This window comes from Rhizobium sp. 57MFTsu3.2, from assembly GCF_012932765.1.
GTDB classification, from domain to species: Bacteria; Pseudomonadota; Alphaproteobacteria; order Rhizobiales; family Rhizobiaceae; genus Rhizobium; species Rhizobium altiplani.
Genome location: NZ_JDWI01000014.1, coordinates 1 through 56,792, shown reverse-complemented (window position 1 = coordinate 56,792; position 56,792 = coordinate 1). Strand labels below are relative to the sequence as shown.

Sequence of the window (56,792 nt, the reverse complement as noted above, 5' to 3'; positions counted from 1 at the left end):
TCGATTGGAAATCGATGGTTCTCGTAAGTCGGGGCGGACTTGCTCATTCCTTGCAACTATCACAGCGCGGTTGACAAAAAATCAATGTGACAACACCCATGCAGAATATCGACCGATGTCGGTTCCAGTCACGGTGATCTCTTCAACGGAGGCTCTGCCCATGCGGTTCCCCAACAACACTCGGAATACGGCACATCGATGCCCGTCCAACAACATGACATCATCGGGATGACTGCGGCTCCGATGACCATATCACGAGCTTTTCCTCACTCTCGCCACGTCATCCAGCCTCCATGTTTGTTAGAAAGCCGGACGCCGACACCGTGGAGGCGAATCCAATTCGTACCCACAGCCGCGTGTTATTGTATTTTGCCTCCTTGAATGGAGCCGAGCTATGCCATATATTTTGTACAGAAAATGTGACATCCAATATGGCAAGAAGACGATGGGCCAGGCTCTCAAGCAACCCGCTCAAAATGAACCCTTAATTCTGTCCTACATGGACAGGTCCGGCAAGATTGGCATTTCGCAGGTTGCGGACGGATTTGGGATGTCCAGGGGCCAGCTTGCAGAAACAGCCGGATTATCACGCGAGACGCTCTACCGAGCGGAGCGAAGCGGAGCAGCAAAAGCCCAGGGGCGCCTGCGAGAAATGCTTGAAATCATCAGCCGGGTCAGCGACTGGGCAGGTGGCAAAGAACAAGCCATGGCATGGTACCGTGCTCAGCCGCTTCCGGCGTTTGGCGGAAGAACAGCAGAAGCGCTCGTCAAGGACGGCAAGGCCGGGGCGGTCAGGGACTATCTCGATCACATGGCGGTTGGTGGCTTTGCGTGAGGTTTACCTCAACCTGCTACCGAGCCCATGATCCACGCTGGTCTTTCAAACCGACGTCCGGTGACGGTGCGGCGATCCGTGGCGCTCGCTTCAATCCCCGGGGCGTACCGGCGCTCTATCTCGGATTGAGCATCTTAACGGCCATAAAAGAGGCCAACCAGGGTTTCGCTCACCGTATCGACCCCTGTGTATTGTGCTCTTATGAAATCGACTGCGAGGATATAGCCGATCTCTCCGCCGATGAGGGCCGGAGGGAATTCTCGGTGACGCTGGAGGACATGAGCTGCGCCTGGGCGACCGCGCTTGCGAACGGCAACCGGCCGTCCTCTTGGTCAATCTACGACCGGCTTACGGCCAAGGGTATTGCCGGCGTTGTTGTTCCGAGCTTTGCGCCCGGCACGGATCCGTCAGACCGCAATCTGGTGCTCTGGGACTGGGGACCGAACTTGCCCCATCGGGTAGAGGTTTTCGACCCCAGCGGGCGGCTGCCAAGAGACCAACTGTCTTGGCTCTGATGGCGACCCTGATGCTTACCTGTTCCTGTCCTGCACCAAGCCTCGTCGCAACATGCCAAGGGGTCAGACGTCACCGGACTTGTAGGCGCCTGGCTGCCATTGCCACACTTATCACCATTGCAATTACAAATCGGTCTTGGTGCGAGTAATGCGAAGCGGGAGCGACACGGATTGGCTCATTGGCCTTGCAAGGCGGGCGTCTCACCGATACTTCGACTAACGAGCGCGTACGCACAACTCAACGCGCAGCGGCACTTTCCCAGATAAATCTGAAGGATCTCTAAAGAAAGCTCATGGAAACCGAAACAGTTACGATCGAAAGCCGGAATGACTTCGCGCAATGGGCAATCGAGCGCGCACGGGCAATCGTCGCCGAGCAAGGTGGAAACTTGGCGATTGCAGCACGCGATATGGATGAACCGGCAATCGCTGCGACCGGAAACGCACTCGGAGCCGCCATTGCAGAGGCTCTCCTTGAAGTCTTCGACGTTCTGGTGCCAAACGACGACGAATAGGCTGAGCTGCGGGCCCCGTCCTTTGCCCCACCTAAAGGCTGAGCCATCCTCTTCGAACGGATGCGCCAAACTTTCCCGTCAAAGTGGTATTATGCTATGTACTCTAGCTCTTCTGTGAGCAGGGTTTATCGGCACCAAGGCCCGACAGACCCCGGTTGGCCCTTGTCCGCCTCTGTCGACAGCCAGGCCGCGACATTTGCCGCGGCCTCGGCATTCCGGAAAGCAGGCCGTCAACTCATGAACGAGCAGCACCTTTAAACGCACCGAAGATCACGTGATGGCCAGCGGCGCGGCGGTAAAGTTAGCTGCCTTTGGCGACGGCTCTACTGCGCGGTGGCGTTCCAAAGACCATGCACCATCTTGCGGAGCAGGAGGGACTCGGCCCAGCGGTCGGTCGTGTCGTTACCATCCCTTCCGGTTATCGCGTAAGGCTTCGGTCCCAGCTCACAGGTAAAGACCAGTTTGGCGTCTTCCGAAGCGCGCGCACGCCACGCGCGAAAACCGTACTCCCACCAACCCAGGAAGAGATCGACCCACGGACGATGGTGCGGGAAGGAGATCTCGATCTGCACCTGTTCACGCGAGGCGACACGGCCGTGGAAGGCGTGAGCATTGGCAAGTATGCGCCGGATGGATGCATCGTCTTCCTTCGTAACCGGAAAGGCGAATTCGCGAGCGACGAGGAAGTGCGAGAGGTCGGCGAGGAGTGGCAGATCCGGTCGCCGATCGAGAAGGTCGAGCGTGAAGTACAAGTCCGTCGTCATCCGGTCGCGATGGGTTTCGATGAAAACGGGAATCCCGGCGTCCTGCGCAAGCCGCATCCAGCCGTCGAGGAGCGGTAGGCAATCCTCCACTCTTCTCAGGCGCACGTCGGGCTGCAAATTGATATGAGTGACCGGAAATTCTGCCGCGAGCTCCAGCGACAGGCGCAAGTCCTCCACGGAACGCGGAAAGCACACGCCTTCGATCTTCAGCCCCCTGCCCCGGATCGCCTCATTGAGGCCTACAACATCCGATCGCTTCGTATAGTGGGCGCTGATGCCGTCGAAGCCCGCCTCCGCAATCATCTCGATGTTCTCTTCGAGGCTGCGCTCGTGGCCGTCGGTATGGCGGCGCTCCATGGCCCAGAGCGACTGAAAGAACAACAACTCCTGCATCACGCAGCCCGCGCAGTTTTGAGAAGGGCCTTCAGATTGACCGCCGGGTCTTCCAAATCAGCAGCATCTGGATTGACACCCGCCATGATCAGTAGCTCCGCCAGCTTGATTTCCTTGGCAAGGCTGTTTCCGGTGCCAAGTCCTGCGGCAGCAACGAGGCGGCCGTCTTCGAGATAGAATTCAAGCACACCCGCGTCAAACGAGCGGAGGACGATCTGATGCCGCGGCTGCGGCACGCCAGCGACCTGCAGGCCGAGATCATACTGATCCGACCAGAACCAGGGCATCGCAGCAAAGGTCTCGTTCGCACCGCACATATTGCGGGCGGCAGTCTCCGCCTGGTTGCGCGCGTTGCGCCAGCTTTCGAACCGGACATGGCCACCTCCCGGCTGGGCTACTGCGGCACAGTCGCCGGCAGCAAAGATATGTCGATCGCTCGTGCGCAGAAAGCTGTCCGTCAGAATGCCGTTATCCGTCGCAAGCCCCGCTGCTTGTGCGAGTTCAACGTTCGGCACGACGCCAATTGCAGCCACAACAATATCGGCGGGAACCTGCTTACCATCAGCCAGCACGACGCTATCGGATCTGACTTCAGCAACGCCCTGCCCGAGATAAAAGCCGGCGCCCTCCTCGACGTGGCGGGCGTGCAGGCTTTGTGCAAATCGTGCCGGCACGGCGCGACCGAGCGGCCTTGATGCAGCCTCGATAATGTTGACAGCAACCCCCTTGCCGCGCAACACCGCTGCAAGCTCCATACCGATCAGTCCGCCACCGATGATGGCGACGGTTCTGGCGCTCTCCACGCGTGAGAAGATCGTGGACGCGTCCGAGAAAGTCCGGAAATCAAGTGCCCGTTCCGCGCCGGGGCAGCACAACTGCCTGGGGCGCGCGCCGGTTGCAAGAAGCAATTTGTCATAAGCCAGCGCCTGTCCGTCGCTCAAAACGACGCGCCGCTCGTGCGGATCAATCCAAGACACCGATCTGCCGGGAAAATACTCGATGCCGGCAGCGTCCAGTGCCTCAGCGGAGCAGATCGCTTTCATCTGCACCGCCCCGTCCAGTGGTTTGGAGAGAGGCGGTCGCTCATAAGGCATGTTCGGCTCGGTGCCGACCATCGCAATGGCTCCGCCGTATTCAGCCTCCCGCAAGGCAAAGGCTGCGCGCGTGCCGGCTTCTCCGGCGCCGATAATGACGATCCCGCTCATGCGTTCTCCCCTTGAAAAGTGGCCGGCGCATGAAAGCGCCGGTCGGAAGGATCAGTTCTTATTTGTGTAGTCGGCCATGTTCTTCGGCGTGACGAGTTCGAAGGGCACCCAGACTTGCTTGTCGATGGCTTTGCCGCGCGCAAGTGCGACTGCAGAATCCACTGCACTTGCTGACTGGCTCTTTGCGTTCTGGAAGACGGTCGCATCAAGGTCACCGGCAGCCATTGCGGCAAGGGCATCCTGGGTTGCGTCGATACCGATGACAATCACGTCGTTCATAGAGACGCCCGCTGCCTTCAACGCTTGAACAGCGCCGATGGCCATTTCATCGTTATTTGCAAAGACGACATCGATCGGTTTACCCGCGGTGATCCAGTTCGTCGTCAGGTCCATTGCCGTCGTGCGGTTCCAGGCGGCGGACTGCTCGTCCGCAATCGTGACACCCTTGCAATCTCCGGCCGCCAACGCTTCCTTGAAGGAGTTGGTGCGATCGCGCGAGGCCTGGTGAGCCAGATCGCCCATCAGAATGTAGACCTGCGCATTGCTGGCCTTTCCCTTCTCCTTCAGAAGCGAACATGCCGCTTCTGCGCCAAGCCTGCCGGAATCCGTTTCCTTCGAACCGACATAGGCCTGCTTTTCCGGCAACTTGCCCGAATTGTCGGGTTCAAGGTTGAGATAGACCAGAGGAATGCCGGCTTTCTCTGCGGCTTCGCTGATGCCGGGGGCAGCAGAGGTGTCTGTCAGGGTCATGACGATGGCATCGACACCGGCGGCTATGAAGTTGTTGACCTGGTTCAGCTGTTTGGAAATGTCCGTCTGGGCATCTTCCACCTGCACGCTGACACCATCGACCTGCGATGCCCGGGCAGTGATGCCTTCACGCAGAAGCGTCTGGAAGTTATTGTCGAAGCTTTGCATCGAGACGCCGATCGTTTCAGCGAAGGCAGCACTTCCCATCATGGCGGCCAGAGCAGCCGCCAAGCACACTGATTTCATGTCATCCTCCGTAAGGTGCCGGATCACCCCGATTGCACTCCGGAAGCCCGATGGGCTATTGGCTGAAGCGCGGCCTAACCGAGGGCCACTCGAACCTCTCCATCAACCACCTCCGCAGGATAGGTCTTGAGGTTCTCGCAGGCCGGAAGCCGCATGGCCTCCCCCGTCCGATAGTCGAAGGCGCCGGAATGTTTGGGACATTCCACCTCGAAGTCCATGACGAGCCCGTCCGCAAGATGGATCTTCTCATGGGTGCAGAGACCGGCCGTGCAGTAGATGCTGTCATCCGGTCCGCGGTAGATCGCATAGGTGCGGCCTTCATGATCAAAGCGGATCGCGCCTTCCTGTTCGATGTCTTCGAATTTGCATGCGGATACCCAGCTCATTTGGCGGCTCCCTGCAGTTCGGAGGAAGCCTTGCGGGCGGAGAGCCTTTCCTTGCGCTTGCGATAGCGTTCCTGCATGCGGGCCTCGCCGTCGGCAGAGCCGTCATGCCAGGTCCCGAACCACTTATCGAGCGGGATCAGTGCATCGCCGTAGTTCACCTCGAAATACTTGTGGTGCAGGTAATGTGCATAGGCGTGGCTGTCGACGAGCTTGTCTTCACCCACTTCCACCTTGTCAAAGCCCACATGACCGGGGATTGCGCCGAAGCCCGCATAGTGAAGCTGATAGAGCATCAGGATCGGGTTTGACGGCAGAATGAGGTGATAAAACGCGGTCCCGAGATAAAGGAGATGTTCCACCGGATGCATCGACAGCGACGACCAGGGCGACGGATTCACCGAATTGTGGTGTACCGAGTGCACCCACTTGTAGAGGAACGGCGTGTGGATGAGCCTGTGGATGCAGAAGAAGTGGAACTCATGGATGATAGGAACAACGAGCGCGACAAGCGCCAGTGTCCACGGATTTTCCGAAAAGCTCAGCCACGGCGCGTAGCCATTGGCATGAGCCCAGAGCATCACGACCTCGATGCCCGTCCAGATCGTCACGCCCGACAGGAATGTACGCAACATGTTGTCGAGGTTCTGGCGATCAAACCAGAAGACGTTGTTCTTCTGATCAGCCGGGAATTTGGCATTGTACTTGAAGCGGTTTTCCTGCCGCTTCAACACATAGAGATGAAGCTCGAAGGCTCCGTAGAACAGGAACACGCAAACTGCGTTGACCGCATAGAGCCAAAGTGCCCACCCAACACTCAACGTCTGCAGCGTCTCGACTGGCGGAATGATCAAAGCCCAATAGGCGACAGCAGAAGCCGCGAAGATGACGTTCCAGGGGAAGAAATAGTGCGGCAGCCACTTTGCGATTGCCAACAGCTTTGGGGGAAAGACGAACAGCGGCGCAGTCTCGACCGGCTTGTTCGGCGCCCAGTCGCCTCGCTTGTTCCGCGTCCCGTATTTCAGGTCGTCCATGGCGCTCTCCTTCGGCAAATCCTTTTACGGAAAGGAGTGGCCAAGCGCCTGAATCCGTGTCGTTTCCCTTGAAACGCCGGCTCTCCTCCCGCTTTTGAAACTAGCAGGAGACACTGAAACCTGCGAAGACTTCATTGATCAAAATAGATCAAAGGCTTTCGGCGGTGATCGTGATGAAGCGAATGGGGTTACGGTCAGGCTCGATCTTCGTAAGACCGACGCGGTGCAGCACGATATCGAGGGCGCGCTGCGCCTGTGCTTCGGGCGCCTGATCCAGCACCACGTCCATGATACCGTCGCGCAGCGCCGTGCGGGTGTAGTCGGTCAGTTCGTGACCGACGAAAAGAATGTCTCTGCCCCGGTCGCTGCGGCGGAGAACGTCGATCAAGGCGGAATTCGCGCCACCGGCATTATAGAGCCCGACGAGGTTCGAATACTTCTGCATCGCCATGATCAAGGTCTCCGCACTGAACCGCTCCTCGTCGCGGGTAAAGCCGAGCCACTCGAAGTTGATCGAACCGGGGTGATCACGGAAGTACTCGGAAAAGCCGCGGATCCGATCGCGATGCACCTGGTAGATAGGGTGGCAAAGGGCGACAACCGGTCCCTGCGACCGAACCATGCGGCAGATGAAATGGGCCGCCGTGCGGCCGGCGGCATAGTTGTCTATTCCGACAAATTCGACCTGATCCTCAGACGCGCGCGTAACCACATGGACGATAGGGATACCCTGCGCTGCCACAGCTTCCACCGCCGCCTTGACCAGCGGGCTGTTGGGGACGGCGAGTATAAGCCCAGCTCGCGGATAGTCCGCCGCTGTGATTGCGCGAGCGATTTCCTGCGGGTTCATTTCCTCGACGAAGCGCCTGTGGACGACGACCAGCGGATCAATGCTGTGGGCAATCTGTTCGAATGCCTTGGAGAGCCGCCGATAAAACGTGGTTTCCGGACGGACCATCAAAACGTCAACCCGCAGCAGGCCGCGATGCGTATCGGGAAGGACACGCGGATAATCCAGACTGCGCGCGGCAATAACGACCTTCTCGACCAGTTCCGGCCTGACGCCCCCTCGCCCGTTCATCACTCGCTCGACGGTGGCCGTCCCCACCCCCGCCTCGCGGGCAATATCCGTGTAATTCGCCCTGCTCATGTTCCCCCCGCGTGTCGCGGAATTATCCAATGGGCACCGCCGTTTTGCAATCTTGCCCTTAGTTCGAACCAACGTGGGCCGATCAAAGAGCTGCTGTCAATCGAGGCCGCCGTTCAAAGCTGGAGGGTCATCTCCACCATCGTTGGCTTAAAACCCACAGACGCGAAGAGACGTTGCCCGGCGTCGTTGCGATGCGCCGTCGACAAGACGATCTGCGTGGCCCCACGCCCTCCCAATTCGCCGACCATTGCCGCCAGCAACGCTCGACCGGCTCCTCGTCGACGGTGGCGCTCCTCGACGAAGATGTCATGGATGACGCCAGCCGGCCCACGTAGTGACATATAATCGGATCCCTCAAGACCCGCATAAACGTATCCGACGACCCTTCCATGGACCTCGGCAACAAGCACCACGACGTCGGGCTTGTCGAGTTGACTTCTCAGGTGGCTCGAATAGGCCGTCGGAGTTCTAGGACCTCCGGCGATAAAGCGTCGCTCATCCCAGCCGTGGTGGATCGAGACAAGCTCCGCTCCGTACATGCCAAGGAGATCGATGTCTGCCTTTGTGGCTGGCCTCAAGGTCGTCTCAAACTCGTCGCTGGTTTCCGGTTCCATTTTGCTTTCCAGTTCCATGCTTTGCAGGCTCATTCGCCGCGGTAGCGAAGCGCCTCGACCAGCACCGAAAACGCGGCCGAAGTTTGCCGCCTGCTCGGGCAGTATAGATGATAGCCCGGAAATGGCGGGCACCAGTCGTCGAGCACCCGGATCAGCCTGCCGCTCGCAAGATGGTCGGCGACACTATCCTCCATGACGAAGCCCAGGCCGAAGCCATCCACGCTCCGTCCCCGACACTATGTCCACTATCGTGTTGATGACGTATTGGCGCGACCCCACGCGCTCATCCTAACGACCTTTAGGTCTGTCACAACATTCTTAAAGGTCTTGAGCGGATACGAACCGACGACACGTTATTTACTTCGTCGACGCAATCGACTTGCAATCGCTCCACATCCGGCGGTGGCGACCAAACCGCTCACTTGCCCAGCTTCGTAGCCGCAACAGCGTGCGGCATCAGGAACGTGGCAATCTCGGTGAGGACGTCCGTCAGATCGCCAGGATCGTGTGCAACGAGGCGCTGACGTTTCTGATTTCCTTAGCCATTTGCGGTCAGTGCCTCGATATACGGACGGATTACAGTCCCCACGCCACCACGCTCGGCTTGGTCAGCGATTTCGCCCGGAGTAGCCCTTCGTTGCCGCAGCGCCTCCTGCAGCCCCTCTATCGCTACGGATAGGCCAATCTTGTTGCGGTAGCGAAAGCAATCGGCAATCGTTTTGGCGATTCCAAAAATCTTCACCGGAACGCCTTCAACGACATGGGTCTGGACGCTTTCATTGAGAAGGCTGTCTGTGAAACGCACGATACGCACAGCAGGGCCGTCCGGTTGCGGGGCCCAGTCTTTGCGGCCTATGGCAAGCCAGATTTGTCTCGGAAGTTGATCCGTCAAGCCGTGGAAAGCGAGGGCCGAAACAAGGCAGACAACGGCTTTCGGGGCGCGCTTGGCAATCTCCGCCAGACTGTGGTTGGCATCGAGTTCCGCATCGGGAAGTTGATAAAGACCGCGGGCAAGCCGCACGACCTCACCATCCCGTTCCATTCGGCTCATGGTAGCCGCCGTCACGCCTGCATTCCGCAGTTCCGCGAGACGTGCTATCCCGCATTCAGCGAGCACGATTCGGGCGATTTGGCGTTGCGTGATGGAAGCCAGCATTGATACAAAAACTCGGACCCTAGACTCTATTATCCGAGGATTTGTATCACAGTCTCTAGACTTGGGAAAGCCGTCGACTGGCGAACTAGTTCGTTCGCGACCATCGATAACACCATCCCGTATCCTCGCACCCGCGGCAGTCCGCGCATGGCTCCCGCGCAATGAGCCTTGACATTCAAGCAAGCACAAGCCTCGTCAGCAGCACCCACGACGAGCATGAGTGCCATCGTCTACCCCTTGGTGTTGGATTTTCGTTGCCTTGGTAAGTAGATCTTCGTCGAATGCTTTTGCAGATCTTGCAGAGCCCACTCATCTAAGCCCGCGCTCAGGCGATTGGCTTGTCAATTGATGCGAATTCGACACTGCGCAACGTTGTTGGCCGAAACGGCGAACGTTTTCCGTCCTCCTGTCTCGAGCAGCCTCATGCATAATGGGCCGCTTGTACGCGGCCCATTATGCGACATGGCCCCCAGACGGCTCGGTTCCTCCAGGGCTCAGTGCGCGACAAGCACCATCTTCTGGTTTACCAGCTCCTTGATACCTGCTCCTGCGAGCTCGCGACCGTAGCCGGATCTCTTGACCCCGCCGAACGGAAGCTCCGGCCCAGTGAAAGAGGACGTATTGATCCACACGGATCCGGTCTCGACCTGCGACGCTAGGGATTTCGCCCGTTCAACGTCAGCAGTGAATATCGCCCCCGAAAGGCCAAAATTCGAGTCGTTTGCGATCCTCACGACCTCATCATCGTTTTTTATCACATGGACCTGCGCCACGGGGCCGAAGAACTCCTCGAAATAGGCGGGGTTGTCTCGAGACACATTGGTCAGGATGGTCGGCTTGTAGTAGGCCCCCGGTCCGTCGATTGCGCTCCCACCAACCAGCACCTTGGCCCCGGCCTTCACTGCGCGCTCGACCTGTCCTGCGATATCGTCGCGAGCCCCGATCGAAGACATCGGCCCCAATCCGACAGATTCATCCATGGGGTCGCCGATCTTCGTGTTCGTGAACTTGTCGGCTAGCTTCTTCGTGAATTCGTCGGCAACCTTCTCGTGGATGAGGAAGCGCTTCGCACCATTGCAGACCTGGCCGCACCCGCGAAGCCTGGCCTCGACCCCAGCGGCGACCGCCTTATCCAGGTCGGCATCGTCGAGAACGACGAAGACGTCGCTCCCGCCGAGTTCCATCACTGATTTCTTGAGGTTCTTGCCAGCGTTGGCCGCCACGATACTGCCAGCGCCCTCGGAACCTGTTAGAGCCACGCCCTGGACGCGATAGTCGGCGATGAGCTTCGAAATCTGATCTCCCGTCGCGAATATGTTCGTCCAGGCGCCCTCAGGTGCACCCGCCTCTGCAAGAAGCTCCTCGAAGGCCACCGCAGCCTGCGGAACCATGCTGGCATGCTTTGCGAGCACGGGATTGCCGATCGCGAGGTTCGGTCCCGCGACGCGGATCAGCTGATAGAAAGGGAAATTCCAGGGCTCGACAGCAACGACGACGCCGATTGGATGGTACTCCAGCCATGCCTCGCCCTTCGGTGTGGTCACCTTCTCGCGTGCTAGAAAGGCTTCGGCATTGTCGGCATAATACTGGGCGATGTCGGCGGTTATCCGCACCTCGGTCCGCGCCTCGTTGATCCGCTTGCCCATTTCCAGGGTAAGAATGCGCGCCAGGTCGTCGACGCGCGCGTTAGCCAGCTCGGCAAACCGGCGCAGGACCTCAAGACGAGGCCCCCGGTCGCCCTTGCACCATGGCGACTTGTAGAGGGAGTGTGCCAGCGTGAGCGCCCTCTCGATTTCTTCATCGCTGTGGTTGTTGAATGTCTTGAGAACCTTGCCGGTCGCAGGATTTACGCTCTGATAAGCCATGTCATTCCTCCTTTTGATGTCTGGGTCGGACCAGATCTTGGGAACTGCGGCGCGCATTCCCGGAGCACTGCGCTCCATCGAGAGCCGCGATCAGTGGAAGGCGGTGTGGTAGCGGCTTTGATCGGCGGATCAGAATTCCTGTGCCGTCGGCCGCAACACGATCTCGTTGATGTCCACGTCGGCAGGCTGCTCGATGGCGAAGGTGATTGCCCTGGCAACCGAGCTTGCAGGGATTGCCGACTTGTAGAATTCCATGACCGCGCCCTGTGATGTGCCGCTGGTCGTGTGCTTGAGGTCGCTATCGACCGCGCCGGGCTCGATCGAGGTCACCCTTATCTTGCTGCCTATCTCCTGGCGCAGCCCTTCAGAGATAGCACGAACGGCAAATTTGGTGCCGGAGTAGACCGTGCCACCAGGTGCGAAAACCTTGACGCCCGCAACAGAGCTGATGTTGATGATGTGGCCAGCTTCCTGTTTGATGAACATCGGGAGAACCGCGGCAATACCGTAGAGCGTCCCCCTGAGGTTGACGTCAATCATTGCGTCCCATTCGTCCGTGTTCACTTCCGCCATCGGGCGGATGGGCATCAGCCCTGCGTTGTTGATAAGGACGTCCAGCCTTCCGAAGTCGGATGCCACCGCATTCACGACCGAGTTGAACTGGTCCTTGTTGGCGACGTCCAGCTCATAGCCCTTCGCCTTGCCGCCGGAGTTGGAAATTCTGGCAGCGACTTCGTCGAGCTTTCCGCGCCGACGCGCAGCGATTGCGACCTTCGCCCCCTTTTGAGCAAGCATCTGCGCAGTCTCGGCGCCCAGCCCCGTCCCACCTCCGGTGATCAGCACGACTTTCCCTTCGATATTGGTTGTCATCGTCTTTGCTCCTTTCCTGAAGTTAGCAATTGCGAGTCTGCGGGCATGAGGTCGATGGCCGACACGGCGGCTTGGGCGACAGCAATGTCCTGCTCCACCGATCCGGCGCTTGCGCCAACGGCGCCGATCAAACGACCGTCACGGATGACAGGAAGTCCGCCACCGAAGATGACGACGTTGCCGTCATTGCTCTGATCAATACCGAAGAGCGGCTCGCCGGGTTGCGCCAGCTTTGCCAGGTAGTCAGTCTTCTTGTCGAAGAGCCTTGTGGTGACAGCCTTTTTGATGGCCAGATCGATACTACCGATCAGCGCGTCGTCCTGACGGACGAAGGCGATCAGATGTCCACCGGCGTCGACTACGGCGATATTGTAGGCAATGGCAAACTCCGCCGCCTTTGCCTCTGCCGCTGACAGCATCAGTTTGGCGTCATCCAGCGTAAGGGTAGCGATTAGCCTGGTCATCTTGTGTCCCTTGGATTTCCGATGGGAGGGCATCGTCCGAGCAAACCGCCCGACAAGCCGGAACGTTCGGACGATGCGTGTCCGTCGTTTTGAATTGGATGCAGGCTAACATCTCATTCTGGCAACGCACGCTAAACGCCGTCAATGCGCGTGAAATCCGGCATGCCATTTCTCTTGCTCGACTTAGCAACGCCCATCGTGCGAAGGGAACGGGTCTTCAGCACCAGTCGTTCAGGAGCTGTGTTGCAGCTACCCAACGTCATTCGCATGCCTGGGAAGCGACCGATCGCCTCGTCGTTCTTGAAAAGGGCCGTCGCGCTCGACCCGCGTACGCGTCCGGCCGTTCCCGGAATTTCGCGATGATAAGCGCCCTTTAGCAGGCCGCCCTCGGCCGGCAAGCGTAGGCTTTTCCGAGCAAGCGCACCACACGGGCTTTACCGAGGTTTTTCCCGATGGCCGACAGAGCTGACTTCAGTACTATCAGCAGCCCGGTTTCCGCCGCGCTTCGTGAAATCCCCGGTGAGGCGTTTCCCCGCCTCACGTCCGATATGGTGGAGCGCATTATCCCGTTCGGACGCAAGGATCGTTTCGATGGCGGCACGTATCTGTACGAGGTCGGCGATCGGGAGGTTGATTTCTTCGTCATTCTGAACGGATCTGTCGACGTTTTCGAAAGCGACGGACAAGGCGGACATGCGCTTATCGCCACACACCGCGAAAACCAGTTCACCGGGGAACTGCATCACTTGAGTGGCCGGGCGGTTCTCGTTTGTGGGAGAGCGACCGTTTCCACGTCCGTCATTCGTCTTTCCCGTCCATCACTACTGAGGCTGGTCAGCGCCGAACCGGATATCGGAGAGATCATCCTGCGCTCGTTCATCCTCAGACGTGCAAGGCTTCTCGAGCATGCCGAAGGCGGAACCGTGGTCGTGGGTAGTTGTCGCGCCGGAGATACGGTCCGCATCCAGACGTTTCTCGAAAGGAACGGCTATCCATATCGCTGCCTGGACACCGACACCGATGAAGTTGCGCGAGCGGCAATGGAATCCTTCCATGCCGATACCGACAACTTGCCGATCGTTGTTCTCAATGGCGTCAAGGTGCTCACTCGACCAACCAACCGTGATCTTGCCGAGGCTCTTGGGATCACGGAGCGCCTGAACCCCTCACATTTATACGACGTGGTTGTTGTTGGTGCCGGGCCGTCCGGCCTCGCCGCGGCGGTCTACGCAGCATCCGAGGGACTGGACACGCTCGTCCTGGAGGCGGTTGGCCCCGGCGGTCAGGCGAGCACGAGTTCGCGCATCGAGAACTACCTCGGATTTCCGATGGGTATTTCGGGACAGGACCTTGCGAGGCGCGCTCAAATTCAGGCTCAGAAATTTGGTGCGCGGTTCGTCGTGGCCGATGCAGCGTGTCGTCTCGATTGCACCTGCTACCCGTTTCGGGTGCACTTAGAAGCCGGCAACGTGGTGTTTGGCCGATCAGTCGTCGTCGCAACCGGCGCGCGCTACCGCCGATTGGACCTTCCGGAGTCTCCACGCTTCGAAGGAAAGGGAATTCACTACGCGGCCACCTCGATCGAGTCGCAGCTTTGCGAAGGCACCGAAGTCGCGGTTGTGGGCGGCGGGAATTCCGCCGGGCAGGCCGCAATCTTCCTGTCCGCAGCGGCCCGTCACGTGCATCTGATCGTTCGGGGCGATGGGCTGTCTGACACCATGTCGGACTATCTTGTCGGGCGCATCACCCTATCACCACGGATCACGCTGCACACTCTGAGCCAGATCACTTCCCTTGTCGGCGGAAACTACCTTTCCAGCGTCCGATGGCTGCAACACGGTAAACACGAGTTCGAGCAGCCTATTTCAAACCTGTTTCTGATGATCGGCGCGGTCCCGAACACCGACTGGCTGGATGGCTGTGTCGAACTCGACAATCGTGGCTTTATCCTCACCGGGCACGACAACAATGGTGCGCCCAGGAATTCGCCCTATGCCACCAGCGTTCCTGGCATATTCGCGGTTGGCGACGTCCGTGCCCAATCGGTGAAGCGTGTTGCCTCAAGTGTCGGCGAGGGATCAGTCGTGGTGCATTCAATCCACGGCTGGCTGACGAACAATCCGGTGCGCCGCGAAACCGCAAGCCGGCCGGCTGCCGTTTGAATATGGTCTTGGCAACTGGCTATGAACTCTGAACACGTCCAAAATTCCGCAATTCTGTCAGGAGATTTGCAGCTCTTTGCAAGTCGGGGATGTCAAATCCATCAAGGAACTGGCCGTATACCGGTTCAAGTACGCTCTCAGCTTCGTCGACCTGCATTTGGTCTCGCAAGAGAATGGCAAGATCTGTTGCACAACGAATTCTCCACGCCCATGCTCCATTTTCTTCGGCAACTGTCAAAGAACGTTGTAGGGTGGAAAGCGCTTCTTCATCGCGGCCGACGGATCGTTCCTTGACAGCTCTAAGTCGCAGTAATTCGGGCACCATCGAACGTTGCGGTCCTATCTCGAACAAGTAGTCGAGAATCTTTGCGCCTTCATCCACGTGCCCGTGCGCATAGAGAGCCCTTATCAAAAGCGCATAGTAAACGTGACGTCCCATCTGCCGAAGGCCCGTGCGGAGTTCATCAAACGCCGACATAAGTCCGTCAGGATCCGTTCGAAAGCCGGAAAGCGCGTCAATTGCTTCAACGTGGCAGTTCGCGACCGGGATCCAAGCCGGCATTCCGTGTCGGTATATCGTGTCCTTCAGTAGGTCGGCATAGTGCTTCGCCAGAGCCCATTCCTCGCATTCACTCAGCACGAAAAGTATTCCGTGCACATACGAATAGATGAGTGTCCATCCATGGTGGGCCTCCAACGCCTCGCGAGCGGTAACTCTGGCGCCGCTCAGGCCTGTTCCGGGTCTGCGGGAGCCAAGCCACTTAAGTGCGCTTATTGCAGTTTCTGATCTTATCCTAGGATCAAGATCAAAACGTGAAACGGAGCCATCGGAAGCGCCCCGCAGCTCTTGGCGCAGCGCCTCCATTCTGGCTATCGCAGGTGGATACTGGCAGTGGATAATATCCACTTCAGTAAGGAGAAACTCATGCTCCCACTTAGCAGGACGATTGTTCGATCGCATTGCGACCCGCTTCAACCCCTTGAGAATCTTCCAAACCTCGGTCTGGTTGCCAGGCAGGAGCCGATACCTCGCGAAGGCCCCCAGGGCCTGGCATTCGGCATTCGTATCGCCGATCTGTCGTGACAATTGGATTGCCGTCTCAAACGTTTCTGTCGCTTTCTCGGCATCAGCCGATATGTAGCTGCTCACGGCAGCCAGCCCTACAATCAGCTTGAGCTTCAGGGCGAGATCATCGCAGCCGATGCGATCGAATTCGGCAAGGGCCTGTTCACAATTCCTGCGTGCCTCTTCGCTCAACGACAGTTCATGCCATAGAGGTACCCCCGATGCGACAAGTTGCAAGCCGAGCATCGGGTCGCCACGCCGAAACAGCGCCCATCCGATGGCTCTGCGCAAATCGTCGGCATGGCCGGCATAGGCGGCGTGCCATTGTCGCGCCGGAAGCCTCGCCCGGTCTGCATTCGCACGTGCGAAGTTAGCCAGCATAAGGCGGGCGTGGGCCTTCGACGCAGCCGGCAATTCCCCCGAGGCTTCCAGCAGATTGCCTGCGAACGCCCGGGTGCTGTCGAGAAGGCGGTATCGCATCCCGCCTGCAATCTGTTCGACACTCAGCATCGACTTGGCGCGTAGCCCGGCAACAGCGTCAAAAACGGTTGTTGGATCGAGGTCAGCAACGACGCTCACAACCGCGTCCATATCGAACGTTCCCATGAAGATCGAGATGGAACGCAGCACGGCCGCCTCGCTCTTGGAGAGGAGCCCATAGCTCCATTCCAGCGTCGCGAGCAGGGTCTGTTGACGAAGAGGACCATCCTGCTCAGCTCCAACCAGTGTGGCAAAGCGATCATCAAGTTCCTTGAGAACGCCGGCAGCACTTCGGCTTGTGAGCCGAGACGAGATTAGCTCGATTGCGAGAGGCGATCCATCGAGCCGCCTGCATATCTCGGCGACCGCAGAAGCATATTCATCCTCAATCGTGTACTTCCCCTTCTCGGACGCTCGTTCGACAAGAAGTTGCGGTGCCGAATATCGAACGACCTGTTCGGCCGTGTAGGTCCGGCCAGTCGGCGGAACCTCCAAAGGAGAAAGCCAGAAGACCTCTTCTCGCTTCGCCCGGAGAGCCTGGCGGCTCGTTGCGACGATCCTGACGTCCCTCGTGTTTGCGAGGATGACGTCGCAAAGATGCGCGACGGCGTTGAGCACATGCTCGCAGGTGTCCAGCAAGAGCAAAGCCTTCCGTCGAGCGAGGATCGATGATATCGCCTCAAGTCGATCCTGAGTTGAGCTTATGCCAAGTGCGGCGGCAACCGAGGGAATGACGAATTCCTCGCCGGTCGCCCGAGAGAAGTCAATGAAGGTGACGAGGCCTCCCTCCTCGTCTTCGATGAGTTGCACGGTGGCGACGGCCAACGTTGTCTTTCCAATGCCGCCGGGGCCAACGATCGTCGTCAGACGGTTAGCGGCAATCTTGTCTCGCAGCTCGGCGATTTCGGCATCGCGCCCGATCACCGTACCCAACTCGGGAAAGCGGGTGTTGGCCACAACAGGGAGATCCGCGATGCTCTGCATCTCTCCGGACGGTATCTGATCGCTTAGCCAGTAGCCGCGGCCTATCAGTGTCCTGATATAGTCCTCCGCGGGAGAATATTCCCGCAGCGCTCGCCTCAGCGAGGCGATTGTCACTTTCAGATTGGCTTCATGGACAAAGATGCCGGGCCACGCAGCGTCGTAGAGTTCTTCCTTGCGAACCAACTCGCCCTTCTTCCGGGCCAAGGTTACGAGCATCTCCATTGCCCGACCGCCAAGCTGAACCTCCTCGGAGCCGCAGAACAAGCGACGCTGCTCCCTGTGAAGGCTAAAGGGGCCAAAAGCGACCACCTCGTACGGTTCCGTTGATGCCATGTGTTCCTCTTCGCGCGCTTTGGTCGGCCGCACAAAAAAATATGTCGAGGTCACTATCGCGCGAGCGGATACGGTAATTTCAGTTCGCCACGCAGTGGGCTGTCTGCCAATGGATGCTACAAATAGACCAATCTACCGCAATTGGTTCTTGCGTATCACCACCATCGCTCGCCGGCAAATTCTGCCGATGCAACTCAATGCCGTGTCGTTTGCTCTAATTCCATTGCCCCGCCGCTATTTGGGCTAACCAGCGGCTCGGTATTCCCGAAAGCAGTCGGGCGGTCGTAGTATTAACTCATTTGATGAGACTGAGTCACCTCCACCAAGTGGCAACCCCAAGCCCACCTTGTATGTCATTCGTTTTCGAACAGGTTATTGAATCGACTGGGCTGTGACCGAAGGTATTGCTTCGGGACCTGTACCTTGCCGCCAAGCTGCGCGGCGGCATGCCAGGGCCAGTTTGGATCGAACAGGATGGTCCTGGCAAGCGCCACCATGTCCGCATCACCCGTTCCGACGATAGCTTCAGCCTGCTCAAAACCTGTAATAAGCCCAACCGCGACCACGGGTATCTTGACTTCTTTCTTGACCGCGCGGGCAAACGGCACCTGATATCCCGGCCCGATCGGAACATGTTGGGCAGGATGCAAGCCGCCGCTGGAGACGTGTATGGAATCACAACCCCGCCGCTGCAGTTCCGCGGCGAAGTGAAGCGTTTGCTCCACATCCCAGCCTCCCTCGACCCAATCAGTGGCGGACAGCCTGATCGAGACCGGCATCTCAGCGGGTGCCACCGAGCGGACGGCATCGAATATTTCGAGAGGAAAGCGCATCCGATTTGCCAGCGATCCGCCGTAATCGTCGTCCCTGCGATTGCTTAGTGGAGAGAGGAACTGGTGAAGGAGATATCCGTGAGCCGCATGGACCTGGATCAGTTCAAGGCCGAGCTTGACGGCGCGCTTTGCTGCCGCCGCAAACGCATTCCGAACAAGCTTCAATCCCTCCTTGTCCAGGGCCGCGGGATTGAACATGCCCTTGTTGTACCGAAGTGCCGACGGCGCAAATGTTTGCCACCCGAGCGCTTCGGATGGTGAAATCTGTGCTCCACCCTTCCAGGGAACTTCAGTCGACGCTTTCCGACCCGCATGGCTGAGCTGAATTCCGATGGGCATATCCGTCCAGCGACGGATACTCTCAAGTATAAGTCCCATCGCCGCATAGCACCGCTCGTTCCACAAGCCGAGATCCGCATAGGTTATACGTCCCTCAGGAAGGACGGCGGTTGCCTCTATGGTCAGCAAAGCCGCGCCGGACAACGCCAGCTTCCCAAGATGAATGAGATGCCATTCGTTCATACAGCCCTCTTCGGCCGAGTATTGGCACATCGGGGCGATCACTATGCGATTAAGTAGGTTTAGGCCCCCAATTTTAATGGGTTTGAAGAGAGACGCTGTGGGCATTAGCTTCACTCCGTGTCAGTCGATGCGCTTTGCGACAGACTGCAGTTTGAGGCTCGGCACCCCAAGATCGGGAGCCGCCTCGCCCGGAATTCGCGTGCGGTTGCGGTAGCTCCGACCAACAGAAACGACCTCGACCCGCCCCCCGACTTGCAAATGGATTTGGAGGGGTCGTCACTCTCACCGGCCATCAGCGATCGAATTCCTCGACAAGATCAAAAACTACGCCGGCAGCGTCTCCGTCGCGCGTAAAATATTGTCAAAGCCCGTGAAATCTCCATCGCGCGCAAGCGCTCGCATCCTGGGAAACGAACCCAGCCGATTATTTACCGCATTTAACCTCCGTTGCCGGCGATGTCCTGTATTATCAGTGTGTGAACTTATGTGGATTTCACCGTGCCCACGAGGGCAAGGCCATTGAGGGGAACCGAAATGGGATTTCACGGCAGGAATGGCTATTTCGGCTTTGGGCCATATCGCCTGAATCCGGCGGCAAGGGTTCTGTTGCGAGACGATGATCTGCTTGCAATTGGTAGCCGCGCCTTCGACATCCTTGTTGCTCTGGTCCAAAACCACGGGCGCGTCCTTTCCCAAGCGGAACTTATGGCGTTTGCATGGCCCGGCCTCAATGTCGAGGCCTCAAACATACGAGTGCAAATGACACATCTGAGGCGCGAAATCGGCTGCGGCGAAAACGGCAATCGCTATATCGTCAGCGTGGCAGGTCGCGGTTACAGTTTCGTCGCTCCGGTCAAATGGGAGGACACTGCCGAACTCGAAAAAACCGTCTATACACAACTGAACCACAGTGGATCCGTCGCAACGACAACCGCCTTTCCGCCTCCGTTGAGCCATCCGGTCGGCCGCGACGAGAACGTTTCCAAACTTTCGCAGATGGTGGCGGAGCGCCGGTTCGTCACAATTGTGGGGACGGGCGGAGTCGGCAAAACAACACTCGCCATTTTGGTGGCGCACGCGCTACCCACGTTCGAGTATGCGTATTTTGTCGATCTTGGCACGATCGATGATGAAACGGCGGTATTGGGAGCGGTAGCCTCGGCTCTGGGAATTCCCCATTCAGAAGAGGATACCATAGGCGACATTGTCGGCCACCTGTCGTCACAGCGCGCCCTCGTGATTCTTGACAATTGCGAACACGTTATTGACGCCGTGACAGATATCGTGGGGTCGCTTCTGCGGCATAGTGCCAATGCGCATATTCTCGCCACGAGCCGGGAAGCCTTCCGTTTGCCCGGCGAAGGAGTTTACCTTCTCCGCCCACTTGCGGTTCCTCCTCATGCAGGTCGGTTGACCCTCGCAAAGGCGCTGCTTTGGCCGGCGATCCAGCTCTTCGTGGACCGTGCGATCGATAGCGGCTACCTGGAGCCTATGGGCACCGAGGAAGTAGCAACAATAGCGACCATCTGCAGACGGTTGGACGGCAATCCGCTGGCGATTGAACTCGTGGCAAGCCGCATGGGACCTTATGGCTTAGAGAGAGTTGCAGAACTATTGGACAATCAGCTCACCTTACGATGGAGAGGCAACCGCCACGCCAGCGCACGCCATCAAACAGCTGAAGCGATGATGGATTGGAGTTACGCTCTCCTGTCCGAACCCGATCAACAGGTATTCAGGCGACTGTCGGTATTTGCGGGCGAATTCTCCGTTGATGCTGCCATCGCGATCCTGGAAGACGATAGCCACGGGCACGCAGACATCATTGAATCGATCGGCAACCTTGTCGACAAATCTCTCCTTTCACCTCATCCGGGAACAGGACCCGCGCACTTCATGTTGACGGGGATCGCTAGGACCTATGCCGCGTATAAGCTCCTTGCCACGGGGGAGCGCGCCCTCATCGAGGAACGCCGATCTTTGTACCAAGCCCAAGCGCCCCGACAGCGCCGCGGAAGCATGGCTGTCTCTTCGCATAACGGACGGGCGATTCAATTCCAAGCGTAGTGAACCATTCTTGCAATTCCAGCGTTCGGGCAGCGACTTACGATTGCCCGACCTATTTGACACGCGCTACCGGCGGCCCACCTCGGCGCCGCCGGTCTCTGATTGACCAATTTTCCATCGGGACCAGACACAGACTTTGAGAAGACGCATACGCACGTCTAACCACGCAATAATCGCAGGATTTAACCGCAATTAATATGCGTCCGAGCCTCCCTTGGATGATTATTCCCGGTATCGCCATTGAGAGCACCTATCGGAGGATGTCGGATGTCCCGAACTCTTGGACTTCTCTTCAGCGCCCTGGTGGCGTTCGCAACCACATGTCCCGACGCTGTCGCGGCGGATCTCAAAGCCAAGACCGTCGTCCTTGTTCACGGCGCTTTCGCCGACGGATCGTCCTGGCAGAAGGTCATCCCTCTCCTGGAACGAGCCGGACTGAAAGTCATCGCCGTCCAAAATCCACTGGAATCTCTGGAAAGCGACGTGGCCTTCACGAAGCGAGCGATCCGTGATGCCGAAGGGCCCGTCGTGCTCGTCGGTCATTCGTGGGGCGGCGTCGTCATCACCGAAGCGGGCGATGCTCCGAAGGTCAAGTCATTGGTCTATGTGGCTGCCTATGCGCCTGATGTCGGAAAATCGCTGGTCGACGTCGCTTCCAAATATCCGGCCCAAGAAAGCAGGAAAACATACATCAAAGACGAGGACGGGTTTCTCAAGATAAGCGATGACGGTATCGCCAGATACTTCGCAGCCGGGCTGCCTCCGGAAGAGCAGAGGCTCGTTGCCGCTGTTCAAGGACGGCTGCACGCGAACGCCACCACCACGCCCGTCAGCCATGCCGCCTGGCGCGACAAACCGTCGTTCATGGTTGTGGCGACTGCGGATCAGATCATCGCTCCCGAGTTACAGAGGGATCAAGTGAAAACCGCGAAAGCCGAGATGGTCGAAGTGCCATCTGGTCACGTCGCGATGCTGTCTTATCCGAAGGAGGTTGCGGATCTCATTGTGAGGGCCGCTCAATAGACTGGCAATCGTGACAACGGCACAGGCAGAGCAGTACTGAAATTCCGATCGCTGGCGAGCCCAACCACTGTGGCCGTCCGCCGGCGCACAGATCTAAACCGCACCAGATCAGGAGATCGCCATGAGCAAAGGTAACGTTCTCGTCGTTGGCTCAAACGCCACCCGGATTGAAATTCAGGGAGGTAGCACCGGTCCGACCGGCCAATATCTAAACGAAACAGTGGTGCCAGCGATGGCCCTTGTTGATGCCGGATACGAGATCACGTTGGCTACCCCCGACGGCACCAAACCGCACATCGATCCCGTGTCGGACGTAGTGCAACATTTTGACGGCGACGAAGCTGCCTACAAGCGCGGCCACGCATTTTTCAAAGACCATCGAGCGATGAACGATGTCAGGACCTTGCGATCGGTGATAGAGGGCGGGCTCGATCGCTATGCTGGCCTGTTTGTGCCTGGCGGCCAGGCACCGGTCGTCGATCTCATGCAGGACCCTGATCTCGGCGAAATCCTGCGGCACTTTCACGCACGCGGGAAGCCAACGGCCCTCCTTTGCCACGGGCCAATTGCCTCGCTCGCCGCGCTACCCCACGCAAGGGAATATCGGGCGGCCCTGATTGCCGGCGACATTTCCAAAGCGTCCGAACTCGCTAGGGGCTGGCAGTATGCCAGCTATAAGATGACGGTGTTCTCAGCCAGCGAAGAGAAACCAATCGAAGAGCAGATTCTCCATGGCAAGCTTTATTTCACGATGCCCGACGCGCTGAGCATGGCGGGTGGCGAAGTCATAACGAACCCCATCGACTTCTCCCCGCATGTGGTGGAAGACCGCGAGCTTATCACGGGCCAGAATCCACGATCGGATCATCCCCTTGCAACGAAATTGATCGCCGCCCTCGACCGAGTGACGGTTTCGGCCTGAATTGATGAAGTACGGCATGAAAGGTGTTGGTGCACCTTCCATGCCGTTGTCCAGACCCACAACCTGTCATATGCCCCAACGACTCGCCCACGTGCGGTCAATCAGGAGCTTTCGGCATGACGCAAACGCCGACCAAGATCATCGCTATCCTGACCGCTCACCTTGGCAAGGCGCCCGAGTTGCGAGCATTGCTCATTGGCATGGCGCCACTTTGTAGAGCCGAGCCTGGCAATCTACGTTGGGATGTATGGTGCGACCGAGCGCATGGCGAGCGCTACATACTGGACGAACTCTACCTGGACGCAGCCGCCGTCGAGGCGCATCGCATGACACCCCACTATCAAGCTTATCTCGGCAAGATTCCTGAACTCGCTGAGCGAACGGCATGGGTCCTGGAGACGGTAGCAATCGGATAAGTGCTTGTCGGCTCCGCGCCGCCCCTGACGGTCGCGGCGCGGTGAGCAATTATTCCACCGCACGTGACCGGCGATGCTCTAGGCAAGGATAGGTCTCCTCACCCAGTCGCCACCCGTAGCAAATTCTAAGGTCGTGAACAGGATCGAACCAGAAACAATCTGCGCGAATAGCTATGTACCTGCTAAAGCTTATCTTCTTTGTTCGTCTGTGGCGCCGGTTCCCTTCGATATGTCACGACTTTCTAAGCACAAACGGGAACATGTTTCGATTGTGAAGGGTCCGTCGCGCATTGGTGGCGAGAACCTCACCTTCACTCACTGAGGATCAGGAGGCATACTATGTTGCGCTTGTCGCTATACACATTCGTGTGTATCGTCTGGGAATGGAGAGCGGTGATATCACTGTGGCCTTGCAAAAGGATGGCTGGTGCGAGGTCGCCACCAAGGGCAGCCATGTCCAGCTTAGGCATGCATTTCGAGAAACCTGCACGCGTCACTGTTCTACACCCGAAAAGGGGCATCCCAATCGGAACACTGAAGAGTATCGAGAAACAAGCCGGACTTAAACTGAGGTAGCGAACATGCGCAACTATATCGGATTGATCCATAAGGACGCTGACAGTGATTACGGCGTGTCCTTTCCCGATTTTCCTGGCCTGATCACTGCTGGAACGGACCTCGACGATGCGCGAGCTATGGCCGAAGAAGCCTTAGCCCTACACATTGAAGGTCTAGCCGAAGACGGCGAAGCAATTCCCGAACCCTCCACACTGGAGGCCGTGATGGCAGACGCGGAGAACCAAGACGGCGTTGCAATTCTAGTTGGCGTCAAGACGGAAGCCAAAAGAGCGGTTCGCGTAAATATCACTCTGCCAGAAGATGTCCTAAAGGCAATCGATGCGTTCGCCGAAGCCCATGGGTTGACCCGATCAGGCTTCTTGGTCCGAGCTGCCAAGCATGAGATCGGGCACGCAAACGACGACTACGACGATAATTACGCAGAGACACGGCTAGGGGCCTAAGCGGACGACGGTGAGGATGGTCGAGGCCTTGCGATTCTTCGGTCAGACCACCATCGTCGAGAACGCGGGCTGCTGGGCTAGAAGGTCTGCCAAAATCCGGAGGGCACGTGTAAGTTCCTCCAGGTTCACCGGAGCGCCAAGCGCAAGTCGTATGGCTTCGGGCGCGGACGCAATTGCAAAGGCGTCGCTGGTGACGATACCGATCCCTATCGAACGCAATCTGGAAACCAGTTCGCCTCGCGTCCAAGGTTCAGGAACCTTAAGCCACACGTGGAAGCCGCCCGGAGAGGATTCGACATCGAACGGAAGGAGCGCCTTGACGGAATCCAGGCGCTTCACTGTTTCCTTGACTATTTCGCCTCTGACAACATCCGCTACTCCCGTCTCTATCCATTGAGACGCGAGAGCACTCGTGAGCGGAGAAACAATTGACGCCGACGCCCGGATCGCGTTGGCCACCCTCTGCGTACGACCTTCAGGCACGGCGACATATGCGACTCGAAGGGCGGGAGACAGGCATTTGGATAAGCTCGCCACATGATAGACCGCCTCGGGCAGCAGTGCTGCGAGTGGCAGTGGCGGGGCCGGGACAAGGGCGCTATACGCGTCGTCCTCGATAATCGGCACGCCATATGTCCGCGCAACATTTACGAGATCGTGCCTTCGATGAACGGGCAGTGTCCGTGTAGTCGGATTGTGAAGCGTTGGCATACAATAGAGCGCTTTCGGCTTCGCCTCCCTGCATACCTGCGCAAAGGCGTCCGGAACAAGCCCGTGATCGTCCATTGCAACCGGTGCCAATTTGAGCCTGAGATGGGATGCGATCGAGCGGAATCCGGGGTACGTGAGTTCTTCTGCGCAGACGATATCACCAGGCTCCGTCAAGACGCTGAGAATGGCGTGAAGCGCTCCCTGCGCGCCTGAGGCGACGACCACACGATCAGGCGATATCCCCGGAAGCCGCCTTGAAAGCCAAGACGCGCCGACGATACGATCCTCCATGATGCCGCCGGGTTCCTGATACCTTAGCAGGAGGTCCAAGCCCTGTTGCTGAAGGTCTTTCGCCCCATCCCACATTCTCTGTTCCAGGACGGGATCGAGAAACCGCGGCGGCAGGTTCATGCTCATGTCGACGACGCCAGAGGGCTGTTGTGATGGTCGCGCGCCACGCTTTGATCGCACGTATGTTCCTTGACCCACCTTGCCTTCAATCAGGCCACGGCTGCGGGCCTCCGAGTAGGCTCGGCTGACTGTGGTGAAGTCGATGCCGAGGTCGTCAGCGAGTTTGCGCTGCGTTGGAAGTTGCACCCCTTCGGCCAATCGACCACTTGCGATGTCCTCGGCCAAAGCATCCGCAATCGATAGATAAATGGGTCCCTCGCGGGTGCCAAGGTAGGGTGTCCAAGATGCCGCGGTCATCGATTTTCCATTCAATGTAACTACATGGTATCCATATAAGCTCCATATATTTCTCCTGATTGTCAAGGAGCTTGGCCGGGATGAACGACTCCCAGAATTTCGGAGCCATAATAACAGAAATGATGTTTTGTCGGAGTGGTGATCGAGTGGCAGCTCCCAGATGCGTCGAGGTTGCGGCGGTGTTCAGGCTGAAATCTGAACCGGTCAATCACTTTCAGGTACGCGCCGACAGCTGCGACAAATTGTAAACTGTAGGAGTTGATTGGATTATTGTATGCATACATTAATTCAATCAATTATGGAAGTGTAACGCGATGACGGAGGAATGGCCTCCACTGCCACCCATTCAAACGGGACTGCGCGGATTGTGTCCCCAGTGCGGGCAAGGACACCTTTTTGACGGCTTCTTGACTGTCAGGCCCAAATGCGAAGTTTGCGGCCTCGACTACTCCTTCGCCGATCCCGCAGACGGGCCGGCGTTTTTCGTGATCTGCTTCACATGCGTGCCGGCCGTCGCGGTGGCATGTTGGATTGAGGTTGCCTATTCCCCCTCAATATGGGTGCACCTATTCACCTCTCTCCCGCTGGTACTGCTGGCATGTCTTTTGCCGCTCCGGCCATTGAAGGGCTGGCTGATCAACAGTCAGTTCTTCTTCAAGGCAGAGGAAGGAAAAATCGACCGCGACTACGTGAGGCCTACTGCACCCGAGCCGCAAATCGAGCACGACTGACGTCGGCTCCTGCGGGCATAGACACATCCAATCAATTCTTGGAACGCACGAAAATGACCAACCAATGGCCTCCGCTGTCGTCAATCAAAACTGAATTGCGAGGGCTGTGTCCCCAGTGCGGGCAAAGCCAGCGTTATGTTGGCTTTCTAACTGTGAAGCCTAAATGCGAAGTTTGTGGCCCCGATCGTTCTTTGGCCGCGCCGGCGGATAGACTGGCGTTCTTTGTAATTTGCTTCATATGGGTAACAGGTGTTGCGCTGGCGTGCCGGATCCAGGTTGCTTATTCGCCTTCTATCTGGGTCCACCTCTTCGCCGCTTTCCCGCCCGTGCTTCTCGCTTGTCTTCTGCCCCTTCGGGCGTTGAAAGGCCGGCTTATCAGCAGCCGGTTCTGCTTCAACGCAAAAGAGGGAATGATCGACCCCGACTAGGTTCGACGGGAGCCACGCAATCGCACACCGAGCGCGGTTGATATCGACACCAGCAATCGCAGACCGAATTGAAAACGCGTTGACGCGTCAAGCCGGAAGCCGGGGTGCTTGCGCACGGTTTCAAAGTTGGTCGTCACGATGCACAAGAGAGCCTTCAATATGGATTGGGTACCTATAGTCTTCGTTACTTTTAAGCTACTGGCGTTAGGCATAGCCATGTTCTTCGCCATCAAGTGGCACTACGATCAGGGGGAGAAGGGGGAAACGAAAGCTATGCTACGCACCGGCGGCAAGATGGCTGCAGTCTTCATGTTAGCACTAATAGGCGTGGGGCTAGTCGCCTTCACCTTTAGCAGGATGCTCGGTTTGGACTTGAGCTTCCCATGATGGTACCAAATGTGCCACGCTTAGAGACGTTCCCGGAGCGCTACATTTTCCGATTGCGTTGAACGCGATCGCCGGCGGGCCCGGTCAGCCTTGGCCCTGAAGACCGTGCCGCTTCGCGAATACTTCCAAGTCTGGAAAGTGGGCTATCGTTGCCACCTCGCAGATCACGCCCGACGGAGCAAGTCCTGCAAGCCTCGAAAGGTCGACGGCAGCTTCCGTGTGGCCTGGCCGGAACAGGACGCCGAAGAGCGACATAGCCCATTGCAACGTGCTGCTAGCGGTAGGCCCAGTCGCGTACCCTGCCACCCTAAAGCCGCGAACGCGTGCAGAGAGCGATTCTCAGAAACGCCGTGGCCAACAGACCGGGAAACGTGCTGGCGCGTCGAAGGCCGTTACTCGACGATCACTTTTTGCCGCGCGGCCGTGGTTAGGCGGTTTGCTGTTGTCGTCGTCTGGTTTCCAATTCAAGCGCAGGCAGCCACCTTGGTCTCCTTGACGCGCGGATAATCATAGGCATTGACCTTCGACGTCGTATACCCGGCACCGACCAAAGCCTCGGCTAGTTTGATCGCCGATGTTACGCCGTCAATGACAGGAACGCCCGTGGCCTCGCGCAACCGATCGCAGAGTGCCGACATGCCGGCGCAACCGAGGATGATGGCTTCGGCCCGGTCTTCCTTCTTGGCAATCTCGATCTCGCGGATCAACAACTGCTCGGCGGCAACCGGATCTTCCTCCAGCCCGAGCACCGGCAGGTTGATGGCTCGCACCTTCCGGCAATGACGCTCGGCGCCATAATCGCTCACCAGATCCTCGATTATAGGGATGGAGCGCGGCAACGTGGTGATGATCGAGAAGCGGCGACTGATGGTCATGGCGACCTGCACGGCGGCCTGGCAGATACCGATCACCGGTCCCCGCGCTACCTCACGGGCGGCATGGAGCCCCGGATCGTCAAAGCAGGCAACGACATAGGCATCGACGCCCAGATGCTCGCCCTTGCGTATTTCATCCAGCATGCCCGGTACCGCCATCGCTTCATCCGCACCACCCTCGATACTGACCGGGGCATCGAAGGGGTTGACGGCGGAGACATCCGTATCCCGCTGCTTCACACGCAGGGCACTAGCCAGCGCCTGGGCCGTCATGGACGCGGTTGAATTCGGATTGATCAAACGAATGTGCATATGGTCGAACCTTTCAAAGCCCTTATTTGTCTTGCGGCTTTATGAAATCGGCAATCGGTGGAGCCGTCAGGACGAACTGACGGTCCGACGTGATGTAATTGTCGGCGTGCAACCGAGCGATAGGCTGGTAGCGCTCAGGGTCGACATAGCGCCCCTCTTCATCCAGGCATTCGCGGCGGACGTGCATGTGAACGACTTCGCCAAGAACGAGGGTACGACGCGGGTAGTCGATCAACCGCTCGATCCGGCATTCGAAAACGCACGGTGCTTCAGCAGGATAACTCGCGTCGATCTTGCTACAGGTCTTCGCCGTCAGCCCGGCCATGGAGAGTTCGTCGATCTCGTTGTCAAACCCCAGTCCGCACACCAGCATTTGCCGGGAAATGGCCATATCCACCATGGAGATGGCGAATTCCTGCGTCCGGCGAATATTGGCCATCGTGTCTTTTTCTTCGCCGGAAAGGCGCGGTTGAATACCGAGCACCACGATGGGCGGATCGTGAGAGAAGACGTTGAAGAAGCTCATCGGCGCTGCATTGTTGTGGCCGGCTTCGGACCGGGTCGTGACAAGCGCAATCGGGCGCGGGCCGATGAAGTTCGTCAGCAGACGGTAGCGGCTTTGCGGCTCAAGCTGGGTGAAGTCGAATTCCATGATCGAGTTCCGATATTTTAATCAACAATATCGTTTCATATTGTTCACAATCTTGCAATCAAAATCCCATTGTTACGGTTGACTTTTTCTGCGGCATCACGCTCTCTACGGCCAATGGGGAGTCAACTTGATGACTGAGCAAAACGGTCCTTCTACGCAGCAGATTGTCGAGAAAGTCTGGCTGTCCATCGCCGAGCGCCGACTGCGTCCGGGGGTACAGCTGAAGGAAGAGCAACTGGCCGCGATCTTCAATGTCAGCCGCGCCCGCATCCGCCGGGCGCTGACAGTCCTGGAACGCGACGGTCTCGTCACCATCATTCCCAATCGCGGCGCCTTCGTTTCCAAGCCCTCCGTCGAAGAGGCGCGCGACGTGTTCTTCGTGCGTCGCACGGTGGAGCGTTGCGTTGTTGAGCGCCTGTGCAAGTCCGTCTCCAAAGCTGACCTGAAGCGCCTGCGCGAGCATGTTGCCAAGGAGCGCATCGCCAATACCCAGGATGTCACCACTGATATCATAAAGCTCTCCGGCGGCTTCCACCTGCTGCTTGCCGAAACCGTCGGTTCCGACTTCCTGTTCACCACCATGAGGGACCTGATCTCCCGTTCCTCCCTGATCACGGCCGTCTATCGCAACACAAACCGCTTCAACTGCGGACCTGACGAGCACGCCGAGATCGTAGAGGCGATCGCTGCCAACGATGCAGACAAGGCGACCCACCTGATGGCGCATCATCTCGAACACGTTGAATCCGAGCTCGACCTCAGCGAGATCCGCGACCTTTCTCACGACCTGCGTGCCGCGCTGGCGTGACAATCGAAGCTCGATCTTGAGCCCCCCGCTTGACGGAGAGTAGTGCCGAGCGAATGCGAGGCGATGAGAGGTTGTCTCCACGACCCTGAGGAAGCCTTCCCCTTTATCCGGTCCGTCTAGCCCCTCCGCCCGGCTGCGGCGAAGGTGGCAAGCCGCACCTTGCAGTATGAATGCCGACTCAAGCCGGAACGACCTCATCGTTTACCAGATGGCAGGAAACGCGCGTGCCACCGGCAAGCGTGCGCACGGCCGGCACTTCGGCCGAGCAGCGCGCGGTCGCCATCGGACAGCGCGGATGGAAAGTGCACCCTGTCGGCGGCTTTAGCGGGCTCGGCACTTCGCCGCCCGAAAGCTCCCGATCGCGTTGCGGCGCGTCGATGTTGGGAATGGTCTGCAACAGAAGCTGCGTATAGGGATGGCGCGGGTTCGCGAAGAGCTCTTCCGTCTCCCCCTCTTCCACGATGCGGCCGAGATACATGACAGCGATGCGATCCGACATGTGCCGTACCACGCTCATGTCATGGCTGATGAAGAGATATGTCAGGCCCAGCTCATCCTGCAGCCGGCGCATGAGGTTCAGAACTTGCGCTTGTACCGAAACATCGAGCGCCGACGTCGGCTCGTCGCAGACTAGGAATTCCGGCTCGCTCGCAAGCGCACGTGCAATGGAGATACGCTGGCGCTGGCCGCCCGAAAATTCGTGCGGGAATTTTTCGCCGTCCGAGGCGGAAAGACCAACTGTGCGCAGCAGGTCTTCCACGCGCTCGGTGATCTCGGCCTGCGTCTCCCGCAGCTTCAGCTCGCGCAGCGGTTCTGCGATGATGTTCTTCACCCGCCAGCGTGGGTTGAGCGAGGCATAGGGGTCCTGGAAGATCATCTGGGCGGAGAGCGGCGCCCCCTTGCGGCCCGGCGCGAAGCCAATTTCGCCCGCGCTCGGGTTGAACAGGCCGGTCACCAGCCGCGCCACGGTCGACTTGCCGCAACCGCTTTCGCCGACGATGCTGAGGCAGCCGCCGGCCGGCACAGTGAAATCGATGCCGTTTACGGCCTGCACGAACTGACGGGGCTTGCGCTCGATGACGCGGTTCAGCCAAGGGACGGAAACGTCGAAGGTCATGGACAGGCCGCGGACGGTCAGCGCCGGTACTTTCTGAGCGGATACGGTCATGCAGTTCCTCCTGCGTTCAGCCAGCAGGCACTTGCACCATCGCCGACAGCGGTGAGTTCGGGACGTTGGTCTAGACATCGCGCCCCGGCGGAGCGACAGCGCGGATTGAAGCTGCAGCCGGGCGGAATCGCGTCTAGCCGGGGCATCGAACCGTCGATTTGGTTCAGTTTCTGCACCCGCGCGCCGAGCGACGGGATCGAGGCCATCAGCCCCTGCGTATATGGATGGCACGGGGCATGCAGCACTTGCTCGACCGGGCCGATCTCGATGAGGCGGCCGGCATACATTACCGCAACGCGATCGGCGGCTTCTGCTATGACGCCCATGTCGTGGGTCACGAGCATGACGGCAGTCTGCTTCTCCTTGCAGAGACGGCGCAGCAGCGAAATGATCTGCGCCTGGATCGACACGTCGAGCGCCGTCGTCGGCTCGTCGGCGATGACCAGCTTCGGGGACGCTGCGAGTGCAAGCGCGATCACCACGCGCTGGCGCATGCCGCCGGAGAACTGGTGCGGATAGTGGCTGACCCGCTCCTCCGGCGAGGGGATGCCCACATCGCGCAAGAGCTGAACGGCGCGTGCTCGCGCTTCGGCCTTACCGAGCGAGAGATGCTGGCGGATGGTTTCGGTGAGCTGCGCGCCGACCGTGAACAGCGGGTTTAGCGAGGTCAGCGGGTCCTGGAAGATCGCGCCGATCTCGCGGCCGCGGATGCGCTCCATTTCCTTGTCGTTAAGCGCGTCGATTCGGCGTTGGCCAAGCCAGATTTCGCCGGCGGCGATCCGACCGGGACGTTCGAGCAGGCCCTGGATGGCAAGGCCGGTCATCGACTTGCCGGCGCCGGACTCCCCGACCACGCCGAGAATTTCGCCCGCACGAATCGAAAGGCTAACATCAGACAGCGCAGTCACCGTGCCGCGGCGACCTGGAAACTCGACCTTCAGGTTGCGGACATCGATGACCGCCTGTTGTGCTTCACCCATTTGCGTCCACCTCGATTGGATAGCTCGGCGGGAAGATTTCCGAAACCGGGGGATTGTCCCAGCTTCGCTCGGGGTATTTGGCGATCAGTCTGTCAAACTGGACCTGTGCCTGAATGCGGGCCGTTTCCATGTCGATGCCCGCCACCTTGCGCGACAGCATCGAGACGCGGCCATCGACGAAGACGGCGCGGGTGACCTTGCCCGAACCGCCGGTGACCAACGTCGTGATCGGGTCAATCGACGGCGCCATCACCGCGTCATCGAGATCGAAGACGGCGATATCGGCGCGGGCGCCAGGCGACAGGTGGCCGATATCATCGCGCCCGAGCGCGCGAGCGCCACCGATCGTGGCCGCATCGAAGAGATCGACCGTACGCAGCTTGTCGGGTGCACCATCGGCGATGCGGCCGGTGATCAGGCCGGCGAGCAGGTTCATCAGCATGTCCGCCGGTGTCGTGTCCGTGCCCATCGCGATGTTGATGCCCCGCTTGCGGCAGGCGGAGAAGGAATTGAGGATGCTGCCGCCACGGCCGGAAACCAGGGGGCAGTGAACGATCGAGACGCCGTTTTCCGCGTAGAGTCCCAGGTCCTCTTCCGTCGCATTGGTCGCATGCGGCGCGATCAACCGATCGCTAAGCAGGCCGGCATTGGCCAGCCAGACCGGCGCCGTCGTGCCGTGCAGCATCCGCACCGTATCGACTTCCATCGCACCCTGGGCCATGTGCAGGCGGAACTTGCAGCCGAGATCGCGGGCTGCCGCATCCGTGCGCTGAATCAGCGCGAGCGTACTGGTCTCTACCCGGTCGGGCGCCAGCATACCGCGCACGAGATCGCCATGGCGGCCGTTCTGACGCTCGATATAGGCGATGGCTTCCTTCAAGCCTTGGAAACCACGCTCCTCGTCGAACACCGGTACCATGCGGCCGGGCTGTTCCAGCACCATACCGCCTGAGCGGTAGGCGGGGCTCAGATAGACCCGCAAACCGAGTTCGCCGGCAGCATCGGCGGCAGCATCGAATTCGGCGACCGTTTCGCCCCATTCGCGATAGAACAGCGAGGCGATCGGAGCAGCGGTGGTAATGCCGTTCAAGAGCAGTTGTCCAAAGGCGAAGCGCTTCTGGAAGGCCAGCTCTTCCTGGCTATACATTTCATAGGGACCAGCCTCGACATAGGAGCGCGGCCAGACCCGGCCTTTGGCCCAGCCGGGATGATGGTCGATGCCGAGGATGGTTGTGTCGAGATCCGACAAGGCATCGAGGTCGATGAGGCCGGGGCTGATCAGCGCATTGCCGTAGTCGATGCGGCGGGCGACTTCGCCAGGGAAGCGATGGCCGACAAACAGGATTTCGCCACCTTCGAACACCACTTCGCCGTTGCGCAGCAGGCGGTGGGCGCTGTCCCTGTGGCCGACGACCCAGCTTGCAGTAATGAGCGTGCGGCCTTCGGGGCGACGGCCAAGATCGAGGGAAAGATCGCTCATCATGGCATCTCCACGATGGCCTTGCCCTGACGGGCAACGACGCGACCACCCTTGACGACCAGCGGCCGCGGCGCGACGTCAACGACTGCATGGGCGAGAGTTTCGCCGGTCAAGAGCGTGAAGTCGGCATTGCAGCCGACATCGAGGCCGTACCCCTCCAGTCGCATGACATCGGCGCCCCCCTGGGAGACGACGTGCAGCACGTGGGCCAGCTCGATATCCGAGCGCAGGCCGTTCTTCATGCCGATGATCTTTGCGCGGTCGAGCATGTCCGGTTGGCCCCACGGACCCCAGGTATCCTGAATGCCGTCACAGCCGCCGCCGACCCGCACGCCGGCTTCCTTCAGCCGCATGATCGAGGGCACGGTGGCCGAGGGCGCACCGGTGGTCAGGATCGCGACATCGAGGCGGGCGATTTCTTCAATCAGCTTGCCGACGCGGAGATAGTCGTTCATGCCGAGCGCGAAGGCGTGACTGATCGCCACCTTGCCTTCCATACCGTTGGCGCGGATGCGCTCGAAAATCAGTTCCATCGTAAAGGCACCCAGATCGCCTGCCTCGTGCAAATGGATGTCGATATCGACGCCGTGCTTGACGGCAAGCGCAAAGAGGATGTCGAGCTGCCCCTTGGGGTCCCGATCGATACCGCAGGGGTCGATACCACCTAGCACCTCGCAGCCTTGACGCAGGGCTTCGTCCAGAAGCTCCACTGTGCCCGGCATGACCATGACGCCGGACTGCGGGAAGGCGACAATTTCGATATCGATGATGCCCTTCAGCGCATCCCGTGTCTTCCAGACGCCTTCTACGATCGACAGGCCGTGCGTAGTGTCGATATCGACATGGCTGCGGATATGGGTTGAGCCGTGGGCCGCAAGGCCGATTGCGTGTCGCATCGACTGGCGATGCGGATCGATGCCGATGTCCAGGCGATTTTCGCGTTCGAAGTCGATGCGGCCACGCAGGATCGCGGCACGATTGTTGACATGCCAAGGCATGCCCCAGGTCGTCTTGTCGAGATGGGTATGGGCATCAATCAGGCCTGGCGAAACGATTGCACCGTGACCATCCTCCACGGCCATGCCGGTCTCGGGCTGATAGGTACCAAGGCCTGCGATCTTTCCGTTCTTGATCAGGATGTCGCAGCTTTCGCCGGCCATAGGCCTGACATTGCGGAGAAGCAGATCGTGCATGGGACTTACCTCAGTTTCGGATTAAGGGCGTCACGCAACCAGTCGCCGAGCATGTTGACGGTGACGACAAGCAGGCAGAGTTGAATGACCGGAAACAGGACGATCCACCAGGAACCGGAAAACAGGAACTGGTTGCCAATGCGGATCAGCGTGCCGAGTGACGGCTGGGTCGGTGGCATGCCAATGCCGAGGAACGACAGCGTCGCTTCCGTCAGGATCGCCATGCCGAAGTTCAGCGTAGCGGCGACCATGACCGGTGTCAGCGTGTTGGGCAGGATGTGCAGCATCATGATGCGGCGGGCCGGCACACCAATGAGTTTTGCCGCCGATACATAGTCCTTGCCGCTTTCCACGATCGCCTGGGCACGTACAGTTCGTGCATACTGCACCCAGGCTGAGAGCGCGATGGCAAGCACGAGCACCGCCGAAGCTCCGGCGTCGCGCAGATATTCCGGGAGCATCTGCCGAACAACCGTCGAAACAAGGATGGCGACAAGGATGGTCGGGATCGACAGCGTGATATCGCCAATGCGCATCAAAAGGTTGTCGGTGAAGCCGCCGAAATAGCCGGCAATCAAACCAGCAGCCATGCCGATCACCAGCGACAGCGCCACGGAGGCGACGCCGATGACGATGGAAATGCGTGTGCCGTAGAGGATGGCTGAGAGCATATCGCGGCCCTGCGTATCCGTGCCGAGCAGGTAGGGCCATTCGCCTTCAGGAGCCCAGATCGGTGGCAGTTCCGCCTTCCACATGTCGAGTGAAGCGCCGTCATAGGGATTTTGCGGGGCGATCAGCGGAGCAAAGACCGCCGCGAGAACGAGGATCGCCAGCACGAGCGCGCTGATCTGCGCCGAGCGGCTCTGGGTGAATGACCACCAGATGTCGCTGCTGCGGATACGCCTCAGGATCGAGGGACGGGTCGGCTTTGCCGTTGGCTGCATGGTCGTTTGTGGAAGGGTCATCGAACCGGTCCCCTTAAGTTAGCGTGTCGAACGCAGACGGGGATCGATCACCGCATAGGTGATATCGACCAGCGTGTTTAGCACGACGAAGATGAAGGCGATGATGCAGAGATAGGCGGCCATGACAGGGATATCGAGGAAGGTCACCGCCTGGATGAACAGCATGCCCATACCCGGCCACTGGAAGACGGTCTCGGTGATCAACGCAAACGCAATCAGCGAACCGACATTCATGGCCGTCATGGTGACGACCGGCATCAGACAGTTGCGCAAGGCATGGCGGAAATAGATGCGCCAACGCGGGATACCGCGGGCGCGGGCGAACTTGACGAAATCCGATCGAAGGACTTCCAGCATTTCAGCGCGCACCAGCCGCATGACGAGCGTGATCTGATAGAGTGCCAGCGCGATCGACGGCAAGATCAGGGCGGCGCGCCCGGACGGCGTCAGGAACCCCGTCGACCACCAGCCGATCTGCACCACGTCCCCGCGCCCGAAGGATGGCGCCCAGCCAAGGATGACGGCGAAGACGAGGATGAGCAGGATGCCGACGACGAAGCTCGGTAGTGAAACCCCGACAATGGACAGGAACTGCAGGCCTTCAGTATACCACTTGCCGCGCTTGATGGCCGTAATCACCCCAAGCGGCAGGCCGACGACGAGCGACAGAAATGTTGCGACCAGCACCAATTCCAGTGTCGCCGGGAAGCGTTCGGCGATCAGCGGCAGCACCTTCTGGCCGTTGCGGTAGGAAACGCCGAAATTGCCCTGCGCCGCATCGCCGACGAAACGCACATATTGGGTGATGAGACCGTCATTAAGGCCCAGCCGGTCGCGCAGCGCATCCTTGTCCGCTTGCGAGGTCTGCTCTCCGACCATCAGCTCGACGGGGTCACCCGCCAACCTGAAGATCAGGAAGGCAAGCATGGCGACGGCAAGCATCACCAGGATCGCATTCCCGAGGCGCTTGATGATGAAAACCAGCATGGGAACCCCTTAGGTGCGCGCCACTCCCGGCAAAAGGCCGGACGGCTCGATCAATCACATCAAGAGCTGGGAGACCGGCTCGCGGGAAGCCGAGCGCCCGCCGCTGCAGCTTGCCGATCGTAGCGAGACGAGCACTCCTCCGCGCACAACCTCCCTTGCTCTCGTCTTTGCCTATTAAGACAGGCTTTAAAAAGTTGTCAACGTAATTGTAGACAATATTGGTGATTAAAAATTGCGTTATTACCAACATTTTTGGCTAAGCTGTGACCGGTGGAACTCGTGCAACCCCACATGAAAAGAGCGTTTCATGGCTCGATGAAACGCTCTTCTATTGTCACACGAGAATGTCTGGCCGTTACTGTCCCATCTTGGTCAACCACTGGCGCGGTTTGTTATCGGCGCGAAAGTCGATACTCTTGACCGTGCCCAGCATGGCCCAGGCGATCGGCTGCTGGTGCAGCGGAATCAGCATGACTTCGTCCTTGGCGATCTTCAGGGCCTGGCCTTCAAGCGCAAGTCGCTTGGCATTGTCCGGTTCCTGGGCAGCGGCAGCAACGAGCTTGTCGAGTTCCGGATTGGACCAGTTGCCGTAATTGGAAACCCCCATTGCGCCCTTCTTGGTCGACAGCACCTGCGCCAACATCGAGTAGGCATCTAGCGTCGGCTCGTTCGCCCAGCTGAGGTTGAACATGTCGGCCTTGCCGGCGCTGCGCTTCGGGGTTTGGACGGCGCGCGGAGCGATATCGATCGTTGGTTTGAAACCGCCGCGCTTCATCATGTTGGCGATACCTGAGCAGATATCTTCCTCGTTGATGCTTTCGTCATTCATGCAAGTGTAGGTGAAGGCGAGATCCGTCTGGCCGGCTTCGGCCAGCAGCTTCTTCGACTGTTCCGGATCAGCCGGACTATAGGTATCGAGTGCCTTGTCGTAGCCGGAGATTTCTGGCGCGATCAACGAACCGGAAGGGCGGGCAAGGCCGCGCATGACTTTTTTGTTGATGAGCTCACGGTCGACAGAGGCTTCGACAGCCTGACGCACGCGGATGTCGTTGAAGGGGTTCGGACGACCGTCTTCCAGCTTTTCCTTGCGGTTGAAGTTCAGGAAAACAGTGCGCAGCTCGGTGCGCTTCTTGACGGTGACGCCCGGCGACGACTCAAGCCGCGGCAGGTCCTGGATCGGCGCGCTATCGATGAGATCAATTTCCCCGGAGAGAAGCGCAGCAACACGGGTTGCGGCAGAGGCGATCGGCACGAATTCGATACGGTCGAGATTATGCTTCTTCTCATCCCACCACCCGTCATTGACGACGAGAACCGTCTTGCTGTCCGGCACACGGCTTTCGAGCTTGAACGGGCCCGTGCCGTTGGTGTGCATGGTGGTATAGCCTTCGGTCTTCGTGGCAACGTCCGTCGGCTTCTCGCTATTGTTGGTCTTCAGCCAGCCGGCATCAAAGATGAAAATGTTGGTGATGTCGTTGAGGAACAGCGAGGTCGGCGCAGTAACGGCGATATCGACAGTATAGTCGTCAACCTTGGTCACTCCAGCATAGAGCGGAATGTTTCCACGTAGCGGTGAGGTCGCATCGGAAACGCGGGTGAAGGATGCAACCACGTCGTCGGCCGTAAAATCGGCGCCGTCATGGAACTTTACGCCCTTTCGCAAGGTGAAGCGCCAGGTCTTGTCATCAACCAGCTTCCATTCGGTGGCAAGTGCGGGCTCGATCCGGAATTCAGGCCCATAGCGCACCAGGCCCTCATAGATGTGATTGAGGAAAGCGAGGTTCGAAGTCGACGGCACCGAATAGGGGTCGAGCGAATAGAGATCGGCGCGTCCGCCCCAGCGAAGTGTTTCTGCGCTGGCAGGAACGGCGATGGCAGCCGCGGCCATCGCGGCGAGGATGAAGCTTTTCACACGGGACATGATTCCCCCCTTATGGATCGTTGATAAGCCTGACCGGCCTAGACCCCAGGCAAAGCGGAGTATTGTTTTGCTCGTCGTCATTGTCAATTATATTGTTGACAATTATCGTACCCAAAAACAACGATTAAAGTTACCAATATTACGACGTTCGAAAAAGCGGAGGAAAGAGCATGGGAAATTTGCTGCTGCTGCACGGCACCATGGTAACCGTGGATCACGAGAGGCGGATTATCGAGGACAGCGCTCTGGCAATCCAGGGCGACCGGATCGTCGATATCGGCACGGCAGATGAGCTTCAGCAACGACACACGGACAAACAGGTTATCGATTGCCGCGGCAAACTGATCATTCCCGGCCTCATTGACGCCCACGGACATGCGGGCCATGCGTTGATCCGCAGCATTGCGGCCGATACCAACTCCATGTGGATGAAAGTCGTCACGCCCACCTACTACCACTACGTCACGCGAGACTATTGGTACGCCGACGGCCTCGTTTCAGGCATCGAACGCCTGTGCGCAGGGGTAACGACGTCGGCCAGCATCATCACCTCGATGCCGCGTGCCGATGATCCGGTATTTGCGATCAATCACGCTCGTGCCTACAGCGAAATCGGACTGCGGGAAATCATCTGCGTCGGCCCCTCCGGCCTGCCCTGGCCGCATCCTGTCACGCGCTGGGAAACCGGCTCACCAGAGCGACGTCACGTCAGTTTCGACGAAATGATCGAAGGCAGCGAAGCCGTTATTGAGGCGCTGGACGGCAGCGCGCAGGGCCGCATCAAGGTGTTCCTCACACCGTTCACCATCGTTCCCTCCGTCGAACCCTCGAATGCCTCCACGCCGGACCAGGCCGTGAGACTCACCGAAAATGATCGCCTGCAAGCTCGTCGCATCCGCGAAACTGCACGAAAGTGGGGCGTTCGGCTGCATTCCGACGCCTTTGCCGGTCAAATCCGCATGGCGTTTCAGGACAAGGAAAATGCCCTTCTCGGACCGGATATCCACCTCCAACACTGCTGGGGCATCTCGCATGAGGAAATCGATATCCTGGCCGAGACCGGCACCCACGTTACACACGCCCCGCCCGGCCGCTCAACACCAATCATGGAGATGATGTCAAAGGGTATCCGGGTTGCCATCACGACGGATGGCGCAGCACCCAGCCGTCATTTCGACATGCTGCAGACCGCCCGGCTGGCGCAATTCACCCAGCACCTGCTGCACAACCACGATCGCTACTTGCTGCCACCGGGCAAGGTCTTCGAGATGATAACCATCGACGCGGCTCGCGCCATCGGCATGGAACATGAAATCGGATCGCTGGAAGTCGGCAAGAAGGCCGACATCGCCATCATCGACATGCGCAAGCCACATCTAATGCCGATGTGGATGCCCGTTCACCGACTCGTTCACCAAGCGCTCGGAAGCGACGTCGATATGGTTATTGTCGATGGCAATGTCCTGATGGAGGGTGGCCAGGTAAGGACCGTCGACGTTGATGCGGCCATTTCCTTCGGCCAGGCGGAAGCATTGGCATTGGCGGCGCGTGCCGGTCTTGAAGCCCATATGCACGACCCCGGCTGGGGCCGCCTGCTGCGCACCTTCGACGAGCCAGTTTTGCCGCCTCACCCCCCATGTGCTGACCCAGGAAGTCGTGCATCCCGCCATACGCCGGGTGACGTGCATTCTTCGTGCATCAACTATCAGAGTCCGTGTTGCCAATAATTGAAAGGTATTGTACACAATCGTGTATGCATTATGGCCCTCGAGGCGGAGAGGAGCTGCCGGCGATCATGCATCAATCAAAAGGGAGGAATGAATGAAAAGACGGACTCTGGCAGGTTGCCTTGGTGCAGTTCTCGGACTACTGGGAACCACGACAGTGCATGCAGACACACTCGACACCGTAAAACAGCGCGGCAAGCTCGTTTGCGGTGTCTCCCTTGCGACACCGGGCTTTGCTGCCCCTAACGACCAGGGTCGCATGGAAGGCTTCGACGCCGACATCTGCCGCGCCGTTGCAGCTGCCGTCTTCGGTGATGGCGAAAAGGTCGAGTACGTACCGACCAACATCAACACTCGCTTCCAGGCGCTGCAGTCCGGCGAAATCGACGTCCTGTCGCGCCAGACCACGCAGACCTATACCCGTGATGCCTCGCTCGGCCTCGATTTTGCGCCCGTCGTCTTCTATGACGGCCAGGGCCTGATGGTCTCGAAGTCGCTCGGCGTGACGAGTGCCGCCGAACTCAAGGACGCTGCGATCTGCACCCTGCCGGGCACCACCACGGCGCAGAACCTTACCGACTTCTTCGGCAAGCTGGGTGCAAAGTTCGAACTCGTTGTGTTCGAAAGCCCGGATGAAAACCGCGCTGCCTTTTTCAGCGGTCGGTGCGACGCGATCTCGTCTGACCGCTCGGACCTAGCCTCGATCCGCGCGGTCTCCAATAATCCTGATGACTACGTCGTTTTGCCGGAAACGATCTCGAAGGAACCGTTGGCGCCGGCCGTCCGTCAGAATGACTCCAACTGGCGCGATGTCGTCTCCTGGTCGGTTTGGATGCTGATGGCGGCCGAAGAAAAGGGCATCACAAAGGCCAATGTGGACGAGAAGCTCAAGAGCGACGATCAGGAAATCCAGCGCATGCTCGGCGTTACCGACAAGCTCGGTGAAATGCTGAAGCTCGACGACAAGTGGGGCTACAACATCGTCAAGTCTGTCGGCAATTACGGCGAAGTCTTCGAACGCGCCGTCGGCGAGAAAACCCGTCTCGGCATGACCCGCGGTCCAAATACCCAATGGAACGCGGGCGGCCTGCTCTACGCGCCGCCTTTCCGTTGAGATAAGGTTCGCGTCCGCCCCCGCGCGGGCGCGACCACCTCTCGCGGTTCTCTCGACGGAGGGCTCGAATGGCTCTGCTGCGCAATGCGCGCTACCGCGCGCTTTTTTATCAATGGTTGGCGATCGGCGTGATCGCTCTCATCGCCTGGTCGATGTTTGCGACCGCAAGCCAAAATCTTGCTAAGCACGATATCGCAACCGGCTTCTCCTACCTTTCGAGGCAGGCTGGCTTCGTAATCAGCGACGCCGCGATATCCTATCAGCCGACCGATACGGTAGCCCGAGCGTTGTTCGTCGGGTTCGCCAACACCGTCAAGGTCTCCATCTTTGCCGCCCTCTTCGGCACCATTCTGGGGCTTCTGGTCGGTATCGGCCGCATGTCGCGTAATCCACTGCTGCAAAGGCTGATGCTCGCCTATGTCGAGGCGTTGAGAAATGTTCCGCTACTGCTCTATCTGCTGTTCTGGTATGCCGTCATTATCAATGTGCTGCCGCCGGTGCGCGCAGCGCTGACTTTAGCGCCACATGTCTATCTGTCGAACAGCGGCCTCGTTATCCCCTCCGTCACCTTCGAACGCGGCCTTGCCTTGGGGGCCGCCGCTCTTGTCATCGGCATAGCCTGTGCCATTGTCATCCGGCACGTCGCCATGCGCCGCCGGGTTGCAACCGGCCAGCCGAACCACGGCGTACTTTTCGCCTGGATCTCCGCGATCACACCGATCGCGCTCGTGCTTTTCCTTGGCGGTATCGCCATGACATTCGATCTTCCGGAAAAAGGCCGTTTCCGTCTGAGCGGCGGCCTGCAGGTGAAGCCCGAATTCGTCGCGCTGCTGTTCGGGTTGGCGCTTAGCGTCTCGGCAAACGTCGCCGAGATCGTGCGCGCGGGCATCCAGGCCGTCAACAAGGGGCAATGGGAAGCCTCGATGGCACTCGGTCTCCCCCGGCGCCGCGCTATGCGTCTGGTCATCCTGCCGCAAGCGCTGCGGCTGATCATTCCGCCGCTCACCAACACCTATCTTACCGTCTTCAAGAACAGCTCGCTGGCGATTGCCATCGGATACCCCGATCTCGTGATGGTCTCCAACACCGTCATGAACCAGACGGGTCAAGCGATGGAAACCATTGCGATCTTTATGGGAACCTATCTCGGCCTGTCGATCGCCATTTCGTTGCTCATGAACTGGTATAACAGCCACGTAGCTCTAAAGGATCGCTGACCGTGACGGAACTTCAACTCGTGCTCGTCACAACAACCACAAGCCAAGCCCCTCCTCCGCGGCAATCCGGCTGGCGGCGCGATCTGTTCGGCACACCGGGCAATGCGCTGATAACGGTGCTTTGCGTCGTGGTCCTTGCCACAATAGGCTGGCTCGCAACCCAGTGGCTCGTTCTCAACGCGACGTTTACCGGCACGCCGGAAGCCTGCAAGACAGCGAGCGGCGCCTGCTGGCCGTTTCTCAGCACGAAGCTTCGCTACATGGCATTCGGCTTCTACCCCTTCGAAGAGCAATGGCGGCCGTTGCTGGCACTCATCGTCTTCCTTGGCGCCTCCTTCCTTTCGATGGTGCCGCGGCTGTGGAGCAGCAGGCTCCTACTGCTCTGGATCGTCGTTATCCTGCCGGGACTTTGGGTTTTGATGGCCGGCGGCATCTTCGGCCTGCCTGCGATCCCGACCACACAGTGGGGCGGCCTTCCGCTCTCCTTCATGCTTTCCTTCATCGGTCTTATCTGCGCGCTGCCGCTCGGCATCCTGCTTGCCTTATCGCGCGCCTCTGATCTGCCTGTCATCCGGGTGTTGGCGACAAGCTTCATCGAAATCGTGCGCGGCGTACCGTTGATCAGCATTCTCTTCATGGCAACGGTGATGCTGCCGCTGTTCATGCCAGATGGCATCACCGTGGATAAGCTGCTGCGCGCCCAGATCGCCATCATCATCTTTGCGGCTGCCTACATCGCCGAAATCGTTCGCGGCGGCCTGCAGGATGTACCGAAGGGCCAGCTCGAAGCCGGGGCGGCTTTGGGGATGGGCTATTGGCTCGTCATGTTCAAGATCGTACTGCCGCAGGCAATCAAGAAGGTTATTCCTCCACTTGTCGCGCTTTTCATCGGCTTCTTTCAGGACACAACGCTCGTCACCATCGTCGGTCTGCTCGACTTTCTCGATACGGTGCGCTCGGCGATGCGCGACCCATCATGGCAAGGCATCGCGGTGCTGGAGGGCTATATCTTCGCCGCTGTCGTCTATTTCATCTTTAGCGCGCTGATGGGAGCCTATAGCCGCTTCCTGGAGCGATATTTCAGGACCACCCATGACTAGGCCAGTTCATGTCATCAGAAAAGTCGAAACCATCGTCGCCCATGACGACCAGACCGGCACCCATGCTTATATGTCCGATGGCGATATCGCCTTCGATGAGACTGCGATCCTGCATGTTGGCGGTCGCTACAATGGTCCCTTCGACCGGGAAGAGTACGGGCACGGTCGCATGTTGCTCCCGGGCCTGATCAACATTCACTGCCATTCCGACGAAGAGCCCTTGTCTAAAGGCATTTTCGACGACGTCGGTACCGCCGCCCTCTGGGGGCAGGCGATGTATGAATATTCGACACTGATCGAGATCAGTGAGGAGGCCCGCGAAGCCTCTCTGACCGTCATGCTCGGAGACTTGATCCGCAGCGGAGTCACCACGCTGGTGGATATCGCGGGCCCGCACGATGCTTGGCTCCCCACGCTCGTCAAAAGTGGAGCCCGCGCCTACGCCGCGCCGGGCTTTCGCGAGGCCAGGTGGCATGTTGCAGACAGCCACCGCCTCGATTATCACTGGGACCGGCGCCGTGGGCGGGAGGCTTTTCAAGAAGCACTTGCCTGCGTCGACGCGGCACAAGCTCACCCATCAAGCCGTCTCGGCGGCATCGTTTCGCCGTCCCAAGTCGAAACCTGCTCGCCAGATCTACTTATCGAAGCCGCCACCGCCGCAAAAGACCGCGGCGTCCCGATCACGCTCCACGCAGCTCAAACCATGGCTGAACATGAAGAGTTGGTGCGTCGAACCGGCATGACCGCCGTGCAATATCTGGAAAGCATCGGTATTCTCGATGAAAGACTGATCCTCGGACATTGCATCTTCATCGACAGCCATTCCTGGACCCGAGAGCGCACCGAGACAGATATGGCGCTCCTTGCACGACGTGGCACAACGGTAGCACACTGCCCAGTTACCTTCTCCCGCAGCGGCATGATCCTGGAGTCCATCGGCCGCTATCGCCGCGCCGGCGTGAATGTCGGCATCGGCACGGATAGCTATCCCTACAACATGCTGGAAGAGATGCGCAGGGCGCTCATCTGCTCCCGCGTCGCCGGCAAAAGCGTGTTTGACATCAAGACATCCGACATCCTCGACATGGCGACCCTTGCGGGTGCGAATGCGCTGGGCCGAAAGGATATCGGACGGATCGCAGTCGGTGCCAAACCGGATTTCTCGTTGATCGACCTCAATCACCCCGCCATGCAACCGGTTTACGACCCGTTGCGCAATCTTCTCCATTGCGCAGCCGAGCGGGCAGTCAAGGCTGTCTATGTCGACGGAAGGCGCATTGCCAGCGACGGGAAGCTTGAGGGGCTGGACTATGACGGCGCGGTTCAGGTCATGCGGGAAGCATTGAAATTCACGACAGGCCGTATTGCTGCGAACGACCCGCGCGGCAGGTCGCTATCCGAGCTCGCGCCCTTGTCCCTTCCTACCAAAACGTAGGCAAACACACAGCTTTTAAATTCATAGTCGGGAGTACGCATCCTGAGAACGACGTCAGGAGTGGCTTTCATCGGCAGCGGAAAACGACGATCGGAATGATCGACTCGATTCGCTTTTTCCAATCGTACAGCGTTCATGAGTGCGAGTTGGCCAGTCCAGTCCTCGACGCGTAAGCCGGGCACACAATCAAACTCGCGCCGATTACTCGATCGGGGGGAGCGTAGCAAAAGCCCTTGATAGAATACGAACTGCCGCCTCGCGCACCTGCTGCCGGCGGTTCTTCATCGTAAAGATACAGACGTTTGTATCCAGCATGTACTGCAGCATTAAAATGCTTCACGCTCCCGCAGGGCCGGTTGATCACGTTCGTTCATAAAATCCGAGGTAGCCGCTTCGCCATCGAACCAGCTGTCCCAAACTTCTCCGGCAGGGGCGATAATCCTCGTGCGTCCAACTGCGACAATATCGACGCGCTTTACATCATCAGGCAGAGCGACGGCCTTCGGCAACCGAACGGCCTGGCTGCGATTGCTTTGAAACACTGCACCTTGTTCCATTTCCTATCCTCCGCGATATACGAAAGCCATATCCCACTTAGTTTTGCGAATGGGATATGGCAATGGGATATACCTCGGCACACTGGGCGAGGTTTGAGAACTCGGTCCAACGCCGCGGCCTGTGTCGATGCGCTCAAGGCCGGACATCAGCACCATGCTGGAGGTATTTTCGACGACCTGCCACCAGACACTGCGATCATCGGTATCGCGGCACGCAGCTGACTCGAAGGTCAGGTCGTCGAATAGCCTGCCTGAAGCGAAAATGAGTCATCGTGCCTGCGCGAAGCGAGCGATTCTGGATTTGCGATCGGAATCGCTCCGGCTTATCGCGGCAGCATCAACTCGATCAGAGCGCACCGTCGACGACGACTACGGGTCGCCCGCGCGAGCAGGTTTCGATGCGGGCATCCACACGATAGATGTCGCGCAGCATTTTCGATGTGATCACGTCAGCGGTCGCGCCGCTCGAGGTCATTTCCCCATTGGCGATAACGATCGTGTTTGTGCAATAGCGCAAGGCGTGATTGAGATCATGGAGCGCAATGAGCACGATCATGCCGGTGCGGCTGGCGAGATCGACGACGAATTCCAGTACATCGATCTGGCGATGGAGGTCGAGGGCCGAGGTCGGCTCGTCCATCAGCAAGACCTCGGGTTTGCGCACCAGCGCCTGGCCGAGCGAGACGAGCTGTCGCTGGCCGCCCGACAGGGCGTCTAGCCCCCGGAAGGCAAGGTCCTCGATATGCAACGCTTTCAGGATCGCGTCGATCTCGAAAAGCTCTTCGTCCTTTACCTGCCAGCCGCCGCCCTGTTTTGTGGCAAGCAGGAGCGACTCGTAGACCGTCAGCACGGCATTCGAGCCGGTGTCCTGCGGCATGTAGCAGATCGCCCGGTCGCCGCGCGTCGCATCCGAAAGCTGCACGACACCGGGGCCGGAAATTAGACCGGCGATTCGCTTGAACAGCGTCGACTTGCCGGCCGCATTTGGGCCGATCACGGCCGTGATGGAACCGGGCGTCAAGAGCTCGATTGCGACCTTTGACAGAACCGTCGTGCTGCCATAGCTGGCGCCGAGATCCTTAAGCACCAGACTTACCATGCACGCCTCCGGTTCGAGAAAATCAGGACGAAGAAGAAGGGAACGCCGACAAGCGCGGTGATGACGCCGATCGGCAGGATGGCGCCGGGGATCAGCACCTTGCTGACGACCGACGTCGCCGAGAGCAGCAGCGCACCGCAGATCACGGAACCGGGCAGAAAGAACCGCTGGTCCTCTCCGACGACCATGCGCGCGATATGGGGGCCGACAAGGCCGACAAAGCCGATCGTCCCGACGAAGGAGACAGGAATGGCGGCAAGCAGGCTGACGACAAGCATGGTGTGAAGGCGCAGGCGCCGGACATTGACGCCCATACTTGCAGCCTTGTCGTCCCCGAGCCTCAGGGCTGTCAACGCCCAGGCGTTACGCACGAAGAGCGGTAGCGTCACGACGAGAATTGCGCCGGTGACGAAGACTTTGTCCCACGTCGCCTTGGTCAGGCTTCCCATGGTCCAGAACACGACTGCGGCGAGCGCCTGTTCGGAGGCGAGGTATTCGAGAAGCGACAGGGCGGCATTGAACGTGAAGACGAGGGCGATGCCGAGCAGCACGATCGTCTCGACCGTAACACCGCGCAGCGTCGATGCGAAATGGATGAAGAGCGCGGCCACCATCGCCATGACAAAGGCATTGACCGGAACCATGTATTGAACCGCGCCCGGAAAAATGGCGACACCTGCAACGAGCCCCAGCGCCGCGCCAAAGCTGGCGGCCGCCGAAATGCCGAGCGTGAAGGGACTGGCGAGCGGGTTCGAAAGGATCGTCTGCATCTGCGCACCTGCCACCGAGAGCGACGCGCCGACCGTGATCGCCATCAGCGCAATCGGCATGCGGATATCCCAGATGACGACACGCAGCTGGTCACCGGCAGCCTCCGGGGAAGCGAGCGCCGACAGCACCTCGGCAAGGCTGTAATTCGCGGGGCCCAATGCCATGTCGGCAGCCATGCTTGCCGCAAGCGCGACGACAAGACCTGCCAGGATAAGGATGCGCCGAAAGGCAAGGGCGCGATATTGATCGCGCCCCGTCACCTTCGTTTCGATCGTCGCAACGCTCATCGCCTATTCGCCCTTCAACGAGACAAAGTAGCCTGGCTTGTAGTCGAGCGGCAGGAAGCGAGCGTGCAACTCCTTGAAGGTCGCTTCCGGGTCGAGTTCGTTGAACAGGTCAGGGTGCAGCCACTTGGCGATCTGCTGGATTGCGACGAACTGATAGGGATTGTTGTAGAACTGGTGCCAGATGGCATGGACATTGCCATCCTTGACTGCCTTGATGCCGGTAAAGGCCGGGCGTTTCGTCAGGTTTTCCAGCTTGCGGTGCGCTTCGGCGATATCTGCGCCATAGCCGACGCCGACCCACTTGCCACCAGGCACATAGCCTTCCCACATGCCGCCGGTGATGATGACCTGATCAGGATTGGAGGCGATGATCTGTTCCGGGTTCACCGTGCCGAAGGTGCCTGGAATGATGTCCTTTGCCATGTTGATGCCGCCGGCCAGCTCGACCATCTTGCCGAAATTCTCGCTGCCGAAGGACATGCAGCAATCGTCGGAATAGCCGCCCGCACGCTCCATGAAGACGACCGGCTTTGCGGGGTTACTCTTCTCCAGGACATCCGTGACCTTCTTGATGGCGTCGGCGCGGAAGGTGATGAAGTCTTCGGCAACCTTCTCCTTGCCCATCAGCGTGCCCATGATACGCATGCTAGGCTCGGTGTTTTCCATAGGCTTTTCCCGGAAGTCGACATAGACCAAGGGAATGCCGACCTTGGCGAGCTTGTCGATATAGCCGGCCTCTTCCGTAGCTGTCTTGGCGTCAACATTCATCAGGATGACGTCGGGTTTCAAGGCTACTGCCTGTTCGATATCGAACGTGCCATCCTTCATACCGCCGAAGGTCGGCAGCTTGGCGATGCCAGGGTATTTTGCGAGATAGGCCGCGTAGGATTCCGGGTCCGCCTTCGGCAGGTCGTCGCGCCAGCCGACGACGTGCTGGAACGGGTTGTCCTTGTCGAGCCCGGCAAGGAAATAGATCTGCCGGCCTTCGCCGAGGATGACGTGTTTTGCCGGTACATTGACTTCGACGTCGCGGCCCGTCACGTCCCTCACGACGACGGGGTCGGCAATCGCGGGCAGCACTTTGGACACGAGAACGCCAAGGGCGATCATTGCCGACTTGCCAGAAAAGCGCATGGTTGAATCTCCGGTGGAAACTGACCGGCACTTATTATTTGATGACTTTCATAGTCAAGATTTATCTTTTAGAAGTGTTCGAAGCTGAGATAAGGACGGAACATGCAGAGCGATCGAATGGCAGACAGCGCCAATTTCACCTTGCGCGATGAGATCAAGGCCTATTGGTCCGAACGCGCGGCAACATTCGACCAGTCGCCCGGCCACGAAATTTTCTCCGAGGAGGAGCGTGCGGCCTGGCACGCACTGATCGGGCGGCATCTCGGCCGCGGCGATGGCCGCAAGGCTCTCGACCTTGCCAGCGGCACCGGTGTGATCTCCCACTTGATGGACGATCTCGGCTACCAAGTCACCGGCATCGACTGGTCGGAAGCCATGCTGGAGCGGGCACGCGCCAAGGCGGCATCGCGGGGACGGGCGATCCGCTTTCACGTTGGCGATGCAGAGAACACGCTTGAAGCCGATGACAGCTACGACGTTATCATCACCCGCCACCTTGTGTGGACGCTGGTTGACCCCGAAGCCTGTTTTGCGGAATGGCTGCGCGTCCTGAAGCCGGGCGGGAAGCTGCTGATCATCGACGGGGATTTCGTCAACACGGGCCTTGCTGAGCGGCTCATCAAGCGTCTCGCGACCTTCCTCGAACGGACGAACCTCATCAAGACACAGGCACCCCATGCCCCCGCCACCATGGGCAGCATGCATGAGAGTATCCTGTCGCGCGTCCATTTTTCTGGAGGCGCACGAGTTGATACGGTTTCCCGCATGCTGACAGCAACCGGTTTCTCCCCCGTTGCGGCCGACACTAACCTGCGGAAGATCCATAAGGCGCAGTCGCAGTATTTCGGCTTCTTCAAAGCCATCGCACGAGGCCTTCAGCATCGCTACGCGATCATAGCGCAAAAGCCAGCTGAATAGTCAGCCGCGGATTTTGAGGAACCTCCAGCCCTTGAGATGTCATCAAGTGTGAATAGCGGCCGGCACCGTGGCACACATTAGCGACGGCCCCCGGTGAGCGTTTGGAGGCTATTCACCTGCAGGGCCGGCGCCGCTTAACAGCAGTGACGATAGGACCGCCCCCAATGCATGAGAGTGCAAATGAAGCATAGCTTGATGACGCGCTTATGGAAAAGGCCCGCTCCTTAACCGGCACTAAGGAAACCGCCGCGCTTGTCCGCGAAGCATCGGAGACGCTTGTCCGCGTTCAGTCGGGAAGACGTCTTATTGCACGTGGAGGAACCATGCCCGCCGGGCGACAGCGGGCGGAACAGATTTACAGATCCCACCCTTTGGGCTTTACGACGGCGGACGCGCCTCAAACCCATGAACCCCAAGACGCTTGACGATTGGCCGTGCGTACGCCGCCTTCGGCTTCATAGCCGACGGGAAACAATCATTTCCCGCCGTATTTCTTGGCAACGGCATTGCGGAGCTGCGATATGTACTCCGTCATTCTCCGCTCGTCGTCCTCAATGCTATTCCCGCGGCAGCCTTCGCCGCCGATCTCACTCTCCGCGTTGTGAGCGGCTTCGTCCAACCGCCTGCCGACCTCAACCATATCGACACCAGGAGCCTTGGCCATTATACGAAGAATGGTGTCCCTATCGTTGGGAACCTCCCGGCCGCAGTTCCTGTAGTCAACGACCTTCATCCCATAGATATTGGTGACTGCAAAGAACAGGTCAGCCACGTCATCGGCCCTTGCCATGAGGGCCAGACCCAACGAGAGCGCGGATGCGATGATTAGGATTTTCAGTTTCTCCGCCACCTTTTGATTCCAAGCGCGAATGAAAATGGGCAGTCTTCGCACGCCCGGTACCTGAGTTCAGTCATACGATCATCTCGCTTGGCGAATGGCAGCTCCGGCTCCGCCAGTCTGCCTGTCACCTGAGCATCGTGACCGTTGCCAATTGCGGGCATATTTCACAATAGGCAAAGGCGAGATCCGCCGGCAGACAGCGTGCAACGAAAAACCAACGTTCGCCTTATCCAATTTGCATGGCTATGCGTCTCTGATAGCTGCAATCCTTCCCTCGCGCACGGCAGCCTTGAGCAAAGCATGATCGCGCTCCGTCTGGTCCGCGTAAGCCAACGCGAAACTTCCCATTGCTGTGTCGAATGCGTCATTTGAGGAACCGAGGTAGCCGCTAATCGTTGCCGATATCTCGCTGGCCTTTGCATGAGCGCGAGCAAGAACCCAGCCACACGCCTGGGCATAGGCGTCCAACATCTCGGCATCGAATGTATCCACCAAAGGCTTGATCTTGGCATCGTGTAACTGTCGCACATAGAACTGTCGCCCGTTTGGCGCGGTGACCCAACCGAGGAATATGTCCGAGGCCGGCTGCATCAGGCGCTGTCCGATCACGACGCGCTGCCCGTGATGGTCATATTTGCTCTTCCCAGCATAGGCCTCAAGGACGGAGTTCACCGCTTCCTTGAACTGCAAAAACAAGGGGTGGTTCCCCTCGGACATCATCAACGCGATCCAGCATCTCCGGCCAACGCTACCGACGCCAACCACCTTGATGGCGACATCGACGAGTTGATAGCGATCGAGCAGCATCCGACGATCCTCATCCAGCGATTGGCGGTAAATGTGCAAAAGCTGTTCGAGGGGTACCTCCGCTTCGGGAGTGCTGGTCGCCCGCTCATGAAAGATCAGTGGCGGTTGGTCCGTAATGCGGATCTGCCCGCCGACGGAAGCCGCGAGGTTTGGAAAATCAGATTCTGAGCCACTACGGTTTGCTGCCTTCTCGATCCGCTTCCTGGTGCTCCCTTGCATGGCCGTCGGTAACGATTCGACAAAGTCTGAGGCCCGAGTTTTCGCGTACCAAATTGCAAGCGGGCTCTTTTTGAAGAGTTTGCGCATGTGCTCGCGATATCTGCGCGCGCAATTGACGGCACTATCCCGGCCCCGGTGGTCCGAGATTCCGTTCGATCTGGCTGCAAGAACGACTGATGCGACAAGTCGCTTGACGTCCCACTCCCAAGGGGCTGGCGCCGTTTCATCGAAATCGTTGATGTCAAAGATGATGCTGCGTTCGGGCGTGGCAAACCCACCAAAATTGACAAGATGACAATCGCCGCATGCCTGGACCTTCAGTCCCGTGGCTGGCGTTTGTGCCAGGTCGGCGGCCATGACGCCGGCCGCCCCACGATAGAACGCAAAGGGAGATGGCAGCATACGGCCATACCGGATCGGAATGAGCTTCTTCATTCGACCGTCATCCGACTCGCGCAACAGGTCGATCGGATCTCGCCGTCGCTGGATCTCATTCCATCGCCCCTGCTGCTCGCGCAGGATTTTGTCGCGCAGCGCCTTACCCTCCGCAAGCCGGGCGTTCGGCGTCACGAAATTCGCGGAATGCCCAGAGCCAGACGAGACTGAGGTTTTGGTGGCGTCTTCTGCGTGTACCATGTTCAGAAAGCCGACAGTTTCACTGAGGATTGAGAACCAGTCATGATATCAACTCAGGCCTCGGGGGGACTTTGTTGCTGCCAGGCGCGCACGCCATCGGTCGTCCGTTCGAAGAAGTTTGGTGGGCCTACCGCTGTCTCGATACCGGCTTTCCGCATATCGTCGCGGACGGCGTCGCGCACGCGGACAAAGCCCACAGCAATGCCGGCTTTTTGCAGCTCTTTGACTAGACCAAGCAGTTCATCTCCGGCGCTGATGTCGATGAAGTCGACGGAATCACAATCCAGAAGGACGCGCTTCACGTCGAGCCGCGTCGCGAGCGACGCCTTCAGGGCCGTGCTCACGTGGCCTATGCTTGCGAAGAACAGGTCGCCGCCGACCCGCCAGATCAGCAGCCCCGGAAACGTACTGCCTCCGGATGGCGCTTGACATCCCGATAGGCTTCCGTGCCCGGCAGCTGACCAAGCTCGGCCCCTTTTGGATGGCTGGTCAGATAGATCAAGGTTATCAACGACAGCACGACACCCAGCACGATTCCCTGCAGCACCCCCAGCGTCAACTCGCCCACGATGACAATGGCAGTGCTGCCGAACGCCGAGCGGCTTCGAGCCAGCAACTCCAGCAAATAGCTTGGCTTGGTCAGATGCAGCATCGCCGCGATGACAATAGCCGCCAGCGCCGGCTGGGGCATGTTTCGAAACAGAGGGGTCAGAAAGATCAGCGTCAAGAAGCTAAAGACGGCCGCAACCACATTGGCGATCTGGCTGCGAGCGCCAGCAGCGGTGGCAACCGAGGTTTTCGATAGGCTGCCGACCACGAGAAAGCCACCGAAAAGTCCGCTCAGAATGTTCGCAGGCCCATGTGCCACAAGCTCCTGATTAGGATCGATCGTACCACCGCTCTGTAGAGCGGCCGCCTTTGCCGCCCCAAGCGCCTCTGCGTAGCCGACCATCACGATTGCAAGCGCGCCCGGCACAAGCTCGCTTAGTGTGGAGATTTCCGGATTGGGCAGAGTTAGGTGGGGCAACCCGGATGGGAGGTGGCCAGCCACATGCACTCCAGTCGCCTCGCCGCCAAGTAGTCCGATAATGATTGTCGCAACGGCCATGACGACGAGGGCCGCGGGTATCTTCGGAGCCAGGTGGCGCAACAGCAGCATAGCGCCGAGAGATAGAACACCGGTTATGACCGGCGCCGCAGAAACCTCCGGCAAATGCTGCAAGATGTGCCAAAGCTTGGTGAAGAAGTTGCCCGACGCGCCACTGATTCCGAGCAGATGAGGCACCTGGCCGATGATGGTGACGTAAACCAGCCCTTCGATGAAGCCACGCATCACGGGCGTTGGGATGAAGCTCGCGACCCACCCCATGCGCATGATTCCAAAAGCGAGAAAGAAGAAACCGATCAGCACGGCAAGCGTAGAAGTCAGCGTGTTGAATTCCGCCGTTCCCTGAGACGCAATGGCGCCAATGGTCACCGCGGAGATCAACCCGGTCGCCGTGTCTGGTCCGACCACAAGCTGCCGCGACGTGCCAAGGAGGGCATAAGCGATTAACGCCGGCACGATCGTATAGAGGCCCATGATTGGCGGTACACCAACGATGCCCGCATAGGCCATGCCCTCAGGCACCATGACCGCCCAGAGCGCGAGGCCGGCAAGAACATCCGGCAATAACCAGTCGGGTTGATAGCCTGGAGCCCAATCCAGAATAGGCAGATATCTATGAGCTGCAGGTGCCACAGCGGCGTTGGCCATCGTCCACCCTCCCACGTGCGAATTGTCACATGCACACGCAAAGCCGAAGACAAATCACTGCCTTATCTTTCTCCGCCCCACCGGCTACGCCAACACAAGGAAGATGAGCCCCAGGTCCCGACGAGGATGGAGCCGATGACCCGAACTGGCGCTCGGTTCGAACTGATCAGACGCCAGTTCGGCGGCGTTTCATTGGTACTTCTGGCAGGTGTTTCCCGACCAGCGCAAGCAGCGGCGGTTGTGGCGCTTCTCGACTCTGGACTCGCATTTGCCATTGACCATTGTCTGGCCCACGCCGCAACCGGCGACGACAGGCGTGATCATGCTCTCTGATTGAATTGGCGAGCGAGGCATTGCCTGCGGCGTCGAAGCGATGGCGAAGACAAACCCCAGAACAGCAATTAGTCTGATCATTGTTCCCTCCTACTGTTGCGCTTCATTCAAACTTGAGAACGTCGATTCAACTCTGGAATCCGGGCAGCCGATGATCATGCTGCCAAAGAAGCTGTGCGCCTACCAGATATCTGGGGCCCAGCTTGTTGCGAGAGTTTTCCGAAAAAAGCGGAAGCACAGCCGATCTCGCATCTATGATGCTTATTTCGGAAGAGCCCTACTCCCCAAATTATGCTCCTAATTTCGGTCGTTGGCGAGCGAAAATCAACTTTAAGGCCATGTTGTATTGCAGGAGGTTGCGCAGAAAACATGGGGTAATCGCGGCGCGATCGTCCCAGGCTATTTCTATAGATGATGGCTGGCTGGGGTGGTTGCCCCCGATAAGATGGAAAAACGGGCTCTCGATTCGAACCGGGCCCAACATCAAACGGAGAGCAACCATGAATCAATATATCGGGCTTGATGTTTCATTGAAAGATACCGCGATTTCGATCCGAGAGGACGGAAAGCGGATCTGGCGGGGAAAGTGTCCTTCGGACCCGAAGCTCCTGGCAGAGACGATCCGTAAGCATGCGCCGCATGCCAGGCGTGTCGTCTTCGAAACAGGGCCGTTGTCGACTTGGTTCTATCATGCGCTAACGAACGAGGGGATTCCGGCGATCTGCATAGAAGCGCGGCACGCGCAAAAGGTATTGAACGAGACGCTCAACAAGACTGACGCCAATGATGCGGATGGCTTGGCCCAGTTGGCCGAAGCCGGCTTCTACAAAGCGGTTCGCGTCAAGTCGTTCGACGCCATGACGACCCGCGCCTTGGTGGCGGCCCGCGATAAGCTCGTGCACATCTCAACGCAACTCGGCAATCAGATCCGGGGTGTCATGAAGACGTTCGGTTTCATTGTCCCCGAAGGAAAAGGTCGGATATTCGATGGCAATGTGAGAGAGCTTGTCGCTGGGAATGACAACCTTGCACGGATCATTTTGCCGCTGCTCGATGCGTGGCGCGACATCCGCAAGCGTGCTGCAATTCTTGATCGCCAACTGCTCGCAGCGGCGCGGCAGAGCCAGTCGGCGAAGCTGTTGACGACAATTCCCGGCATAGGTGCCATCACGGCGATCTCTTACGTCGCTGCCATCGAGCATCCGCAAAACTTCCGGACTTCGCGTTCAGTCGGCGCCTGGCTCGGGCTGACCACACGCCGCTATCAGTCGGGCGAGGTCGATTATGATGGTCATATCTCACGGAGAGGCGACAACCATTTGCGCGCGCTGCTTTACGAAGCCGCGACCGTGATGCTGACACGAACCGGCGCCAGGACTGAAAGCCGCCTCAAAGACTGGGGGCTCAAGTTGCGCGAACGGCTTGGCTTCAAGCGCGCCGCAGTGGCTGTCGCCAGGAAACTCGCGGTCATCATGCATACCATGCTCAAGACAGGGGAAATCTTCAACCCATCGGCCAGCGCCATCGTATAATGAAGCTCTGACAGCCGATGACTCTCTCAGCGCGTCATCCTTCTGACGCGACGAGGCGTCCCTGTCGTGGACGTAGGTCGGGTCATTCCGTTCACGTGGCGGCAGCTCCTAGAGACTGCGCATAAAACATAGGAAGACCTTGCCTGCGAGGACCATGATGCGGCGGGCTTGTACCGACCGCGGAGACAACCATGTTCCCGACATACGATTGCCTCACGTCAAAATGAAGCACTGAGCGAACACCGAGAACGCGCCATATGACCGCCCGCTACGCCGCCCGCTCCCTACGGCGCTTTTGGGGGCGCGCTCGCGAGCGGCTTCGCTACCACCGAGCTACACACCACCTGGCGGACACGATCGGACGATGTCGCTTGCCCAGGCCACCTTGACTAACGGGATGCGATTAGACAACCA

At 58.9% G+C, this 56,792-nt stretch carries 55 protein-coding genes and 3 pseudogenes (1 of these 58 running past the window's edge); 22 read left to right on the top strand and 36 right to left on the bottom strand.

Annotated elements, in window-relative coordinates:
• Nucleotides 1-47, bottom strand: partial view of a DDE-type integrase/transposase/recombinase gene (locus AF71_RS16295; protein WP_169682145.1) — the 5' end (the start) only. Its footprint begins 517 nt before the window's first position; the window shows 47 of its 564 coding nt (coding positions 1-47); its start codon is at nt 45-47; its stop codon lies beyond the left edge, outside the window.
• 398 nt (nt 48-445) lie between these two features.
• Between AF71_RS16295 and AF71_RS16290 the strand changes: the two genes are divergently transcribed.
• The 3 genes from AF71_RS16290 to AF71_RS16280 all read left to right on the top strand — a co-directional run bounded on the left by AF71_RS16290 (nt 446) and on the right by AF71_RS16280 (nt 1,865).
• Nucleotides 446-835, top strand: a complete 390-nt coding sequence (locus tag AF71_RS16290; protein ID WP_169682222.1) for an antitoxin Xre/MbcA/ParS toxin-binding domain-containing protein — start codon at nt 446-448, stop codon at nt 833-835.
• Nucleotides 832-1,350, top strand: coding sequence for an RES family NAD+ phosphorylase (locus AF71_RS16285; RefSeq protein WP_062369760.1), 519 nt, complete (start codon nt 832-834; stop codon nt 1,348-1,350). The genes AF71_RS16290 and AF71_RS16285 overlap by 4 nt, the downstream gene beginning before the upstream one ends.
• A gap of 293 nt (nt 1,351-1,643) precedes the next feature.
• Nucleotides 1,644-1,865 (top strand): hypothetical protein, encoded by a 222-nt coding sequence (locus AF71_RS16280; RefSeq protein WP_018857951.1) that lies wholly within the window; start codon nt 1,644-1,646, stop codon nt 1,863-1,865.
• Nucleotides 1,866-2,188: 323 nt separating this feature from the next.
• On the opposite strand, the gene AF71_RS16275 is transcribed toward AF71_RS16280, so the two are convergent.
• The 13 genes and pseudogenes from AF71_RS16275 to AF71_RS16215 all read right to left on the bottom strand — a co-directional run bounded on the left by AF71_RS16275 (nt 2,189) and on the right by AF71_RS16215 (nt 13,157).
• Nucleotides 2,189-3,022, bottom strand: coding sequence for a sugar phosphate isomerase/epimerase (locus tag AF71_RS16275; protein ID WP_210258289.1), 834 nt, complete (start codon nt 3,020-3,022; stop codon nt 2,189-2,191).
• Nucleotides 3,022-4,227 carry an FAD-dependent oxidoreductase gene (locus AF71_RS16270; protein ID WP_169682143.1) on the bottom strand — a complete coding sequence of 402 codons (1,206 nt, stop codon included), beginning with the start codon at nt 4,225-4,227 and terminating at the stop codon, nt 3,022-3,024. The genes AF71_RS16275 and AF71_RS16270 overlap by 1 nt, the downstream gene beginning before the upstream one ends.
• A 51-nt stretch (nt 4,228-4,278) precedes the next feature.
• The gene (locus AF71_RS16265) at nt 4,279-5,223 is read right to left on the bottom strand and encodes a substrate-binding domain-containing protein (RefSeq protein ID WP_169682142.1); all 945 of its coding nucleotides are present in this window, start codon (nt 5,221-5,223) and stop codon (nt 4,279-4,281) included.
• 74 nt (nt 5,224-5,297) lie between these two features.
• The gene (locus tag AF71_RS16260) at nt 5,298-5,609 is read right to left on the bottom strand and encodes a MocE family 2Fe-2S type ferredoxin (protein ID WP_018857947.1); all 312 of its coding nucleotides are present in this window, start codon (nt 5,607-5,609) and stop codon (nt 5,298-5,300) included.
• Entirely contained in the window at nt 5,606-6,640 is a 1,035-nt protein-coding gene (locus AF71_RS16255) for a sterol desaturase family protein (RefSeq protein ID WP_169682141.1), read from the bottom strand. Before AF71_RS16255 ends, AF71_RS16260 begins: the two co-directional genes overlap by 4 nt.
• Before the next feature lie 148 nt (nt 6,641-6,788).
• Nucleotides 6,789-7,790 carry a LacI family DNA-binding transcriptional regulator gene (locus AF71_RS16250; RefSeq protein WP_169682140.1) on the bottom strand — a complete coding sequence of 334 codons (1,002 nt, stop codon included), beginning with the start codon at nt 7,788-7,790 and terminating at the stop codon, nt 6,789-6,791.
• 113 nt (nt 7,791-7,903) lie between these two features.
• Complete coding sequence (locus AF71_RS16245; protein WP_246733698.1) at nt 7,904-8,404, bottom strand: GNAT family N-acetyltransferase; 501 nt, start codon at nt 8,402-8,404, stop codon at nt 7,904-7,906.
• Between the two features lie 29 nt (nt 8,405-8,433).
• A pseudogene (locus AF71_RS16240) lies at nt 8,434-8,628 on the bottom strand (LysR substrate-binding domain-containing protein); the annotation flags it as partial.
• Between the two features lie 314 nt (nt 8,629-8,942).
• Nucleotides 8,943-9,560 (bottom strand): type IV toxin-antitoxin system AbiEi family antitoxin domain-containing protein, encoded by a 618-nt coding sequence (locus AF71_RS16235; RefSeq protein ID WP_169682137.1) that lies wholly within the window; start codon nt 9,558-9,560, stop codon nt 8,943-8,945.
• A 494-nt stretch (nt 9,561-10,054) separates the two neighbouring features.
• Nucleotides 10,055-11,425 carry an NAD-dependent succinate-semialdehyde dehydrogenase gene (locus AF71_RS16230; RefSeq protein WP_169682136.1) on the bottom strand — a complete coding sequence of 457 codons (1,371 nt, stop codon included), beginning with the start codon at nt 11,423-11,425 and terminating at the stop codon, nt 10,055-10,057.
• A 129-nt stretch (nt 11,426-11,554) separates the two neighbouring features.
• On the bottom strand, nt 11,555-12,295 hold the full coding sequence (locus AF71_RS16225; RefSeq protein WP_169682135.1) for an SDR family oxidoreductase: 741 nt from the start codon (nt 12,293-12,295) through the stop codon (nt 11,555-11,557).
• The gene (locus AF71_RS16220) at nt 12,292-12,759 is read right to left on the bottom strand and encodes a heme-binding protein (protein WP_169682134.1); all 468 of its coding nucleotides are present in this window, start codon (nt 12,757-12,759) and stop codon (nt 12,292-12,294) included. The genes AF71_RS16225 and AF71_RS16220 overlap by 4 nt, the downstream gene beginning before the upstream one ends.
• Before the next feature lie 131 nt (nt 12,760-12,890).
• A complete protein-coding gene (locus tag AF71_RS16215; RefSeq protein ID WP_169682133.1) occupies nt 12,891-13,157 on the bottom strand; it encodes a hypothetical protein in 267 nt (88 codons plus the stop codon).
• A gap of 54 nt (nt 13,158-13,211) precedes the next feature.
• Here AF71_RS16215 and AF71_RS16210 point away from each other — a divergent pair, with 54 nt between their 5' ends.
• On the top strand, nt 13,212-14,921 hold the full coding sequence (locus AF71_RS16210) for a cyclic nucleotide-binding domain-containing thioredoxin-disulfide reductase (RefSeq protein ID WP_169682132.1): 1,710 nt from the start codon (nt 13,212-13,214) through the stop codon (nt 14,919-14,921).
• A 19-nt stretch (nt 14,922-14,940) separates the two neighbouring features.
• Here AF71_RS16210 and AF71_RS16205 read toward each other — a convergent pair whose 3' ends face one another.
• On the bottom strand, nt 14,941-17,784 hold the full coding sequence (locus AF71_RS16205) for a winged helix-turn-helix domain-containing protein (RefSeq protein ID WP_169682131.1): 2,844 nt from the start codon (nt 17,782-17,784) through the stop codon (nt 14,941-14,943).
• A gap of 353 nt (nt 17,785-18,137) precedes the next feature.
• Nucleotides 18,138-19,244 (bottom strand): NADH:flavin oxidoreductase/NADH oxidase, encoded by a 1,107-nt coding sequence (locus AF71_RS16200; RefSeq protein ID WP_169682130.1) that lies wholly within the window; start codon nt 19,242-19,244, stop codon nt 18,138-18,140.
• Between the two features lie 429 nt (nt 19,245-19,673).
• Here AF71_RS16200 and AF71_RS16195 point away from each other — a divergent pair, with 429 nt between their 5' ends.
• From AF71_RS16195 to AF71_RS16170, 6 genes and pseudogenes are all read left to right on the top strand, one after another.
• Entirely contained in the window at nt 19,674-21,206 is a 1,533-nt protein-coding gene (locus AF71_RS16195; RefSeq protein WP_169682129.1) for a winged helix-turn-helix domain-containing protein, read from the top strand.
• 267 nt (nt 21,207-21,473) lie between these two features.
• The gene (locus AF71_RS16190) at nt 21,474-22,229 is read left to right on the top strand and encodes an alpha/beta hydrolase (RefSeq protein ID WP_169682128.1); all 756 of its coding nucleotides are present in this window, start codon (nt 21,474-21,476) and stop codon (nt 22,227-22,229) included.
• Between the two features lie 121 nt (nt 22,230-22,350).
• On the top strand, nt 22,351-23,151 hold the full coding sequence (locus AF71_RS16185) for a type 1 glutamine amidotransferase domain-containing protein (protein ID WP_169682127.1): 801 nt from the start codon (nt 22,351-22,353) through the stop codon (nt 23,149-23,151).
• 116 nt (nt 23,152-23,267) lie between these two features.
• A complete protein-coding gene (locus AF71_RS16180) occupies nt 23,268-23,567 on the top strand; it encodes an antibiotic biosynthesis monooxygenase (RefSeq protein WP_169682126.1) in 300 nt (99 codons plus the stop codon).
• A 383-nt stretch (nt 23,568-23,950) separates the two neighbouring features.
• A pseudogene (locus AF71_RS31755) lies at nt 23,951-24,143 on the top strand (type II toxin-antitoxin system HicA family toxin).
• 5 nt (nt 24,144-24,148) lie between these two features.
• Nucleotides 24,149-24,589, top strand: a complete 441-nt coding sequence (locus tag AF71_RS16170) for a type II toxin-antitoxin system HicB family antitoxin (protein ID WP_169682125.1) — start codon at nt 24,149-24,151, stop codon at nt 24,587-24,589.
• A 42-nt stretch (nt 24,590-24,631) separates the two neighbouring features.
• On the opposite strand, the gene AF71_RS16165 is transcribed toward AF71_RS16170, so the two are convergent.
• Nucleotides 24,632-26,008: a PLP-dependent aminotransferase family protein gene (locus AF71_RS16165; RefSeq protein ID WP_169682124.1), complete on the bottom strand. Its 1,377-nt coding sequence runs from the start codon at nt 26,006-26,008 to the stop codon at nt 24,632-24,634.
• A gap of 314 nt (nt 26,009-26,322) precedes the next feature.
• Here AF71_RS16165 and AF71_RS16160 point away from each other — a divergent pair, with 314 nt between their 5' ends.
• Nucleotides 26,323-26,739: a DUF983 domain-containing protein gene (locus tag AF71_RS16160; RefSeq protein ID WP_169682123.1), complete on the top strand. Its 417-nt coding sequence runs from the start codon at nt 26,323-26,325 to the stop codon at nt 26,737-26,739.
• A gap of 53 nt (nt 26,740-26,792) precedes the next feature.
• Complete coding sequence (locus AF71_RS16155) at nt 26,793-27,167, top strand: DUF983 domain-containing protein (RefSeq protein ID WP_169682122.1); 375 nt, start codon at nt 26,793-26,795, stop codon at nt 27,165-27,167.
• Nucleotides 27,168-27,638: 471 nt separating this feature from the next.
• Here AF71_RS16155 and AF71_RS16150 read toward each other — a convergent pair.
• The 3 genes and pseudogenes from AF71_RS16150 to AF71_RS16140 all read right to left on the bottom strand — a co-directional run.
• Nucleotides 27,639-27,797, bottom strand: a pseudogene (locus AF71_RS16150) (3,4-dihydroxy-2-butanone-4-phosphate synthase); the annotation flags it as partial.
• A gap of 221 nt (nt 27,798-28,018) precedes the next feature.
• Nucleotides 28,019-28,741, bottom strand: coding sequence for an aspartate/glutamate racemase family protein (locus AF71_RS16145; protein WP_169682121.1), 723 nt, complete (start codon nt 28,739-28,741; stop codon nt 28,019-28,021).
• Nucleotides 28,742-28,763: 22 nt separating this feature from the next.
• Nucleotides 28,764-29,393: a flavin reductase family protein gene (locus tag AF71_RS16140; RefSeq protein ID WP_037135497.1), complete on the bottom strand. Its 630-nt coding sequence runs from the start codon at nt 29,391-29,393 to the stop codon at nt 28,764-28,766.
• A gap of 130 nt (nt 29,394-29,523) precedes the next feature.
• Here AF71_RS16140 and AF71_RS16135 point away from each other — a divergent pair, with 130 nt between their 5' ends.
• A complete protein-coding gene (locus AF71_RS16135) occupies nt 29,524-30,201 on the top strand; it encodes a GntR family transcriptional regulator (RefSeq protein WP_037135495.1) in 678 nt (225 codons plus the stop codon).
• 178 nt (nt 30,202-30,379) lie between these two features.
• Here AF71_RS16135 and AF71_RS16130 read toward each other — a convergent pair whose 3' ends face one another.
• From AF71_RS16130 to AF71_RS16105, 6 genes are read right to left on the bottom strand one after another with little or no spacing between them, the layout of a single operon-like run.
• Nucleotides 30,380-31,369, bottom strand: a complete 990-nt coding sequence (locus AF71_RS16130; RefSeq protein ID WP_169682120.1) for an oligopeptide/dipeptide ABC transporter ATP-binding protein — start codon at nt 31,367-31,369, stop codon at nt 30,380-30,382.
• A complete protein-coding gene (locus AF71_RS16125; protein WP_169682119.1) occupies nt 31,366-32,349 on the bottom strand; it encodes an ABC transporter ATP-binding protein in 984 nt (327 codons plus the stop codon). The genes AF71_RS16130 and AF71_RS16125 overlap by 4 nt, the downstream gene beginning before the upstream one ends.
• A complete protein-coding gene (locus tag AF71_RS16120; protein WP_169682118.1) occupies nt 32,342-33,829 on the bottom strand; it encodes an amidohydrolase family protein in 1,488 nt (495 codons plus the stop codon). The genes AF71_RS16125 and AF71_RS16120 overlap by 8 nt, the downstream gene beginning before the upstream one ends.
• Entirely contained in the window at nt 33,829-35,022 is a 1,194-nt protein-coding gene (locus AF71_RS16115) for an amidohydrolase family protein (RefSeq protein WP_169682117.1), read from the bottom strand. The genes AF71_RS16120 and AF71_RS16115 overlap by 1 nt, the downstream gene beginning before the upstream one ends.
• A 5-nt stretch (nt 35,023-35,027) precedes the next feature.
• Entirely contained in the window at nt 35,028-35,987 is a 960-nt protein-coding gene (locus AF71_RS16110; protein WP_169682116.1) for an ABC transporter permease, read from the bottom strand.
• An 18-nt stretch (nt 35,988-36,005) separates the two neighbouring features.
• The gene (locus AF71_RS16105; RefSeq protein WP_169682115.1) at nt 36,006-36,974 is read right to left on the bottom strand and encodes an ABC transporter permease; all 969 of its coding nucleotides are present in this window, start codon (nt 36,972-36,974) and stop codon (nt 36,006-36,008) included.
• A 13-nt stretch (nt 36,975-36,987) separates the two neighbouring features.
• Between AF71_RS16105 and AF71_RS16100 the strand changes: the two genes are divergently transcribed.
• On the top strand, nt 36,988-37,152 hold the full coding sequence (locus tag AF71_RS16100; protein ID WP_169682114.1) for a hypothetical protein: 165 nt from the start codon (nt 36,988-36,990) through the stop codon (nt 37,150-37,152).
• 177 nt (nt 37,153-37,329) lie between these two features.
• Here AF71_RS16100 and AF71_RS16095 read toward each other — a convergent pair whose 3' ends face one another.
• Complete coding sequence (locus AF71_RS16095; RefSeq protein ID WP_169682113.1) at nt 37,330-38,895, bottom strand: ABC transporter substrate-binding protein; 1,566 nt, start codon at nt 38,893-38,895, stop codon at nt 37,330-37,332.
• Nucleotides 38,896-39,065: 170 nt separating this feature from the next.
• Here AF71_RS16095 and AF71_RS16090 point away from each other — a divergent pair, with 170 nt between their 5' ends.
• The 5 genes from AF71_RS16090 to AF71_RS16070 all read left to right on the top strand — a co-directional run bounded on the left by AF71_RS16090 (nt 39,066) and on the right by AF71_RS16070 (nt 45,488).
• Nucleotides 39,066-40,622 (top strand): amidohydrolase family protein, encoded by a 1,557-nt coding sequence (locus tag AF71_RS16090; protein ID WP_246733693.1) that lies wholly within the window; start codon nt 39,066-39,068, stop codon nt 40,620-40,622.
• Nucleotides 40,623-40,716: 94 nt separating this feature from the next.
• Complete coding sequence (locus tag AF71_RS16085) at nt 40,717-41,736, top strand: amino acid ABC transporter substrate-binding protein (protein ID WP_169682112.1); 1,020 nt, start codon at nt 40,717-40,719, stop codon at nt 41,734-41,736.
• Nucleotides 41,737-41,804: 68 nt separating this feature from the next.
• Nucleotides 41,805-42,953, top strand: coding sequence for an ABC transporter permease subunit (locus tag AF71_RS16080; protein ID WP_169682111.1), 1,149 nt, complete (start codon nt 41,805-41,807; stop codon nt 42,951-42,953).
• Nucleotides 42,954-42,955: 2 nt separating this feature from the next.
• Nucleotides 42,956-44,053, top strand: a complete 1,098-nt coding sequence (locus AF71_RS32265; protein WP_169682109.1) for an amino acid ABC transporter permease — start codon at nt 42,956-42,958, stop codon at nt 44,051-44,053.
• The gene (locus AF71_RS16070; RefSeq protein WP_169682108.1) at nt 44,046-45,488 is read left to right on the top strand and encodes an amidohydrolase family protein; all 1,443 of its coding nucleotides are present in this window, start codon (nt 44,046-44,048) and stop codon (nt 45,486-45,488) included. Before AF71_RS32265 ends, AF71_RS16070 begins: the two co-directional genes overlap by 8 nt.
• Nucleotides 45,489-45,814: 326 nt before the next feature.
• Here the strand turns inward: AF71_RS16070 and vapB are convergent, their stop codons facing one another.
• The 4 genes from vapB to AF71_RS16045 form a co-directional block, all read right to left on the bottom strand.
• Nucleotides 45,815-46,045, bottom strand: coding sequence for a type II toxin-antitoxin system VapB family antitoxin (gene vapB, locus AF71_RS16060; RefSeq protein ID WP_169682104.1), 231 nt, complete (start codon nt 46,043-46,045; stop codon nt 45,815-45,817).
• A gap of 346 nt (nt 46,046-46,391) precedes the next feature.
• On the bottom strand, nt 46,392-47,144 hold the full coding sequence (locus AF71_RS16055) for an ABC transporter ATP-binding protein (protein ID WP_169682102.1): 753 nt from the start codon (nt 47,142-47,144) through the stop codon (nt 46,392-46,394).
• Complete coding sequence (locus AF71_RS16050) at nt 47,138-48,202, bottom strand: iron ABC transporter permease (protein ID WP_169682100.1); 1,065 nt, start codon at nt 48,200-48,202, stop codon at nt 47,138-47,140. The genes AF71_RS16055 and AF71_RS16050 overlap by 7 nt, the downstream gene beginning before the upstream one ends.
• A 3-nt stretch (nt 48,203-48,205) precedes the next feature.
• The gene (locus tag AF71_RS16045) at nt 48,206-49,336 is read right to left on the bottom strand and encodes an ABC transporter substrate-binding protein (RefSeq protein ID WP_169682099.1); all 1,131 of its coding nucleotides are present in this window, start codon (nt 49,334-49,336) and stop codon (nt 48,206-48,208) included.
• 102 nt (nt 49,337-49,438) lie between these two features.
• Here AF71_RS16045 and AF71_RS16040 point away from each other — a divergent pair, with 102 nt between their 5' ends.
• Entirely contained in the window at nt 49,439-50,254 is an 816-nt protein-coding gene (locus AF71_RS16040; protein WP_192305237.1) for a class I SAM-dependent methyltransferase, read from the top strand.
• 206 nt (nt 50,255-50,460) lie between these two features.
• Nucleotides 50,461-50,679 carry a hypothetical protein gene (locus AF71_RS31745; RefSeq protein WP_246733690.1) on the top strand — a complete coding sequence of 73 codons (219 nt, stop codon included), beginning with the start codon at nt 50,461-50,463 and terminating at the stop codon, nt 50,677-50,679.
• Between the two features lie 50 nt (nt 50,680-50,729).
• On the opposite strand, the gene AF71_RS16030 is transcribed toward AF71_RS31745, so the two are convergent.
• The 5 genes from AF71_RS16030 to AF71_RS16015 all read right to left on the bottom strand — a co-directional run bounded on the left by AF71_RS16030 (nt 50,730) and on the right by AF71_RS16015 (nt 54,927).
• Nucleotides 50,730-51,104: a hypothetical protein gene (locus tag AF71_RS16030; protein ID WP_025661492.1), complete on the bottom strand. Its 375-nt coding sequence runs from the start codon at nt 51,102-51,104 to the stop codon at nt 50,730-50,732.
• Between the two features lie 234 nt (nt 51,105-51,338).
• Nucleotides 51,339-52,757 (bottom strand): DUF2252 domain-containing protein, encoded by a 1,419-nt coding sequence (locus AF71_RS16025; protein ID WP_169682097.1) that lies wholly within the window; start codon nt 52,755-52,757, stop codon nt 51,339-51,341.
• A 53-nt stretch (nt 52,758-52,810) separates the two neighbouring features.
• Nucleotides 52,811-53,101: a sodium-independent anion transporter gene (locus AF71_RS31740; protein WP_312867247.1), complete on the bottom strand. Its 291-nt coding sequence runs from the start codon at nt 53,099-53,101 to the stop codon at nt 52,811-52,813.
• 44 nt (nt 53,102-53,145) lie between these two features.
• Complete coding sequence (locus tag AF71_RS16020; protein ID WP_246733689.1) at nt 53,146-54,513, bottom strand: SulP family inorganic anion transporter; 1,368 nt, start codon at nt 54,511-54,513, stop codon at nt 53,146-53,148.
• 189 nt (nt 54,514-54,702) lie between these two features.
• Complete coding sequence (locus tag AF71_RS16015) at nt 54,703-54,927, bottom strand: hypothetical protein (RefSeq protein ID WP_169682095.1); 225 nt, start codon at nt 54,925-54,927, stop codon at nt 54,703-54,705.
• Between the two features lie 419 nt (nt 54,928-55,346).
• Here AF71_RS16015 and AF71_RS16010 point away from each other — a divergent pair, with 419 nt between their 5' ends.
• Nucleotides 55,347-56,378 (top strand): IS110 family transposase, encoded by a 1,032-nt coding sequence (locus AF71_RS16010; RefSeq protein WP_169681168.1) that lies wholly within the window; start codon nt 55,347-55,349, stop codon nt 56,376-56,378.
• Nucleotides 56,379-56,792: the final 414 nt, after the last annotated feature.

Coding starts and splice junctions, on each gene's coding strand:
- AF71_RS16290 (WP_169682222.1), top strand. CDS start 446: ATGGGCCAGGCTCTCAAGCAACCCGCTCAAAATGAACCCTTAATTCTG.
- AF71_RS16280 (WP_018857951.1), top strand. CDS start 1,644: ATGGAAACCGAAACAGTTACGATCGAAAGCCGGAATGACTTCGCGCAA.
- AF71_RS16275 (WP_210258289.1), bottom strand. CDS start 3,022: ATGCAGGAGTTGTTGTTCTTTCAGTCGCTCTGGGCCATGGAGCGCCGC.
- AF71_RS16270 (WP_169682143.1), bottom strand. CDS start 4,227: ATGAGCGGGATCGTCATTATCGGCGCCGGAGAAGCCGGCACGCGCGCA.
- AF71_RS16265 (WP_169682142.1), bottom strand. CDS start 5,223: ATGAAATCAGTGTGCTTGGCGGCTGCTCTGGCCGCCATGATGGGAAGT.
- AF71_RS16260 (WP_018857947.1), bottom strand. CDS start 5,609: ATGAGCTGGGTATCCGCATGCAAATTCGAAGACATCGAACAGGAAGGC.
- AF71_RS16255 (WP_169682141.1), bottom strand. CDS start 6,640: ATGGACGACCTGAAATACGGGACGCGGAACAAGCGAGGCGACTGGGCG.
- AF71_RS16250 (WP_169682140.1), bottom strand. CDS start 7,790: ATGAGCAGGGCGAATTACACGGATATTGCCCGCGAGGCGGGGGTGGGG.
- AF71_RS16245 (WP_246733698.1), bottom strand. CDS start 8,404: ATGGAACCGGAAACCAGCGACGAGTTTGAGACGACCTTGAGGCCAGCC.
- AF71_RS16235 (WP_169682137.1), bottom strand. CDS start 9,560: ATGCTGGCTTCCATCACGCAACGCCAAATCGCCCGAATCGTGCTCGCT.
- AF71_RS16230 (WP_169682136.1), bottom strand. CDS start 11,425: ATGGCTTATCAGAGCGTAAATCCTGCGACCGGCAAGGTTCTCAAGACA.
- AF71_RS16225 (WP_169682135.1), bottom strand. CDS start 12,295: ATGACAACCAATATCGAAGGGAAAGTCGTGCTGATCACCGGAGGTGGG.
- AF71_RS16220 (WP_169682134.1), bottom strand. CDS start 12,759: ATGACCAGGCTAATCGCTACCCTTACGCTGGATGACGCCAAACTGATG.
- AF71_RS16210 (WP_169682132.1), top strand. CDS start 13,212: ATGGCCGACAGAGCTGACTTCAGTACTATCAGCAGCCCGGTTTCCGCC.
- AF71_RS16205 (WP_169682131.1), bottom strand. CDS start 17,784: ATGGCATCAACGGAACCGTACGAGGTGGTCGCTTTTGGCCCCTTTAGC.
- AF71_RS16200 (WP_169682130.1), bottom strand. CDS start 19,244: ATGCCCACAGCGTCTCTCTTCAAACCCATTAAAATTGGGGGCCTAAAC.
- AF71_RS16195 (WP_169682129.1), top strand. CDS start 19,674: ATGGGATTTCACGGCAGGAATGGCTATTTCGGCTTTGGGCCATATCGC.
- AF71_RS16190 (WP_169682128.1), top strand. CDS start 21,474: ATGTCCCGAACTCTTGGACTTCTCTTCAGCGCCCTGGTGGCGTTCGCA.
- AF71_RS16185 (WP_169682127.1), top strand. CDS start 22,351: ATGAGCAAAGGTAACGTTCTCGTCGTTGGCTCAAACGCCACCCGGATT.
- AF71_RS16180 (WP_169682126.1), top strand. CDS start 23,268: ATGACGCAAACGCCGACCAAGATCATCGCTATCCTGACCGCTCACCTT.
- AF71_RS16170 (WP_169682125.1), top strand. CDS start 24,149: ATGCGCAACTATATCGGATTGATCCATAAGGACGCTGACAGTGATTAC.
- AF71_RS16165 (WP_169682124.1), bottom strand. CDS start 26,008: ATGACCGCGGCATCTTGGACACCCTACCTTGGCACCCGCGAGGGACCC.
- AF71_RS16160 (WP_169682123.1), top strand. CDS start 26,323: ATGACGGAGGAATGGCCTCCACTGCCACCCATTCAAACGGGACTGCGC.
- AF71_RS16155 (WP_169682122.1), top strand. CDS start 26,793: ATGACCAACCAATGGCCTCCGCTGTCGTCAATCAAAACTGAATTGCGA.
- AF71_RS16145 (WP_169682121.1), bottom strand. CDS start 28,741: ATGCACATTCGTTTGATCAATCCGAATTCAACCGCGTCCATGACGGCC.
- AF71_RS16140 (WP_037135497.1), bottom strand. CDS start 29,393: ATGGAATTCGACTTCACCCAGCTTGAGCCGCAAAGCCGCTACCGTCTG.
- AF71_RS16135 (WP_037135495.1), top strand. CDS start 29,524: ATGACTGAGCAAAACGGTCCTTCTACGCAGCAGATTGTCGAGAAAGTC.
- AF71_RS16130 (WP_169682120.1), bottom strand. CDS start 31,369: ATGACCGTATCCGCTCAGAAAGTACCGGCGCTGACCGTCCGCGGCCTG.
- AF71_RS16125 (WP_169682119.1), bottom strand. CDS start 32,349: ATGGGTGAAGCACAACAGGCGGTCATCGATGTCCGCAACCTGAAGGTC.
- AF71_RS16120 (WP_169682118.1), bottom strand. CDS start 33,829: ATGAGCGATCTTTCCCTCGATCTTGGCCGTCGCCCCGAAGGCCGCACG.
- AF71_RS16115 (WP_169682117.1), bottom strand. CDS start 35,022: ATGCACGATCTGCTTCTCCGCAATGTCAGGCCTATGGCCGGCGAAAGC.
- AF71_RS16110 (WP_169682116.1), bottom strand. CDS start 35,987: ATGACCCTTCCACAAACGACCATGCAGCCAACGGCAAAGCCGACCCGT.
- AF71_RS16105 (WP_169682115.1), bottom strand. CDS start 36,974: ATGCTGGTTTTCATCATCAAGCGCCTCGGGAATGCGATCCTGGTGATG.
- AF71_RS16095 (WP_169682113.1), bottom strand. CDS start 38,895: ATGTCCCGTGTGAAAAGCTTCATCCTCGCCGCGATGGCCGCGGCTGCC.
- AF71_RS16090 (WP_246733693.1), top strand. CDS start 39,066: ATGGGAAATTTGCTGCTGCTGCACGGCACCATGGTAACCGTGGATCAC.
- AF71_RS16085 (WP_169682112.1), top strand. CDS start 40,717: ATGAAAAGACGGACTCTGGCAGGTTGCCTTGGTGCAGTTCTCGGACTA.
- AF71_RS16080 (WP_169682111.1), top strand. CDS start 41,805: ATGGCTCTGCTGCGCAATGCGCGCTACCGCGCGCTTTTTTATCAATGG.
- AF71_RS16070 (WP_169682108.1), top strand. CDS start 44,046: ATGACTAGGCCAGTTCATGTCATCAGAAAAGTCGAAACCATCGTCGCC.
- vapB (WP_169682104.1), bottom strand. CDS start 46,045: ATGGAACAAGGTGCAGTGTTTCAAAGCAATCGCAGCCAGGCCGTTCGG.
- AF71_RS16055 (WP_169682102.1), bottom strand. CDS start 47,144: ATGGTAAGTCTGGTGCTTAAGGATCTCGGCGCCAGCTATGGCAGCACG.
- AF71_RS16050 (WP_169682100.1), bottom strand. CDS start 48,202: ATGAGCGTTGCGACGATCGAAACGAAGGTGACGGGGCGCGATCAATAT.
- AF71_RS16045 (WP_169682099.1), bottom strand. CDS start 49,336: ATGCGCTTTTCTGGCAAGTCGGCAATGATCGCCCTTGGCGTTCTCGTG.
- AF71_RS16040 (WP_192305237.1), top strand. CDS start 49,439: ATGCAGAGCGATCGAATGGCAGACAGCGCCAATTTCACCTTGCGCGAT.
- AF71_RS31745 (WP_246733690.1), top strand. CDS start 50,461: ATGGAAAAGGCCCGCTCCTTAACCGGCACTAAGGAAACCGCCGCGCTT.
- AF71_RS16025 (WP_169682097.1), bottom strand. CDS start 52,757: ATGGTACACGCAGAAGACGCCACCAAAACCTCAGTCTCGTCTGGCTCT.
- AF71_RS16020 (WP_246733689.1), bottom strand. CDS start 54,513: ATGGCCAACGCCGCTGTGGCACCTGCAGCTCATAGATATCTGCCTATT.
- AF71_RS16015 (WP_169682095.1), bottom strand. CDS start 54,927: ATGATCAGACTAATTGCTGTTCTGGGGTTTGTCTTCGCCATCGCTTCG.
- AF71_RS16010 (WP_169681168.1), top strand. CDS start 55,347: ATGAATCAATATATCGGGCTTGATGTTTCATTGAAAGATACCGCGATT.